Raw genomic sequence first — 46931 nt, 5'->3', positions numbered from 1 at the left:
GGGCGGTGTGTTGGTGGGTGGGTGCGGCGTCGTTGTGGTTGAGCGCGGTGGCGCTGTGCGAGTTGGCGGGGGGTGCCTATTCGCCGTGGGGCGGTGTGTTGGTGGGTGGGTGCGGCGTCGTTGTGGTTGAGCGCGGTGGCGCTGTGCGAGTTGGCGGGGGGTGCCTATTCGCCGTGGGGCGGTGTGTTGGTGGGTGGGTGCGGCGTCATTGTGGTTGAGCGTGCAGTTCCCCGCGCCCCTTTGGGGCGTTGTCGTGGGCCTGTGTCGTTTTGTTCGGGGTGGTCACTCGCCGGTCGCGGCTCGTCGGTGGGCGGGTGGTGTTGTGGCTGGGCGCGCAGTCCCCGCGCCCCTTTGGGGCGTTAGGACTGGTCGGCTGTTGCCAGGTGGGCTGTGGCGAGGATTGTGCCGTCGGGGGTGGTCAGTCTGGCTGCTGAGAGTTTGGCGGTGTCGGCCATGGCCGGGCTGCCCCAGTACCCGGTTCCGTCGTGCCGCAGCGCGAACGTGCCCACGCGTACCGTGCTCCCGTCCTTGTGCACCAGCAGACAGGTCACCTTGCCGTCCCGCGGAGCACCCGTGCCGGCCAGGTCGACGGCCATGTAGATCCAGCCCGGCCTGCCCGGGTGGACGTAGATCTCGCCGACCGCCTTCCCGGGGCTGGTGGCCGAGGCCAGGTCTCCGGAGAGCATGCCCCCGTTGGTCCCGGCCGTGGAGGAGGGGCCGGCCACGACGTCCTCGATCGCCGTGCCGATCGCCCAGCCGCCGAATCCGACGGCCAGGACGAGGGTGGCCGCGGCCGCGGCGAGCCGCACCCGGATCCGCCTGCGGCGGCTCGGGTACGCGGCGGCGGCCCGCGTCGGCGGACGCCGTTCCCGCGCCGCCGCGGTCAGCCTGCGCGCCACCCGCTCCTCGAAGCCCACCGGCGGCTCGCTGCCCGGGAGCAGCCCGATGAGCCGGTCGCTCACCGAGGTCAGTTCCTCGATGTACTTCCGGCACTCCGCACACTGGTCCAGATGGGCGACCGCCTCCGCCCGTTCCCGGCCGGGCAGTACGCCCAGAGCCAGTTCGGCGCCGATCTCCCGCAGCGTCCGGCAGGTCACGTCACTGGCCATCGTCGCCTCGCTTCGAGGATGCGAGTGAGGTCCGCAGCTTGCCCATCGCCGTCCTGATGCGCGTCTTGGCGGTACCCAGCGGGATCCTCTCCCAGTCGGCGATCTGCTGGGCCGTCATTCCGTAGATGCCGGCCATCACGAGAGCGCGGCCCTGCTCCCGCGGTAGCTCGGCCACCGCGGCCCGCAGCCGGGTCGACGCCTCGTCGGCCAGCGCGTACTGCTCCGGAGTCTCGCTGACGGCGCCGAGGACCGTGTCCAGGTCCTCGGGCGCCACCGGCTCCGGCCGCCGGGTCCGGATGGCGTCGATGGCCAGGTTGCGGGCGATCGTGGTCAGCCAGGTCGACACGGAGCCGCGGCGCGCGTCGTAGACCTGGGCATGACGCCACGCACGCTCGAACGTCTGCTGGGCGACGTCCTCGGCGAGCTGCGGGTCCCCGGTGACGGCGACGGCGACACCGAAGACCGTGTGCTGGAACCTGCGTACGAAGGTGACGGCCAACTCCGGGTCACCCGTGGCCAGCCCGGACAGCAGAGCTTCGTCCGGGAGGCGTCCCGCAGAGAACCGGAATCTCTGCATATCCCTACATACGGTGCGCCCTCGGCGAGAGATTGTTCGGCCACCACGGAAGATCACATTCCTCGTCTCCCTCCGTGACTACGACGGACGGGTGCGGTGCAGCGCGATCATGGTCACGTCGTCGCTCAGGCCCCGGCCCACATACCGCCGCAGGTCGCTGTGGACGGCGCTGAGCAACGCCGCGGGCCCCAGCCCGGCCCAGCCGGGAAGCCGGTCCGCGAGCGGGTAGAAGTCACCGGCCCGGTTGCGGGCCTCGACGACGCCGTCCGTGTACAGCAGCAGGGTGGCGCCGGGCGGGAAGTCCACGGTCTCCACGGGCGGATGCGCGCGGTCGAGATCGCCCAGTCCGAGCGGCGGCGCGCAGGACGCGGGCTCCAGCACGGTGACCCGTCCGCGGTCGATGAGCAGGGGCGGCGGATGCCCGAAGTTGATCACGAATGTGGGTCCTTCGCCCTTCTCCGGCACCTCCAGCACCATGGCGGTGACGAACTCCTCCAGGGCGAGGGACGTGCTCGTGGTGTCCTGCTGTGCCGCCGTGGCATCGCGCAGGTCCTCCCTGAAGTCCTCTTCGAGGTCGGTGACCATGGCGTGCAGCGGTCCGCGCTGGCGTACGGAGCGGCGGAACGCGCTCAGCACGTAGCTTGCGGTCTCCACCGCCGCGAGGCCCTTGCCGTGCGCGTCGCCGATCAGGATCCGCACCCTGCCGCCGACGTCGGCGACCGCGTACAGGTCCCCGCCGACGGCGGCGTCCTCGTTGGCCGCCAGATAGACCGAGGCGAGGGTCAGGTCGCCGATGCTGGGCGGCAGGGGCTTGAGCAGGACCCGCTGGGTCACCTCGGCGACCGCGCGGGTGCGAGCCAGCTCGTCCTCGCGGCGCTCGCGGATCCAGCTGGCGCCCACGGCGCCCATGCAGATGACCATCAGCGCGGTGAGCTGCACCCAGAAGTTCGCCGTGCCGAGCGCCAGGTTCCCGGCCGCCGCCAGCACCACGCAGGGCAGGGTGATCGCGATGACGGCGACCACGCCGAGCGGTGTGCAGAACACCGCGGCCAGCGCGGGCGCCCCCACCATCAGGGAACCCAGCCTGATGGACCGGCTCAGCGCCTGGTCCACCACCAGGAGTGCGACGGGCATGGACATCAGCCCCGCGGTGATGAGCCGCGGGTGCTCCCACATCGAGGCCACCGGCCCCGGCCCACGCCTGCGACCGTCCAACACCATCACCTCCCGGCCGTCACCCCCGGCCGCTCCCATACTGACCCCCCACCCCACCTCAAGCACGCCGACGGCATGGCATGGTTGCTTGTGGCAGCGCCGTGAAGGGGCGCGGGGACCGGCGCGCCCAGCTACAAACCACCCGCACCCGGCCCCCGATATGCCACCCCACACCGAGCAGCCGCCCCCGGCTGGATGGCATGGTTGCTGATGGCAGCGCCCTGAAGGGGCGCGGGGAACGGCGCGCCCAGCCACAGACAACCCGCACCCGGCCACTGGCGTGTCATCCCACACCGGGCAGCCGCCCCCGGCTGGGTGGCATGGTTGCTGATGCAGCGCCCCATAGGGGCGCGGGGAACTGCGCGCCCAGCCACAAACCACCCGCACAAGGCAGACGGCGTGAAGCCCCACGGCGGAACACCCCGCCCAAGCAGCGCAGCTCCCAGCTAGGAGTCGAAATGACCACACCGCGAGACCTCTTGATCGTCGCGCTGGCCCCCGCCGCCGACCGCTCCGTAGGACAGGGCGACCTCTCGCTGGCCCTCGCGGGGGCCGAACTGATCGACCTCCTGCGGGCCGAGGCCATCGGCCTGGACGGCGACCGCATCGTGCCGGGCCTGCCGCTGGGCATGGGCGACCCGCTGCTGGACGAGGCGGTGTCGGCGCTCGTCCGTGAGCGGCCGTACGAGTCCGTCGAGGACTGGCTGTGGCGGCGGGGCCGTGACCTGGCCGCGGCCTATCTGGACGCCCTGGAGGCGGCGGGCGAGGGCGGCGGCCGGGGACGCGGCCGTCGCCTCTCCCTGCGCACGGACCGGACCCGGCTCGGCGATACGGCCGAACGCGGACGCGCCGCCGAACGCTGGACCGCGGCCGAACCCGTGCTGGCCGCGCTGGGCGCCGCCGTGGGGCTGCGGGAGGAGCCGGCCGGCGGCCCCGCGGGGCTCCCCGACACGGTCGTGTCCGTCCTGGCCGCCGTGAACGACGCGGTGGTGGAGCTGGAGGCGGTGCGGCAGCGACGCAGCATCGAGACGGCGGCCTTCGACAACATCTGGCGCGCTCCCTGACCTGGGACGAGGGCGTTCGTACGAGCATTCGAACAAGAGAACGGGCCGGGGATGTCACCGTCAACGGCGGCCGACTGCTCGCCCTCGCCCGCCAGACCCGCGTCATCCTGTCCGAGGACCGGCCGGCCTGAGCCACCCGGGCCCGGGCCGCCACCGCCGCGGCGCCCGCAGGGCGATCCGGCGCTCGCCTGCACAGGGCACGTTGATGTCGGATTCTCGCCAGCCCCGCCGCGGCCGGTGGCCGATGCTGGAGCCATGCAGAAAGGGATGCACCTCGACCGGGAGCGCTGTGTGCGGGCCGTGCGGTCCAAGGACGCGCGGTTCGACGGCTGGTTCTTCACGGCCGTCCTGACCACCCGCATCTACTGTCGGCCCAGCTGCCCGGTCGTCCCGCCCAAGGCGGAGAACATGACGTTCCACCCGAGCGCCGCCGCCTGCCAGCAGGCCGGATTCCGGGCCTGCAAGCGCTGCCGGCCCGACACCAGCCCCGGCTCACCGGAGTGGAACCAGCGCGCCGACCTGGTGGCCCGCGCCATGCGGCTGATCGCCGACGGCGTCGTGGACCGCGAGGGCGTGCCCGGACTCGCCGCCCGCCTCGGCTACAGCACCCGGCAGGTCGAACGCCAGCTCTTCGCCGAACTCGGCGCGGGCCCCCTCGCGCTCGCCCGGGCCCAGCGCGCCCAGACCGCCCGGCTCCTCATCGAGACGACCCCGCTGCCCATGGCGGAGATCGCCTTCGCGGCCGGCTTCTCCTCGATCCGCGCCTTCAACGACACCGTCCGCGAGGTGTTCGCCCTCTCCCCGAGCGGGCTGCGGGCCCGCGCCCCGCGCAAGCAGACCCCGGGCACCCCGGGAGTCCTGTCCCTGCGCCTGCCGTTCCGCGCCCCGCTCAACCCCGACAACCTCTTCGGCCACCTCGCGGCGACCGCGGTACCTGGCGTGGAGGAGTGGCGGGACGGCGCCTACCGCAGGACGCTCCGGCTGCCCTACGGACACGGCATCGTGGCGCTCACCCCGAAACCCGACCACATCGCCTGCCGGCTCACCCTCAGCGACCTGCGCGACCTGACCGTCGCCTGCAGCCGCTGCCGCCGGCTGCTCGACCTGGACGCCGACCCGGTCGCGGTCGACGGCCAACTGCGCACCGACCCGCTCCTCGCGCCGCTGATCGACAAGGCGCCGGGGCGCCGTGTGCCGCGCACCGTGGACGCGGCCGAGTTCGCCATCCGCGCGGTCCTCGGCCAGCAGGTCTCCACGGCCGCCGCCCGCACCCACGCCGCCCGTCTGGTCACCGCGTACGGCGAGCCCGTCGACGATCCCGAGGGCGGCCTCACCCATCTGTTCCCCGCGCCCGAGGCACTGGCCGTGCTCGACCCGGAGTCGCTGGCGATGCCCCGCACCCGGCGCACCACCTTCACCACCCTTGTGCGTCAACTCGCCGACGGCACACTCCACCTGGGCGTGGAGAGCGACTGGTCAGAGGCCCGGACCCGGCTGCTCGCCCTGCCCGGCTTCGGCCCCTGGACGGTCGACGTCATCGCCATGCGGGCCCTCGGCGACCCCGACGCCTTCCTCGCCACCGACCTCGGAATCCGGCGCGCCGCCCAGGAGTTGGGCCTGCCCGCCACCCCGGCCGCGCTCACCGCGCGGGCCGCGGCCTGGCGGCCCTGGCGGGCGTACGCGGTCCAGTACCTGTGGGCGACGGACAGCCACCCCATCAACTTCCTGCCGGTGTAAGGACATCCCGTGAAACAGCACACCGTGATCGACAGCCCGTACGGCCCTCTCACCCTCGTCGCCGACGACGGCACCCTGTGCGGGCTCTACATGAGCGAACAGCGCCACCGCCCGCCCGAGGAGACCTTCGGCGCCCGCGACGACACATCCTTCGGCGCGGCCGAGGAACAGCTGGCGGCCTATTTCGCGGGTGAGTTGACGGAGTTCACCCTGCAACTGCGGCTGCACGGAACCCCGTTCCAGCGCAGCGTCTGGGAACAGCTGACGAAGATCCCGTACGGCGAGACCCGCACCTACGGCGACCTCGCCGACGCCCTGGGAAACCCCAACGCCTCCCGCGCGGTCGGCCTCGCCAACGGCCGCAATCCCGTGGGCATCATCGTCCCCTGCCACCGTGTCGTCGGCTCCGACGGCAGCCTCACCGGATACGGCGGCGGCCTGGAACGCAAGCAGCGCCTCCTCGATTTCGAACGCGGAACGGCGCTGTTCTGACCGCGCCGCCGACCCGGCCCGCTCGGGCCCGGCACCCCGCCTCGCACCTTGTAGGGTCACGCGCAGAACAAACGCGGCCACGACGCTAGGGGTGGTATGTCGGCCAGTGACGTGCAGGTCTGGACCGGAATCCTCGGCACGTTCGTCACGGTGGGCGTCAGCGTCCTCGGGGTGCTGAACTTCCAGCGCAAGCGGGACAGATCGGCCGCGGTCGGCGCGGCGTTCAAGGACGTGGTGGAGTCCCTGGCGTCGGACAACACGACGCAGCAGATGGCCGCGGCGATCCTGATGCGCCGGTTCTTCGACAACAACTCCGAGCAGGGCGCGGGCCGCACCCCCTACGCCAACGAGGCGGTCGCCGTGATCGCCGGACTGCTGCGCAAGTCCGAGACGGGCCAGATCCAGAAGGTCCTCGCCGACGGACTGCGCTACGCACCGTCCCTGTCCGGCGCCGACCTGCAGGGCTGCAACCTGGCCCGCTCCTATCTCGGCAGCCGGGAAGGCGACAAGAAGGTCGTCGACCTCAGCGACGCCGACCTGTTCGAGGCCGATCTGACCGGCGCCTCCCTGCGCGGCGTCACCGCGGCGCGGGCGGTCTTCTACCGCGCCACACTCGTCGACGCCGTACTCGTCGACGCCGTCCTGGTCGGCGCGGACTTCCGCGAAACCCGGCTGGCCGGCGCCAACTTCACCGGGGCCCGGCTCGACGGCGCGCAGTTCTCCGAGGCCGTGGACGTGCCCGCGGACATAGCGAGCCGACTGGACGCCCAGGGAAGAGTGACGAGCGAAGACACCGCATGACGCACCGCGATCTGAGACCCGCCCGCGTCTTCCTCGGGGCGCCGTCCATCCTCACCCCGGCCCAGCAATCCACACTGGACCGCTGGGCCGGCTGGCTCGGACAGCAGCCGTTCGAGGTGATCCGTCTGGGCCGGGACGGCCACGGCGACGACCCCTGGCACACCCTGCCCCGACTGCTCGCGCAGGTCGACGGCGTGGTGCTGCTCGGCTTCCGGCAGTTGCACGCACCCGACGCGGTGTGGCGCCCGGACACCGAGGAGGAGAACCGGTCCGCGCGCTGCTGGACCTCGCCGTGGCTGCAACTGGAGGCCGGGATGGCGGTGGCCCGGTCCCTGCCGGTCCTCGTCGCCCCCGAGGACGATGTGGCCGAAGGGGTCTTCCAGCCGCAGACATGGAACGCGCGGGTACGCGGAACGCGGCTGACCCCGCCGGGCACCGGCACCGGCGACTGGCTGGACGCCGTCCGCGCGCACCGGGAACACCGCCGGTGACGGCGCCGGGCGACCGCGGCCGGGTCAGCCGGCGCCGCCCTCCCGCACCCGGGCCAGCAGCGCCGGCAGGGCCGTGCCGATCGGCTCGCGGACGACCTCCTGAGCGCGGTCGTCGTACGGCGTCGGCTCGGCGTTGACGATGATCAGCCGGGCCCCGCCGTCGGCGGCCACACCGGCCAGGCTCGCGGCCGGCTGGACCCGCAGACTGCTGCCCACCGCGACGAACAGGGTGCACGCCCTGGCGATCGCCAGGGCCTCGCCGAGCACCACCGGATCCAGCCGCTCACCGAACATCACGGTCGCCGACTTCAGGATCCCGCCGCACTCCAGGCACGGCGGATCCTCCTCACCGGCCTCGATGCGGGCGAGGGCGTCCGCCATCGGCCCGCGCGCATGGCACGACGTACACACCACACTGCGCGCCGTGCCGTGCAGTTCGAGCACCTTGCGGGCGGACAGGCCGGCGAGCTGGTGCAGACCGTCCACGTTCTGGGTGATCACCCGCACCGGAATCCCGGAGCGCTCCAACTCGGCCACGGCACGGTGCGCGGCGTTCGGCTCCGCGTGCAGCGCGCGGTTCTGGCGCCGCATCTGCCAGGACCGCCGCCGGATCTCCGGATCGCGCATGTAGAAGTCGTACGTCACGAGCTTCTCGGCCTCGGGATCGCGCCGCCACAGGCCGTTCGGCCCGCGGTAGTCGGGGATACCGGAATCCGTGGAGACACCCGCGCCGCTGAGGATGGCCACGAGGGGCTTGGTCATGGGGCGAGCGTAGGACGCGCATCCCCGCGGAGCGAACCGATTTGGGGGCAGCGGCCGTTCCGCCGCACCGGCGTGACGGGCCCGCCCGCCCGGCCGGCTCCCGTCCCGGCGAGCGCTCGGTGCCCGCCGGGACTACAAAGGAATGAGGGGCCGGCCTGCCGGAGGGAGCGACCAGCGATGCAGATCGTGGTGGACCTCACCCGTTGCCAGGGCTATGCGCAGTGCGTCTTCCTCGCCCCGGAGGTGTTCACGCTGCACGACGAGGAGGCGCTGCTGTACCACCCGGCCGTTCCCGAAGGGCAACGCGAACGCGCCCGTCAGGCAGCGGCGGCCTGTCCCGTGCAGGCCATCCTGCTGGGCGAGGAGGTGAACCCCGGTGCCCGCTGACCTCCTGCGGAGCAGGATCGTCGTCGTCGGCGCGTCGCTGGCCGGGCTGAGGGCCGCGGAGACGCTGCGCGAGGAGGGCTTCACCGGCCCGCTGACCATCGTCGGGGACGAGCCCCATCCGCCCTACGACCGGCCCCCGCTGTCCAAACAGGTCCTGTTCGGCAAGGTCCCGGCCCACTCCACCGGGCTGCCCGTGCGCCGCGATCCCCAGGCCGAGTGGCGGCTCGGTGTGCGTGCCACCGGACTGGACACGGTCCGCAAACGGGTGCTGCTGGCCGACGGTGAGTCACTGCCGTACGACAGGGTGCTGATCGCCACCGGAACGCGGGCCCGGCCGTGGCCCCATCCGCAGGAGGCGGCCCTGGACGGCGTGTTCACCCTGCGTACCAGCGACGACGCGGAACAACTGGCGGAGCGGCTGAACGCGGGACCGCGCCGGGTCCTGGTGATCGGCGGGGGCTTCACCGGCTCCGAGATCGCCTCGGCCTGCCGGGAACGGGGCATCGCGGTCACCGTCACCGAACGCGGACCGGCACCGCTGGTGGGCGCGCTCGGCGGGACGCTGGCCAAGCTCGCCGCCGCCATGCAGCGCAACCACGGCGTGGACCTGCGCTGCGGGGTCACCGTCACCGCGCTGCGCGGCGAGCGCCACTTCACCGGCGCCGACCTCTCCGACGGCAGCCACGTCGACGCGGACGTGTGCGTCGTCGCCATGGGGGCGGTCCGCAACGTCGAATGGCTCGCGGACTCCGGGCTGGCCGCCGGGCCGCGCGGCATCGCCTGCGACGCCGGGTGCCGCGCCTTCACCATGTACGGGCTCGTCACCGACGACGTGTTCGTGGCCGGCGACGTCTCCCGCTTCCCGCACCCTCTCTTCGACTACCAGTTGCTCTCGCTCGAGCACTGGCGCAACGCGGTGGACCAGGCGGAGGTCGCCGCCCACAACATGGTCAGTCCGGAACCCGAGCGGCGCCCGCATCTGACGGTTCCCACCTTCTGGTCGAGCCAGTTCGGGCTCAACATCAAGTCCGTGGGCGTGCCCACCTTCTCCGACGAAGTCGTCATCGCCCAGGGCTCGTTGCAGGCACGCCGGCTCGCGATGGTGTACGGCTTCCGAGGCCGGGTGACCGCCGCGGTCACCGTCGACATGGCCAAGTCGCTGGAGTACTACCGGAACCTGATCGAGACCGCCGCGCCGTTCCCGCCCCCGCCCGGCGCCTCCGACCGCGGGCCGGCGGCCGAGGTACCGGTGCCCTCCGACGTGCCGGATCCGAGCGGCCTCTCCCACGGACCCACCGTCGCCCTCACCGGTCATCTGCCGGACCGCCGACTGGTCATGATGCGGCCCACCCGGTGACCCGTCGCCCCGCCCGTCCACGAGGAGCCCCCATGACCGCCGAGACCCTGCTGGAGCGGATCACCGACTACGCCAACCGCCCCGACCCGTGGCCGCTGTACGCGGAACTGCGGGAGGCCGGCCCCGTGGTGCGGCAGGCGGACGGCAGTCACCTGGTCGGCACCTACCACGAGATCCTGGCCCTGCTGCACGACCCGCGGATCAGCGCGGACCGGCGCAGCCGCACCACCGGGGCGCCCGAGCCGGCCGGTGAGCAGCCGAAGCCGCCGTTCCTGCGGCTCGACGACCCCGAGCACCACCGGCTGCGCACCCTCGCCATGCGGCCGTTCGGCCCGCCGCACAGCCCGGCCCGCATCGACGCCCTGCGCGGCGAGATCACCCGGATCACCGAGGAACTCACCGAGTCGCTTCGGGGCCGCGAACGGGTCGACATCGTCGACGACTTCGCCTACCCGCTGCCCGTCACCGTCATCTGCCGGCTGCTGGGCGTCCCGCGCAAGGACGAGCCGAGGTTCCGCGAATGGACCGACGTGCTCGTCGCCTCCGCCGACATCGGACCCGAGGAGGACACCCACCAGCCGGACAAGGCGGCCATGCAGGCCCGCCAGGAGATGGGCCACTATCTGCTCGACCTCGCCGACCAGCGCCGCGGCCGGCCGACCGGCGACCTGCTGTCCGCCTTCGTCAACGAACCCGACCCCGTGCAGCGGTTGACCCCCGACGAACTGGCGTCGACCGCCGTGCTGCTGCTCATCGCCGGACACGAGACCACCGTCAACCTGATCACCAACGGCGTCCTCACCCTGCTGCGCCGGCCCGGCCAACTCGACGTGCTGCGCCGCGATCCGGGCCTGCTGCCGCGCACGGTGGAGGAACTGCTGCGCTACGAGCCCCCGGTCCACATGCGCGAGCGCATCCCGCTCGCCGACGTGGACATCGCGGGCACCACCCTGCCCAAGGGCACCCCGGTGGTGCTCGCGATGGCATCGGGCAACCGCGACCCGCTGCGCTTCCCCGACCCCGACCGGTTCGACCCCACCCGCCGCGACAACGAACACCTCGGCTTCGGCAGCGGCGTCCACCTCTGCTACGGCGCCCCGCTCGCCCGCATCGAGGCCCAGACCGCGCTGGCCGCGCTGCTGCCCTTGCTCGGCAGCGCGACCCTGGTGCAGGACCCGCCGCCCTACCGGACCAACGCCATGCTCCGCGGTCCCCGCCATCTCCCTCTGGGGTTCGGCCGGGGCTGATGACACGGCTCCTTCATATGTGCGGTGTGCCGGGTCCGGCGGTTCGTCGTGGGGTGTCGTAGATCGCGCGGTTCCCCGCGGTGGCGCTGTGCGACTTGGCGGGGCGGCTGATCGCCGTGGGGCGGTGCGTCGGTGGGCGGGTGCGGCGTCGTTGTGGCTGGTCGCGCAGTTCCCCGCGCCCCTCTGCGGTGCCGCCCCTTCATGGGTGCCGCATGCCTGCCGAACCCGGTGGCCGTCTGCCGGTGTGTTGTGGCTGGTCGCGCAGTTCCCCGCGCCCCTCTGAGGTTCCGCTCCTTCACTCGTGCCGCGGCCGTTTGCCGAGCGGGGTCAGCCCCACCCGGTGGCCGTTCTCCAACTCGGCCGCGCCCGTGTCGTCGGCTAGTACGTCCAGGGCGACCTGGACGCGGCGGCCCAGGGCGCCGTCGAGATGGTCGGCCAGTTCCGCGCGGGGGACCAGCCGCCACGACAGCAACTCCTCCTCCTGGAGCCGGATCGAGCCGAGGTCGTCCGCGGTCAGGACACCGCCGTCGTACAGGTAGGCGACCAGCGGCGGACGTCCCGTGCCGTGCACCCAGTCCACGGCGAGCAGTCGGCCCGGCGTGACGTCGAGACCGATCTCCTCGGCCGTCTCCCGGCGCGCACCCTGGCGTGGCGTCTCGCCGTCGTCGGACTCGACCGTGCCGCCCGGAAGCGCCCAGCCCGGACGGTAGTTGGGCTCGACGAGCAGCACACGCCCCTCGGTGTCGCGGAACAGGACGGCGGCCCCGGCGAGCACCCGGGGCAGGCCCGCGATGTATGTGGCGAAGTCTTGTGTGATGGCCATCTGCGAAGCGTAACCAGCCCGCCCGGCCGCTCGTCGGCCGCGACAGCGCCCCGAAGGGGCGCGGGGCTGTATCGATATGCGGCTCCGCCGCGATGGGGGTCCCTCCTGTTCGAGCGAAGCCGAGAACTTGGGGGAGCGACCAGCCACAACGGTGCCGCAGACGACCGACGGCATATCGCGGCATCTCCAGCGGAGCGCTCAGGTCGCCGAAGCGGCCAGCCGGAGGGTGCGTTCGGCGAGGTCGGTGATGCTCGCCCCGTCGAAGCCGAACACGGCGCTGCGGACCGTGTCCTCCAGCGGGTCCTTCCAGTGGTTCGGGATGGCCGCCGCACCGGTCAGGACGCCCGCCACCGAACCGGCGGTCGCGCCGTTGGAGTCGGTGTCCAGTCCGCCGCGTACCGTGAGCGCGATGGTGCGGGTGAAGTCGCCCTCGCCGTACAGGAGTCCGGCGGTGAGCACGGCCACGTTCGGGACCGTGTGGATCCAGCCGAGCCCCGCGGTCTCCCGCGCCACCGTGGACAGGGTGTCCTCCCAGGACATGCGGGTCTCGTGGAGCGAGACGACCCGGCGCACGGTGCGGGCCAGTCTGCTGCTCGCCGGGATCACGGCGAGCGCGTCCTCGACCGCGTGCCGCACGGTCGGCGCCGTGAACGCCGCGGAGATCAGCGCCGCCGCCCACATCGCGCCGTACACCCCGTTGCCGGTGTGCGACAGCACGGCGTCGCGGCGGGCCAGCGCGGCGGCCCGGCGCGGGGCGCCCGGATGGGTCCAGCCGTGGATGTCGGCGCGGATCAGCGCGCCGATCCACTCCTGGTAGGGGTTGTCGTACGTCGCCGTCAGCGGCGGCTTCAGCCCGTCCGTGAGATTGCGGTAGGCCGCCCGTTCCGCGGTGAACGTCTGCAGATACGGCAGCCTGAGCAGCCACACCTCGCCGACCTGCTCGGTGCTGAAGCCGAAGCCGTGGGTCTCCAGCAGATGCAGGCCGAGGATCGCGTAGTCGACGTCGTCGTCGCGGCAGCTGCCGTGGACCCGGCCGCGCACACAGCTCGGCCACTCCGGGCGCAGCGCGGCGCGGTCGCGCTCGTCCGCGGGCTCGGGGAGGTAGTCGGTGAGCGGCAGGGCGTCCGCCCGCCGCAGATAGCGGTCGATGCGGTCGCGCGTCCACAGATCGCCGCGCTCGACCGGCTTGCCGAGCATGTTGCCCGCGATCCGGCCCAGCCAGCCGCCGAGGACACGGTCGGCGAGTCGGGGTTCGCTGCGCACAGGGGTCATGGCATCGGTCTACCCGATTCCGGCGCGCCGCCACGCGGCGTTCGGGGGCACGCCCGGGGCATGACGGCCCGGCCGTCCGCCCGTTAAGGTCGCAGCGGCGCGACTGGCCCCGACGTGCGGGCCCGGAGAGCAAGGGGTGGAAAGTGGCGGACGCTGCAGTGCAGGGGACCCGGCGGGTGCTCGTCGCCGCGGACAAGTTCAAGGGCTCGCTGACGGCCGCACAGGTCGCCGAGCGGGTGACGGCCGGGCTGCGCCGGGTCGTGCCGGAGCTTGAGGTGGAGGCGCTGCCCGTGGCCGACGGCGGCGACGGGACGGTGGCCGCGGCGGTCGCGGCCGGTTTCGAGCGGCGGCCGGCGCTGGTCGCCGGGCCGCTCGGTGAGCGGGTGACGGCGGCGTTCGCGCTGCGCGGCGACACCGCGGTCGTGGAGATGGCGGAGGCCAGCGGCCTGCAACGGCTGCCGGCCGGAGTGTTCGCGCCGCTCACGGCATCCACGTACGGCTCCGGTGAGTTGCTGCGGGCCGCGCTGGACGCGGGCGCCCGGACGATCGTGTTCGGCGTGGGCGGCAGCGCGACGACCGACGGCGGGGCCGGGATGCTGTCCGCGCTCGGCGCGCGGTTCCTGGACGGGGACGGCGAACCGGTGGCGCCGGGCGGCGGCGGGCTGGCCGAGCTGGCGCGGGCCGATCTGTCCGGTCTCGACCCGCGGCTCGCCGAGGTCGAGCTGGTGCTCGCCAGTGACGTGGACAATCCGCTGACCGGCCCGAAGGGCGCGCCCGCCGTGTACGGGCCGCAGAAAGGGGCGTCGCCGGACGACGTGGTCGCGCTGGACGCCGCGCTCGCGCACTACGCGAAGGTGCTGGAGGCCGCGGTCGGGCCGCGGGCGGCCGGGTGCGCGGCGGCACCCGGGGCGGGCGCCGCGGGCGGCATCGGGTACGGGGCGCTGCTCCTGGGGGCGCGGTTCCGTCCCGGTATCGAGGTCATGCTGGACGTGCTGGGTTTCGCGCCCGCGCTGGACCGGGCCACGCTGGTGATCACCGGCGAGGGTTCCCTGGACGAGCAGACCCTGCACGGCAAGGCCCCGGCCGGGGTCGCCGCGGCGGCCCACGCGGCGGGCAAGGAGGTGGTCGCGGTGTGCGGCCGGCTGGCTTTGTCGCCGCGGGCGCTGGGCCTGGCAGGGATCCGGCGGGCGTACGCGCTGACGGAGGTCGAGCCGGACGTGTCCCGGTCCATGGCGGACGCGGGCCCGCTCCTGGAACAGCTCGCCACCCGCATCGCGCACGACTTCCTGCTCTGAGACACCGGCACCTCGAAACATTGCGGCATCACGACGTCACGACACCGCGGCATCAATGGCAAAGGGGCCCCGAACCGGTCGGTTCGGGGACCCTCCTCGTCCGCTACGGCTACGGCAGCTGGGCCGCGCGTGCCTCGCGTCGGTTGTCCCGGAAGTTGTTCACCCGGCGGGCCGTGGCGAACAGCGGGATCACCGCGCCCATGACGAGCTGGAGCGCGCAGCCGGTCTGGAGCAGCAGCTGGCCGCTGGGGGCGTCGAACGCCCAGGCGGCCAGCAGGCCCATCGACAGCACGATCCAGGACAGCATCGCCACCGCGAGACGGCCCCGCGGCTTCGGGTACTCGACCCGGCTCACCATCAGCCAGGCCGTGCCCAGGATGGCGAGGAGCGTCGCCACGAAGGGCAGCTCGAGCAGCACGATGGACACGACCGTCAGCGCGCCGAACGGGCTCGGCATGCCCTGGAACAGTCCGTTCGGCGGCGTCACACAGGAGAACCGGGCCAGCCGCAGCACCACGGCGAGCAGCACGACGATCGCGCCGAGCGCCGCCATCCGCTGGTGCGCGTCGTCCGCGACCATGCCGTACACGAGGACGAAGTAGGCGGGTGCCAGGCCGAAGCTGATCAGGTCGGAGAGGTTGTCCAGCTCCGCTCCCATCGGGGAGCTGCGGAGCTTGCGCGCCACCAGGCCGTCGAACAGGTCGAAGACGGCGGCGCACAGCATCAGGATGACCGCCGTGGCCGCGCTGTGGCGGGCCATGCCGGTCTCCTGGCTGCCGGTGAGGTGCGGGATCAGGATGCCGGTGGTGGTGAAGTACACCGCCATGAAGCCGCACGTGGCGTTGCCGAGGGTGAGGGTGTCCGCTATCGAGAGGCGCAGCGAGAGGGGCATCTCCTCCTCTTCGTCGGCCTCGTCGGCCTCGGGCACCCAGCCCGTCTGTGTCTCTGGATCAATCACGGTCAATGCGAGTCACCCCAGCCACGGTCTTCTGGCCGACCTCGACCGCGACCTCCACGCCCTCGGGCAGATAGAGGTCGACACGCGACCCGAAGCGGATCAGACCGATCCGGTCGCCCTGCTCCAGCTTCGTACCCTGCGGGACGTAGGGCACGATGCGGCGGGCCACCGCGCCGGCGATCTGGATCATTTCGATGTCGCCGAGTTCGGTGTCGAAATGCCAGACTACGCGCTCGTTGTTCTCGCTCTCCTTGTTGAACGCGGGAACGAAGCCTCCGGGGACGTGCTCGACCGAGGTGACCGTGCCGGAGAGCGGCGCGCGGTTCACATGGACGTTGAGCGGGCTCATGAAGATCGCGACGCGGGTGCGTCCGTCCTTCCACGGCATGATGCTCTGCACCACACCGTCGGCGGGCGAGATGACCCGGCCCGTGGCGATCTCACGTTCGGGGTCGCGGAAGAACCACAGCATGCCCGCCGCGAGCGCGGTGGCGGGCACGGCCACGGCCCTGGCGGCGCCGGAGCGGCGGGCGCGGGCCAGGCTGAGGGCTGCGGTGGCGACGGTCGGGAGAAGCCACGGCGATGCTCCGCGCGCGAGGCGTACGCCGACCAGGCTGTCTCGTGGTGCAGAGGTTTGGCTGTGGGGCATGGATGACCTTCGTAGCGGTGATGCCGCGCTTCGATCGGGGGACGGCGGCTTTCCGGGATCGTACCGGTCGCGGGCCACAACTGGGCAAGCCAGGAAGCCGAGTCGGCGGCCGAAGACCGTTGACGGGGTGTGACCTTCTTCTCGAAGAAAACACCCCGTACTCGGACAATCAACCCTGGAATCGATACGCTTCGAGCAGCCTGCGCCCGATGATCATTTTCTGGATTTCGGCGGTGCCCTCACCGATCAGCAGCATCGGCGCCTCCCGGTAGAGCCGTTCGATCTCGTACTCCTTGGAGAAGCCGTAACCGCCGTGGATGCGGAAGGCGTCCTCCACGACCTCCTTGCAGTACTCGGACGCGAGGTACTTCGCCATACCCGCCTCCAGGTCGTTTCGTTCGCCCGAATCCTTTTTGCGGGCCGCGTTGACCATCATGGCATGCGCGGCCTCGACCTTCGTGGCCATCTCCGCCAGCTTGAACTGGATGGCCTGGTGCTGCGCGATCGGCTTGCCGAAGGTGTGCCGCTGCTGGGCGTAGGCGATGGCGAGTTCGAAGGCGCGCAGGGCGACGCCGCAGCCCCGCGCGGCCACGTTGACGCGGCCCACCTCCACCCCGTCCATCATTTGGTAAAAACCTCGGCCGGTGACACCGCCGAGCACCCGATTGGCCGGAAGCCGCAGCCCGTCCATGATCATTTCGGTGGTGTCGACACCCTTGTACCCCATCTTGTCGATCTTGCCGGGGATCGTCAGGCCGGGGCGGACCTCGCCGAAGCCGGGCTCCTTCTCCACGAGGAACGTCGTCATCGACTTGTGCGGTGCGGCGGCCGTCCGCGAAGCGGCGTCCTGCGCCGGGGAGTGTCCTTCGCCACTGCCGTCACCGCGCACCAGGACGGCCACCAGGGACGATGTGCCGCCGTTGGTCAGCCACATCTTCTGGCCGGTCAGTACGTACTCGTCGCCGTCCCTGACCGCCTTGGACGTGATCGCCGACACGTCGGAGCCGAGGCCCGGCTCCGACATCGAGAAGGCGCCCCGGACGTCGCCGGCCGCCATCCTCGGCAGGAAGTGGTCCCGCTGTTCCTGTGTGCCGTGCTGCTTGAGCAGGTACGCCACGATGAAGTGCGTGTTGATGATGCCGGACACCGACATCCAGCCGCGGGCGATCTCCTCCACACACAGGGCGTACGTCAGCAGCGACTCGCCGAGGCCCCCGTACTCCTCGGGGATCATCAGACCGAACAGGCCCAGCTCCTTGAGGCCGTCCACGATCTGCTGCGGGTACTCGTCGCGGTGCTCCAGCTCCGTGGCGACCGGAAGGATCTCCTTGTCCACGAAGTCGCGGACCGTGGAGACGATCTCCTGCTGGACGTCCGTCAGACCGGCGGTCTGCGCGAGGCGCGTCATCACTTCTCCGTCTTCTGCGCAGCAGCGTCCGGCTCGGGGCGGCCCGGCTGCTCTCCGCCACGCTCCTTGAGGTACGTCCCGGTGGGCACCATCACCTTGCGCCGGAAGACGCACACGAGGGTGCCGTCCTGCTTGTAGCCCCTGGTCTCGACGTGCACGATGCCCCGGTCGTCCCTCGACCTGGACGGCCGCTTGTCGAGCACGGTCGTCTCGCCGTAGACCGTGTCGCCGTGGAAGGTCGGCGCCACGTGCCGCAGCGACTCGATCTCCAGGTTGGCGATCGCCTTGCCCGACACGTCCGGCACGGACATGCCGAGCAGCAGGGAGTAGATGTAGTTGCCGACGACGACGTTCTTGCCGAAGTCCGTCGTCTTCTCCGCATAGTTGGCGTCCATGTGGAGCGGGTGGTGGTTCATCGTGAGCAGACAGAAGAGGTGGTCGTCGTACTCGGTGACCGTCTTGCCCGGCCAGTGCTTGTAGACCGCGCCGACCTCGAACTCCTCGTAGGTGCGTCCGAACTGCATCGTCGTCAGGCCTCCGGGATCTCGAAGGTGCTGGTGCGCCGCAGCCCCGCGGCCCGGCCCTTGCCGGCGACGACCAGCGCCATCTTGCGGCTGGCCTCGTCGATCATCTCGTCGCCGAGCATCGCGGAGCCCTTCTTGCCGCCCGCCTCGGACGTGTAGTAGTCGTACGCGTCCAGGATCAGCTCGGCGTGGTCGTAGTCCTCCTGGGAGGGCGAGAAGACCTCGTTGGCGGCGTCGACCTGGCCGGGGTGCAGCACCCACTTGCCGTCGAAGCCGAGGGCGGCGGCACGGCCGGCCACCTCCCGGAAGCCGTCCACGTTGCGGATCTGCAGATAGGGGCCGTCGATCGCCTGGAGGTCGTGGGCCCGGGCCGCCATCAGGATCCGCATCAGGATGTAGTGGTAGGCGTCCGCCGGATAGCCGGGCGGCTGCTCGCCGACGACCAGGGACTTCATGTTGATCGACGCCATGAAGTCGGCGGGGCCGAAGATGATCGTCTCGGTGCGCGGACTGGCCGCGGCGATCTCGTTGACGTTGTTGAGTCCCTGCGCGTTCTCGATCTGCGCCTCGATGCCGATCCGGCCCACCTCGAAGCCCATCGTCTTCTCGATCTGGGTGAGCAGCAGGTCCAGCGCCACCACCTGCTCGGCGTTCTGCACCTTGGGCAGCATGATGCAGTCCAGGTTCGGTCCCGCGCCCTCGACCACCGTGACGACGTCCCGGTACGTCCACTCGGTCGTCCAGTCGTTGACCCGCACCACCCGCGTCTTGCCCGTCCAGTCGCCCTCGTTGAGGTACTTGACGATGGTGTGCCGCGCCTCGGGCTTGGCCAGCGGCGCGCACGCGTCCTCCAGGTCCAGGAAGACCTGGTCGGCCGGGAGGCCCTGCGCCTTCTCCAGGAAGCGTGGGTTGCTTCCCGGCACGGCCAGGCAGGAGCGCCGCGGACGAAGACGGTTGACTGTCATGCGGGGACCTCCAGGGGTTCGAGCTTGTTCGCTTTGCGGATCTCGTCGACGATACGGCCGATGATCCCGGTGATGTCGAAGTCCTTCGGGGTGAAGACCGCGGCCACTCCAGCGGCCCTGAGCCGTTCGGCGTCACCGTTCGGGATGATCCCGCCGGCGATCACCGGGATGTCGGCGGCGCCGGCCTCGCGCAGCCGCTCCAGCACGTCCGGCACCAGCCGGGCGTGCGAGCCGGACAGGACGGACAGGCCGACCGCGTGCACGTCCTCGGCGAGGGCCGCGTCCACGATCTGCCCGGGGGTGAGCCGGATGCCCTGGTAGACCACCTCGAACCCGGCGTCCCTGGCACGCACGGCGATCTGCTCGGCGCCGTTGGAGTGCCCGTCCAGGCCGGGCTTGCCGACGAGGAAGCGCAGCTTGCCGGTGCCCAGGTCGCGGGCCGTGGCGGCCACCCTGGCGCGGACGCAGGCCAGCGCCGAGCCCTCCTCGGCGGCCACCGCCACCGGTGCCGCCGCGACCCCGGTGGGTGCCCGGTACTCGCCGAACACCTCGCGCAGGGCCCCGGCCCACTCGCCGGTCGTCACGCCCGCGCGGGCGCACTCCAAGGTGGCCTCCATCAGGTTCTCGGTGCCCTTGGCCGCCTCCTTCAGCCGCTCCAGCGCCTTGCACGGGCGCGGGTGGTTGAACGGCGGCTGGTATCGGGTGTCGCGCCAGTGCCGCAGGGCGTCGACCACCCGGGCCTCGATCGCCGGGTCGACCGTCTGGACCGCGGTGTCCAGGTCGGCCGTGAGCGGGCTCGGCTCGGTGGTCTCGAAGACGTTGACGCCGACGATCTTCTCCTCGCCGGACTCGATGCGGGCCCGGCGCTCGGCGTGGGACGCCACGAGCCGCGACTTGAGATAGCCGGACTCGACGGCGGCCAGCGCGCCGCCCATCTCCTGGATGTGCTCGATCTCCCCAAGGGACTCCTCGACGAGCCAGGCGACCTCGGCCTCGACGACGTGGGAACCCTCGAAGATGTCGTCGTACTCCAGCAGGTCGCTCTCGTGCGCGAGGACCTGCTGGATGCGCAGCGACCACTGCTGGTCCCAGGGCCGGGGCAGGCCCAGCGCCTCGTTCCAGGCCGGCAGCTGCACGGCACGCGCGCGTGCGTCCTTGGACAGGGTCACCGCCAGCATTTCGAGCACGATCCGCTGGACGTTGTTCTCGGGCTGCGCCTCGGTCAGGCCCAGGGAGTTGACCTGGACGCCGTAGCGGAAGCGCCGCTGCTTCGGGTCCTCGATGCCGTACCGCTCACGGGTGATGCGGTCCCAGATCCGACCGAAGGCCCGCATCTTGCACATCTCCTCGATGAAGCGGACACCCGCGTTCACGAAGAAGGAGATACGGGCCACCACGTCGCCCATGCGCTCCTCGGGCACCTGCCCACGGGCGCGCACGGCGTCGAGGACGGCGATCGCGGTGGACATGGCGTACGCGATCTCCTGCACCGGCGTGGCCCCGGCCTCTTGCAGGTGGTAGCTGCAGATGTTGATCGGGTTCCACTTCGGGATGTGCCTGACCGTGTACGCGATCATGTCCGTCGTCAGCCGGAGCGAGGGCCCCGGCGGGAAGACATGCGTCCCGCGGGACAGGTACTCCTTGACGATGTCGTTCTGGGTCGTGCCCTGGAGCCTGCTGATGTCCGCGCCCTGCTCCTCGGCGACGACCTGGTAGAGCGCCAGCAGCCACATGGCGGTGGCGTTGATCGTCATCGAGGTGTTCATCCGCTCCAGGGGGATGTCCTCAAAGAGGCGGCGCATGTCGCCGAGGTGCGCCACCGGCACGCCGACCCGGCCGACCTCACCGCGGGCGAGGACGTGGTCGGGGTCGTAGCCGGTCTGCGTCGGCAGGTCGAACGCCACGGACAGACCGGTCTGCCCCTTGGCGAGGTTGCGCCGGTACAGCTCGTTGGACGCCTCGGCCGTGGAGTGACCGGCGTAGGTCCGCATGAGCCACGGCCGGTCCCGTTCCTTCGGTGTCTGCGACTGACGCTCGCTCATGTGCGCCCCTCACACGTTCCGGAAGCGGTTGATGGCGTGGATGTGTTTGGCGCGTAGTTCTTCGTCGCGTACGCCGAGGCCTTCTTCGGGGGCGAGGCAGAGGACGCCGACCTTGCCCTGGTGGGTGTTGCGGTGGACGTCGTGGGCGGCCTGTCCGGTGTCGTGGAGGGGGTAGACGCGGGAGAGGGTGGGGTGGATCTTTGCCTTGGCGACGAGCCGGTTGGCTTCCCATGCTTCGCGGTAGTTGGCGAAGTGTGAGCCGATGATGCGTTTCAGGGACATCCACAGGTAGCGGTTGTCGTATTCGTGGGTGTAGCCGGAGGTGGAGGCGCAGGTGACGACGGTGCCGCCTTTGCGGGTGACGTAGACGGAGGCGCCGAAGGTCTCGCGTCCTGGGTGTTCGAAGACGATGTCGACGTCTTCGCCGTCGGTGAGTTCGCGGATGCGGGTGCCGAAGCGTTTCCATTCGCGGGGGTTCTGGGTGTGTTCGTCTTTCCAGAAGCGGTAGTTCTCGGCGCTGCGGTCGATGATGGCTTCGGCGCCCATGGCGCGGCAGATGGCGGCTTTGGCGGGGGAGGAGACGACGCAGACGGGGGTGGCGCCGCCGGCGAGGGCGAACTGGGTGGCGTAGGAGCCGAGTCCGCCGCTGGCGCCCCAGATCAGGACGTTGTCGCCTTGTTTCATGGCGGCGCCGTTGCGGGAGACGAGTTGTCGGTAGGCGGTGGAGTTGACGAGGCCGGGGGCTGCTGCTTCTTCCCAGGTGAGGTGGCGTGGTTTGGGCATGAGCTGGTTGGATTTGACGAGGGCGATCTCGGCGAGGCCGCCGAAGTTGGTTTCGAAGCCCCAGATGCGTTGTTCGGGGTCGAGCATGGTGTCGTTGTGGCCGTCGGAGGATTCGAGTTCGACGGAGAGGCAGTGGGCGACGACTTCGGCGCCGGGTTTCCAGGCGTTGACGCCGGGGCCGGTGCGCAGGACGACGCCGGCGAGGTCGGAGCCGATGATGTGGTAGGGGAGGTCGTGGCGGGCGCTGAGGGGGGAGAGGCGTGCGTAGCGTTCGAGGAAGGCGAAGGTGGGCAGGGGTTCGAAGATCGAGGTCCATACGGAGTTGTAGTTGACGGAGGAGGCCATGACGGCCACCAGGGCTTCGCCGGGTCCCAGTTCGGGGGTGGGGACCTCGTCCAGGTGGAGGGACTTGCGTGGGTCCTTGTCGGGGGTGGCGAGCCCGTCGAACATGTCCGTCTCGTCCTTGTGCACGGTGATCGCGCGGTACGACTCGGGCAGCGGCAGGGCGGCGAAGTCGGCGGGCTTGGCGTCCGACGACTGGATCGCGGCCAGGATGTCCTTCACGGTCACGGTGTTGCCTCCTGCGGTGAACGCCCTGAGGGCGGGGCGCTGAGGGGTGCGTCGGTGCTGCTGCGGATGGGGTGGAGAGGTGCCGTCGGTCCGGCGGGATGGTGCTTCGGCAGCGCTTTGTGGCGCGGGAGGTTGCCTGTGACGCAGGCGTCCGGGCGCGCGAGCCAGGGGCTCTGCGGGGACAGCCGGCGTGCGTACGGTCGTCGCACTCCGGCCGCCCGGACATCTTCACCGTATGACACCGTGTGTCAGACGACAAGGCACTGAGTGCCAGAAGATGCTCTCAAATGAAATCTTTACCTAACAGATGAGCGATGATCGATCGAACCGGCCGTGAAAATCTGCTGGAAATGGGCCCACACATGGCAGAACGGCCACCTTGCGGGTGGCCGTTCTGCTGGGGGACGCCGTGGGTCAGCGGTCCTTGAGCGCCTGCTCGATGGTGCGCATGACCTCGTCCAGCGGGGCATCGGTGCGGGCCACGGTCACCAGGACCTCCCCCTGCGTGGACAGGGCCGCGGGAGCGGCGGCGGAGGCGGGCCGGGACGCGGTGCCGCGGCCGGCCCCGATCCCGGTGCCGAACGTCTTCCGGACGATCGCGAAGGCGTGGTCCAGCTGGGCCTCGACATCGCCCTGGCCCTCGGCCCGCAGCCAGCGCCTGAGCACATGGTTGTGGGCGGTGACCACGGCGGACGCGGCGACCTCCGCCAGCAGCGGGTCGTCGTTGGCGTCGTCGTCGTGCGCGTGCTCGTCGAAGTGGCCGAGGAGATAGCGGGTGAACAGGCGCTCGTAGCGGGCCACCGACGCGATCTCCGCCTCGCGCAGCGTGGGCACCTCGCGGGTGAGCCGGTAGCGGGCGACCGAGATCTCCGGCTGCGCCGCGTACATCCGCATGACCTCCTTGATGCCGCGGCACACGGTGTCGAGCGGATGCTCGTGCGCGGGGGCCGCGTTGAGCACGGCCTCCGCCCGGACCAGCGTGTCGTCGTGATCGGGGAAGATCGCCTCTTCCTTGGAGCGGAAGTGCCGGAAGAAGGTGCGGCGGGCGACCCCGGCCGCGGCCGCGATCTCGTCGACGGTGGTCGCCTCGTACCCCTTGGTCGCGAACAACTCCATCGCTGCGGCCGCCAGTTCCCGGCGCATCTTGAGCCGCTGGGCGGCGGCACGGGAGCCGGCGGCACGCTCCGGAGCGTCGGGCGTGGCTGGTGTACGTGCGGACTTGGCGGGCTGGGACATGCCCCGAACGTACTGCATGTGCGCAGCTTGGCGCGCATGACCGGGTTTTCCCCGGCCCCCGGCGGGCGGGGGTGGTACGGCGGGGCCGAGCAGCCCGCCCCAGGCGCCGGCCCCGGCGGTGCCGCCGCGCCCGGTGAACCCGTCGCCGGGATGCTCAGCGGCGGGCATACTCGCGGAAGCCGCGGCCGGTCTTGCGGCCGAGGCAGCCCGCGGCCACCAGATGCTCCAGCAGCGGGGCCGGGGCCAGCCCAGGGTCGCGGAACTCGCGGTGCAGCACCTTCTCGATCGCCAGGGAGACATCGAGCCCGACCACGTCCAGCAGCTCGAAGGGCCCCATCGGATAGCCGCCGCCCAGCCTCATCGCCGCGTCGATGTCGTCCAGGGACGCATAGTGCTCCTGCACCATCTTGATCGCGTTGTTGAGGTACGGGAACAGCAGGGCGTTGACGATGAAGCCGGCCCGGTCGCCGCAGTCCACCGGGTGCTTCCTGACGGTGGCGCAGACCTCCCGGGCCGTGGCGTGGACGTCGTCCGCCGTGAGCACGGTGCGCACCACCTCGACCAGCTTCATGGCCGGCGCCGGGTTGAAGAAGTGCATCCCGATCACGTCCTGCGGGCGCGAGGTGGCGCGGGCGCAGGCGATCACGGGCAGTGACGAGGTCGTGGTGGCGAGGACCGCGCCCGGCCTGCAGACCTTGTCCAGCGTCGCGAACAGCTGCCGCTTGACCTCCAGGTCCTCGGCGACCGCCTCGATCGCCAGGTCGACGTCGGCGAAGGCGTCGCAGGAGCCGGCCGGGGTGATCCGGTCCAGGGTCCGGGCCGCGGCCTCGGCCGTCAGCCGCCCCTTGTCGACGGAACGGGAGAGCGAGGCGCCGATCCGGGCTCTGGCGGCCTGCGCCTTCTCCTCGCCGCGGGCGGCGAGGACCACGTCGTACCCGGCCTTGGCGAACACCTCGGCGATGCCCGAGGCCATGGTCCCCGAACCGGCGACACCGACCGAGCGGACCGGGCGGCCCGGGGTGAGGAAGGCGCCCTCCAGCGGGGTCAGCGCGTCCCGCACCACCGAGGCACTGCCCGGGGCCTCGTACGTGTAGAAGCCGCGGCCCGACTTGCGGCCGGTCAGGCCCGCCTCACTGAGCTGCTTCAGGATCGGCGCGGGGGCGTGCAGCCGGTCACGGGAGGCGGCGTACATGGCCTCCAGGACGGTGCGGGCGGTGTCGATGCCGATGAGGTCGAGCAGGGCGAGCGGACCCATCGGCAGGCCGCAGCCGAGCCGCATCGCGGCGTCGATGTCCTCGCGCAGGGCGTACTTCGCCTCGTACATCGCGGCCGCCTGGTTGAGGTAGCCGAACAGCAGGCCGTCCGCGACGAACCCCGGACGGTCGCCGACCGCGACCGGCTCCTTGCCCAGTTCGACCGCGAGGTCCGTGACCGCGGCGACGGCCTGCGGCGCCGTCAGCACGGACGAGACGACCTCGACGAGCCGCATCGCGGGCGCCGGGTTGAAGAAGTGCAGGCCGAGCACGCGCTCCGGGCGGGCCGAGTCGGCGGCCAGCCGGGTCACCGACAGCGCGTTGGTGCCCGTCGCCAGGATCGTCTGCGGCCGCACGATGCCGTCCAGTTCGCGCAGGACCTGCTGCTTGATCTCGTACGACTCCGGGACCACCTCGATGACGAGGTCCGCGTCGGCCGCGGCCCGCAGGTCGGTGAAGGTGCGGACCCGGGCGAGGGCGTCGGCCCGCTCCGGCTCGGTCAGCCGCCCGCGCAGCACGGCGCGCGCGGTGGCGGCCTCCAGGGCGGCGCGGGCGCCGGCGGTGGCGGCCTCGCTGACGTCGATGCCGATGACGTGGCGGCCGGCCTTCGCAAGGACCTCGGCGATGCCGGTGCCCATGGTGCCCAGGCCGACGACGGCGATGGTGCCGAGCGGGGACAGAGAGGGGTCGGACAGGGGAGTGGCCATCGCGGGACTCCAGAGAGGAAAGGTGACGACGGGGGACGCGCCCCGGCGCCCCGGAGGGCGCACCGGGTGCGGAAGGGAGGGCGGGTGATGCCGGGCTGCGGGCGTACTCGCCCGGTGCCGTCGCCGCGGGCACACACACCCGGGGGAGCGGCTGAGACCGACCGGCTCTGTCCCGAAGCCGGGTCGTACTGCGGTACACGGGGTACCGGACCGACCGACGCCCACGACGGCTGCGTCACCAAACCGTCGCGAGCGGGCGCGAGTGGGTCACTCGCTCGTCTGAGCTTAACCGGTGAGTAACGAGCGCGCCAGCCCCCGGTCGGGACGGGTCCGCCGAGTCGCACCGCAAGGGGCCGCTCGCCGTGGGACGGCACGTCGGTGGGCGGGCGCGGGTGGTGTCGTGGCCGGGCGCGCAGTTCCCCGCGCCCCTTCGGGGCGCTGCGTGCCCGCTCGCTGCGGAACGCCCGGTTCGCCATGTGGGCCACCCGCGCCGCACGACGCCCCTAGTCTGGGACGCGTGGACGAAGAGTTGCGATCACTCACCGAGCGCTTACGGCAGGAGTCACACGGAGCGGCCGGGTACCAGCGGCTGGTCGCGACGGACGACCCCGACGAACTGGCGGAGGTGCTGGTCGCGGCCGGACAGCCGCTGTGGGCCAGGGAACTGGCCGCGTTCCGGCTGGGCGTGGCGGGCGACCGGCGGGCATTCGAAGCCCTCGTGCTGCTGCTCAACCACCGCGACCCGCCGCGCTGTGCCTCCGCCGCCCACGCCCTCGCCCGGCTCGGCGACCCGCGCACGGCCCGCGCCGCCGCCGCCCTCGCCACCAACGAACTCCGGGTCGCCTACGCCCTGCACCCGGTCCGGCTCCTGGTCGAGCTGCGCGCCCCCGAGTCCGTGCCCGCGCTGATCACCACTCTGCAGCGGCGGCTGCGCCCGCACGACCCCTATCGCCGGGTGGCCCTCGCCTGTGTGGAGGGCCTGGGCGAGCTGGGCGATGCGCGGGCCAGGACCGTCCTGACCGAGGCCCTGGCCCACCCGGCGCTCGCCGAGTCCGCGGCACACGCCCTGACCCGGCTCCCCCCGGGCCGATGACGCCCGGTCAGCCGGCCAGTGCCGGCTTCGCTCGAACAGGGGGAGCCCCACCGCGGGGGCTGGCGCGATCGGTCGACTGCGGCGCCGTCGTGGCTGGGCGCGCAGTTCCCCGCGCCCCTTTGGAGCGCGCTGCCGTGCTCGGTGTCGGCTTGCGGGCGGGAAGCGTGTACCGCACCTCGGGCACCGGCACGCCGTCCACGTCGAAGGGCTCCTCGGCGCCGTCGGCCCGGAACCCGGCCCGCTCGTAGAAGCGCCGGGCGCGCACGTTCTCCTTCAGCACCCACAGCAGCATCCGCGGGTGACCCGCGACCGCCCACCGCCGCACCGACTCCGGGCCCGTCCCGTCACCGAAGCGCGCGCGCCGCCGCTCGGCGTCCGCCCTCACACTGAGCGCGTCGAGGTATGTCTGCGGCACGAGGCCGCGGTAGGCGCTCTGCCAGCCGCGGACGCGGATCTCTGAGACGCGCTCGCAGTCGGCCGGTGTCATGGGGCGGAGCAGTGGTGCGGTCACTCGGGCACCACCGCGAACGCCTCTATCTCCATCAGGAACTCCGGGCGCGCCAGCGCGGACACCTGCACGGCGGAGGCCGCGGGCAGGCGGTCGTCGGGTATGTGGGCCGCGCGGGCCGTGCGGATCGCGGGCATGTGGGCCATGTCCGTGACGAAGTAGGTGAGTTTGACGACGTCGCTGAAGTCCGCCCCGGCGGCGGCCAGGCAGCGCCCCAGGTTCTCGAAGACCTGGCGGGCCTGGGCCACCGGGTCGCCCGCGCCGACGAGTTCGCCGTCCCCGTCCAGCGGGAGCTGGCCGGAGACGGCGACGAAGCGGCCGGTGGCGGCCACGACATGGGTGTACTGGGCGGCGGGCGCGACCCCGTCGGGGGCGGCAATCCTGATCGGCTCACTCATGCGTCCATGGTGGACCACGGGTGTGACAACGCCCCCGCGGGCAGCGGGAATCGCGCGCCGCTCAGCGGCGGAAGCCGAGCAGACCGTGCAGGGTCGAGCCGCGGGACGCGGTGGACGCCTCCCTGGTGCGCAGCGGCTTGGGGTCGGGCGTCCGCTCGCACACCGCGTCGGCGGCGCCGTCGCCGCGCGGGACCGTGCCGTCGGTCAGATAGCGGGCCAGGTGCTTGTCCAGGCAGGCGTTCCCGCTCAGCGTGATGCCGTGGTTCCCGCCGCCCTGCTCGACCACCAGGCTGGAGCCGGCCAGCAGACGGTGGACCGTGACACCGCCCGCGTAGGGGGTGGCCGCGTCGTCGGTCGCCTGGAACAGCAGCGCCGGCGGCAGCTCGCCGTTGGCGATGTCCACCGGCCGCCGGGTGCCGGTGGGCCAGAAGGCGCACGACGCGTTGTACCAGGTGTTGTTCCAGGCCATGAACGGGGACTTCTCGTAGACCGCCCAGGTGTCACGGTGCCAGCGGTTCCAGTCGCGCGGCCAGGAGGCGTCACGGCACTGCACCGCCGAGTAGACGCTGAAGCCGTTGTCGCCGGACGCGTCGACGGCACCGAAGTCGTCGTACGCCTCGATCAGCGGGCCGGTCTTCTTGTCGTTCACGTACGCCGCGAACGCCTCGGCGAGATGGGGCCAGTAGCCGTTGAAGTAGCCGCCCGGCATGAAGGTGTCCTCCAGCTCGGCGGCGCCGACCCGGCCGCCCGCCGGCCGCGCGGCCAGCGCCGTCCGCATCGCGTACCACTTGGCCGCGACCGCCTCCGGGTCCGTGCCGAGCCGGTAGGCGGAGTCGTGCCGGGCGATCCAGGCCATCAGGGCGCGGTGGCGGTCGTCGAAGGCGTGGTCCTGGCGGAGGTTGTCCTCGTACCAGACGCCGGTCGGGTCGACGATCGAGTCCAGCACCAGACGGCGCACCCGCTGCGGATACAGCTTCGCGTAGACCGCGCCCAGGTAGGTGCCGTACGAGTAGCCGAGGTAGCTGATCCGCCGCGCGCCGAGGGCCTGCCGGATCACGTCCAGGTCCCGCGCGGCGCTCACGGTGTCCATGTGCGGCAGCACGTCGGCGTACTTCCTGCCGCAGTCCGCGGCGAAGGTCCGCGCGCGGGCCAGGTTGGCCTGCTCGATCGCGGGCGTGCTCGGCACCGAGTCGGGCCGCACCGCGTCGAAGTGGCCGGGCCGGCAGTCGAGGGCGGGGCTGCTCCTGCCGACGCCGCGCGGGTCGAACCCGATGACGTCGTACTGGGCCGCCACCTTCCCGGGCAGCGCGGAGGCGATGTAACCGGCGAGCGTCAGACCGCTGCCGCCGGGGCCGCCCGGGTTGACCAGCAGCGGGCCCTGGGAGGTCTTCGCGGTGTGCGGGATCCGGGAGAGCGCGAGCGTGATCTGCTTGCCCCGCGGGTGCGCGTGGTCGAGCGGCACCTTGAGGGACGCGCACTGGAGCGCCGGGTAGTCGGTGGTGCCGCACTTCTTCCAGGTGGGCTTCCCGACCGGAGCGGCGGCAGCGGCGGAGCCGGCGGGGAGGGCCAGGTCGCCCGTGGCGGTGTGCCGCGGGCTCGCGCCGGCGGGGACGGCCGTGAGCGAACCGGCCACGACGGCGGCGGCAGCGCACAGCACGGCAGCGCGTGTTCTCATTGCGTCCTTCCGGGACGAGGAGGTCGGATCCGCGAGGGTCGCGGTCCTCGCCGCATCGTCCCGGAGGGGGCACCCGGAAGAACCTGCTTTGGCGATAATTGACCCGATTGGGCCCGCGGGATGCGCTCGAACGCTCTCAGATCAGCGTGAGTTGCACCGGCTCGGCCGGCTCCGCACCGTGGGCCGGCGCGGGCTCGGGCTCCGGCGGCCGGATGCGGCGCGGCATCCCCGCGCGCGTGGGGCCGATGCCGTACTCCCGGGCCAGCTCGTGCACCTGACGGGTGATCCGGCGCTGGTACCACTTCGGTGCGTAGGCGCCCTCCGCGTACAGCCGCTCGTAGCGGCGCACCAGGTGCGGGTGGTGCCGGCCGAGCCAGGCCATGAACCACTCGCGGGCCCCGGGCCGCAGGTGCAGCACCAGCGGGGTGACGGAGGTCGCACCGGCCGCCGCGATCGCCTGCACGGTGTCCCGCAGTTGGGCCGGGTGGTCGCTCAGGAACGGGATCACCGGGGCCATCAGCACACCGCAGCCGATGCCGTGCTCGCCGAGGGTCCGCACCACGTCCAGGCGGCGTTCGGGCGCGGGCGTGCCCGGCTCCACGGTGCGCCACAGGCCGGGGTCGGTGAAGCCGACGGAGACGGAGATGCCGACGTCCGTCACCTCCGACGCCTGCTTGAGCAGATCCAGGTCGCGCAGGATCAGCGTGCCCTTGGTGAGGATCGAGAAGGGGTTCGCGTGGTCGCGCAGCGCGGCGATGACGCCCGGCATCAGGCGGTAGCGGCCCTCGGCGCGCTGATAGCAGTCGACGTTCGTGCCCATCGCGATGTGCTCGCCCCGCCAGCGCGCGGAGCCGAGCTGGCGGCGCAGCAGATCGGGCGCGTTCACCTTGACCACGATCTGGGTGTCGAAGCCGATCCCCGTGTCGAGGTCCAGATAGCTGTGGGTCTTGCGGGCGAAGCAGTACACACACGCGTGCGAGCAGCCGCGGTAGGGGTTCACCGTCCACTCGAAGGGCATGCGCGAGGCGCCGGGCACCCGGTTGATGATCGAGCGGGCCCGGATCTCGTGGAAGGTGATCCCGTGGAACTCGGGCGTGTCGAAGGTACGGGTGGTGACCGCGTCCGCGCCGAACAGGGCCGCGTCGGCCCGGCCGTGCGTCGGCCGGTCCGGCTCCACTGTGAGGTTCTCCCAGCGCATCACGCCTCCTCGGTAGCGCTCACCCAAGAATAGAACACTCGTTCGCATGATCGTGCAAGGGCGGTTTCCGATCGCTTCCCGCATCCCGATTTGGCGGCCGGCAACCGGGGTGGTTGGCTTGCCCCAACCCCGAGTACAGAGGTCCTGGAGGAAGTCGATGGCGCAGGTCGAGGCCACTACGGAGCGGGTCGTCGCGGCGGACGCGGAGAAGGTGTTCGACGCCCTCGCCGACTACACCGGCACGCGCGCGAGGGTGCTGCCCGAGCAGTTCAGCGAGTACGAGGTGCGTGAGGGCGGCGACGGACAGGGCACCGTCGTCCACTGGAAGCTCCAGGCCACCAGCAAGCGCGTCCGCGACTGCCTCCTGGAGGTCACCGAGCCCACCGACGGCGAGTTGGTCGAGAAGGACCGCAACTCCTCCATGGTCACCGTCTGGCGGGTCACCCCTGCGGGCGAGGGCCGCTCCCGTGTCGTCGTCACCAGCACCTGGACCGGGGCCGGCGGCATCGGCGGCTTCTTCGAGAGGACCTTCGCGCCCAAGGGGCTCGGCCGGATCTACGACGCCCTGCTCGCCAAGTTCGCCGCCGAAGTCGAGGAGTAGCCCAAGACGCCGGTGACGAAGGGGCGTTGGCCCCCTCACCGGTTCGAGTGGATCTCCGGGGCGCCCGGCATGAATCCGTAACTCGTCGCGCTTGCTCGTAGTTGTCGCCTTGCGCGGTAAATGTGCGGCAGCGCGACGAGGGGAGCGATACGTGGGCGGGACGACTCTGGTGGAGCACGAGCCGGTGGTGGCACCTGTCGAGGTGCCGCTGCCGCCGCCCGCCCCCGCCCCCGAACTGAGCCGGAGGGGCGTCCGGCTGGTCTTCCTGGGGCTGATGCTCGCCCTGCTGCTCGCCGCGCTGGAGCAGATGATCGTCGCCACCGCGCTGCCCAAGATCGTCGGCGAGCTGCACGGCCTGGACAAGATGTCCTGGGCGATCACCGCGTATCTGCTCACGTCCACCGTGGGACTGCCGATCTACGGCAAGCTCGGCGACCTCTTCGGCCGCAAGACCGTCTTCCAGTTCGCCATCCTCGTCTTCGTCATCGGCTCCGCGCTGGCCGGACGGGCGCAGAGCATGGACCAGCTGATCGCCTTCCGGGCCGTCCAGGGCATCGGCGCCGGCGGGCTGATGATCGGCGTGCAGGCGATCATCGCGGACATCGTGCCGCCCCGGGAGCGCGGCCGGTTCATGGGCCTGATCGGCGCCGCCTTCGGCCTCGCCTCCGTCGCAGGACCGCTGCTCGGCGGCTACTTCACCGACCATCTGTCCTGGCGCTGGTGCTTCTACATCAACGTGCCCTTCGGCCTGGTCACCCTGGCCGTCATCAGCGTCGTGCTGAAACTCCCCAAGCAGCGCGTGCGCGCCCGGCTCGACGTGCTCGGCGCGCTGCTGCTGGCCCTCGCCTCCACCTGCCTGGTGCTGCTGACCAGTTGGGGCGGCACCGAGTACGACTGGGGCTCGCGCCAGATCCTCGGCCTCGGCGCGGGCGCCGCGGTGGCCACCGCCCTGTTCCTGGTCGCCGAGCACTACGCCGCCGAACCCCTCATCCCGCTCAGGCTGTTCCGCGACTCGGTGTTCAACATCACCGGGCTCGTCGGCCTCGTCATCGGCATCGCCCTGTTCGGCGCCGCCAGCTATCTGCCGACCTTCCTGCAGATGGTCGACGGGGCCACCGCGACCGAGTCGGGCCTTTTGATGCTGCCCATGATGGGCGGCATCGTCGGCGCCTCCATCGTCTCCGGACAGCTCATCAGCCACACCGGCCGCTACAAGGTCTACCCCGTCCTCGGCGGCGCCCTCTCGGTGGCCGGGATGTGGCTGCTGTCCCGGCTGGAGATCGACACGCCCCGGCTGCACTACAGCATCTGGATGGCCGTCCTCGGCGCCGGCATCGGCTTGGTGATGCCCGTCCTCATCCTGGCCGTGCAGAACTCGGTGCGCCCCGCCGACCTCGGCACCGCGACCAGCGCCAACAACTACTTCCGGCAGATCGGCGGCAGCGTCGGCGCCGCCGTCTTCGGCACCCTCTTCGCCGGCCGGCTCACCGACGCCCTGAGCGAACGCCTTCCCGCGCAGGCCGGCACCCGGCTGCCGGACGCCGAGTCGATCACCCCGCAGGTGGTCCACGCCCTGCCCCCGGCGCTGCGCGACGCCTACATCCGCGCCTATGCCGACGCGATGCCCCGGATCTTCCTCTATCTCGTCCCGGTGCTCGTGCTCGGCCTGCTCATCGCCTTCTTCCTCAAGGAGAAACCGCTGGTGTCCCACAACGCCCCCGCCACCGACCAGGAGACCGCACAGGTGCACGCCGCCATTCCGCAGGCCCGTTCCTCCCACGCCGCGGGCATCCCCGTGTGCGGCACGGTGCAGCACCCCGACGGCACCGTGGTGCCCCGCGCGGCCCTCACCCTCATCGACGTGGCCGGCCAGCAGATCGGGCGGGGCGCGAGCGGCAACGACGGTCGGTACGCGCTGTCCACGCCGGGCTCCGGCGCATACGTCCTGATCGCCGCCGCGGGCGGCCACCAGCCGCAGGCCGTCTCCGTGACCGTCGGCGAGCGGCCGGTCGAACTGGACGTCGTCCTCGGCGGCGCGGGCCGCCTGGCCGGCTCCGTGCTCACCGCGGACGGCGCCCCGGTGCGGGACGCCACGGTCACGCTGACCAACGCGCACGGCGAGGTCGTCGCCACCACCCGCAGCGGGCGCGAGGGCGGCTACGTCATCACCGAACTGGTCGCCGGCGAGTACACCCTCGCCGCCAGCGCGCCCGCCTTCCGGCCCGCCGCGCTCCCGGTCAGCGTGCAGGCGGCCCGGGAGACCCGGCAGGACGTCGAACTGGCGGGCGGCGCCGTGCTGCGCGGCACCGTGCGGGCCGGCGGCGGACGGCCCGTCGAGGACGCCCGGGTGACCCTCCTGGATGCGGCCGGCAACGTGGTGGACACGCTCACCACAGGCCCCGACGGAACGTTCCGGTTCGTCGACCTCTCCTCCGGCGAGTACACCGTCATCGCGGCCGGCTACCCGCCGGTGGCCACCGTCCTCCAGGTCGCCGGCGGCGGACGCACCGAGCGCGACCTCCAGCTCGGCCACGAGGACTGACCCGGCGCCCAGGGGGCGCGAACCCACTCGTGCGCCCCCGGGGCGCGCGTCCCGTGCGCCGGAGCGATCAAGCGGCGCCAATTCCGGCGTTGGCACACATCGCGACGGGGCGGCGCCGTACGGTGGGGACGGGCGGCACAGATCTTTGCGGAGCCGTGGGGAGAGGGGGCCTGGGCCATGGACCGTGGCACCGAGCGGGACGCACCTCCCAGCCGCGGGGCTGGTGACGGCGCGGCGGGCCGTATCCCGCTGGCCGTGGTCGCCGTCGACCGCGACGGCCTCGTGTCCCACTGGAGCACGGGCGCGCGGCGGCTGTTCGGTGCCGCCAAGGAGGAGGCCATCGGCCGCTCCGTGCTCGACCTGCTGCCCGTCATGGGAGCGCTCCCCGACGACGACGAGATCACCCCGTACGGCGCGTACGCCGGCTACGACGACGTCGGCCCCGGCCTGGAGTCCTCGCTCGACGGGCGGCTCACCTACCCCGCCGCGGGCCGCGCGCGCCTCAGTGCGCCGGAGCGCGACCGCGACCGCGTCGACGTGCTGTGGTGGGCGTACCCACTGGTCGGTCCGGGCAGCGAGCGGCTGCTGGTGCTGGCCGCCGACGCGGACCGGCTGGGCCCGGACGGCGGGGCCGGGGCGGCGGCGTTCGAGCGGATAGCCCCCGGCTTCGCCCTGCACACCGACTTCCCCGGCGCCGACGAACTGGCCCGCCGGCTGCCCGAGATCCTGCCCAGCATGAGCGTCCAGGAGAGCGCCCGCATCGTCGCGCAGGTCCTCGAACTGGGCTACCCCGTCCTGGAGTTCAGCCAGAACAACCGGGTTCCGGTGACCCCCGACTGGGGCGTGGCCCGGCGCACCGAGCGCCTGGCACGGCGGGCCCGGGCAGACCGGGCCGCCGCGCAGGGCCTGCCCGTACCGGCGGAACTCGCCGACGAGGACGGCGAGGACGGCGAGGACCTGGAGTACGCCGCGGTCCGTGAACGCCTCGAATTCCTCAACGAGGTCAGCGGGCGCATCGGCACCTCCCTCGACCTGTCCCGGACCGTCCTGGAGGTCAGCAGGGCCGTCGTGCCCCGCTTCACCGATGTCGCCGGCACCTATCTGCGCGAACAGGTCGTCGCCGGCGAGGGCTTCCCCGAGGGCGTGCCCGACACCACCACCATGTGGCACCGGGTGGCGGTCGAGCACACCGACGAACCCGGCCGCTGGGACGATGTCGTACCGGTCGGCGAGGCCATGCCGTTTCCGGCGCACACCCCGTTCTTCCAGTGCATGACCACCGGCGAACCCGTCCTCGTGCCGCGCATCAGCGAGGAGTTGGGGCACGCCATCGCCTCGCAGTTCGAGAAGCGCGACATCCGGCCCCTCATCAACAACCGCTCCATGCTGGTGGTGCCGCTGAAGGCACGCAACGTCGTCCTCGGCTTCATGGTCCTGCTGCGCCACCCCGAGCGCGCCGAGTTCAACGACATGGACCGGGTCACCGGAGCCGAACTCGCCGCCCGCGCGGGCCTCGTGCTGGACAACGCGCGCATGTACACCTACCAGGAGAGCGTCGCCGAGACCCTCCAGGACAGCATGCTGCCGCACATACCGCCGCGCATGGCGGGCTGCGACATCGCCACCCGGTATCTGCCCGGCACCCTGCTGGGCCGGGTCGGCGGCGACTGGTTCGACTGCGTCAAGCTGCCCGGTGCCCGCACCGCGCTCGTCGTCGGCGACGTCATGGGTCACGGCCTCAACTCGGCCGCGATGATGGGTCAGTTACGCACCGCCGTGCAGACCATGGCCGCCCTCGACCTGCCGCCCGCCCAGCTGCTGCGCAACCTCGACGATCTCGCCCAACGGCTCGGTGACAGCTACCTCGCCACCTGTCTGTACGCCGTCTACGACCCGATCGAGGGCGAACTGCTGATCGCCAACGCGGGCCACATCCCGCCGGTCCTGGTGCGCGCGGACGGCCGCAGCGAACTGCTCGACCTGCCGACCGGCGCCCCCATCGGCGTCGGCGGTGTGCCCTTCGAAGCGGTGCGGGTCCGGGTGGCATCGGGGGACCGGCTGGTGATGTGCACCGACGGCCTCGTGGAGGTGCGCGGCGAGGACATCGGCGTGGGCCTCGCGACGCTCTGCGAGTCCGCGGCCCATCCGGCGGCGTCCATGGACGACGCCTGCGACACGATCATCCGCGCCCTGAACACGCGCGGCGGGCGCAAGGACGACGTGGCCCTGCTGATGGCACGGCTGAGCGGCATCGCGCCCGAGGACGTCGCCGAGTGGCGGCTCGGCCTGGCGCCCGCCGAGGTCGGCCGGGCCCGCGCCGCGGTCCGCGAGCAACTGCACGCATGGGGCCTCGCCCGGCTCGCCGACAGCGCGGAGCTGATGGTCGGCGAGCTGGTCACCAACGCCGTACGGCACTCGCACGGCCGCCCGGTCCAGCTGCGGCTGGTGCGCGGCGCCACGCTGCTGTGCGAGGTGGACGACGACGATCACACCCTGCCGACCCTGCTGAACGCCGGACCCGACGACGAGGCGGGGCGCGGGCTGCGCGTGGTGAGCACGCTGGCCCGGGAGTGGGGCACGAGCCGTACGACCGCCGGGAAGACGGTCTGGTTCGAACTGACCTCACGGCGCGGCTGACCGCCGCTTGCGGGGGCGCGCGACGGCGTACGGGAACGGTGGGCGTGGTGAAGGCGCGCGCCGGGCGCTTGTCGCCGCGACCCGCACGCGATAGACCGTACGGGCCCGTCACAGATGGCGGACGAGCGTCGCATCCTGGGGAGTTGGGCATGAGCGTGACGAGTCGGTACCGGGCGGCCTGGGAGGGTTTCTGGCGCGAGGCGTCCGACGAGCCGGGCGCGGTGTTCTGGGACGCCGACGCCGAGCTGACGGCCAAGGTCCACCTGGCCCTGTGGAAACCGCATCTGACGAACCCCGCCCTGCCGCTGATAGACCTGGGCTGCGGCAACGGCACCCAGTCCCGGTTCCTCGCCGACCGCTTCCCGCGGGTGCTGGGCGTGGACGTCGCCGAGGCGGCCCTGGAGCACGCCCGGCACGCCGACCCCGCGGGCCGGGCGGAGTACCGGCTGCTGGACGCCGTCGACAAGGGCGACGCCGAGGCGCTGCACGCGGAACTCGGCGACGCGAACGTCTATATGCGGGGCGTGCTGCACCAGGTCGAACCGGACGACCGCCGGCCGCTGGCGGACGGGCTCGCGACCCTCGTGGGGGAGCGCGGCCGGGTCTTCCTGGTCGAGCCGTCCGAGGCCGCCGGCGCGGTCCTGCGGGGCCTGGCCCAGGGGCCGGCGGGGCCGCCATCCAAGCTCGCCCCCGTCTTCCGTCACGGCATAGTGCCCGGCGCGGTGGCCGACGACGCGGTGTCCGAGTATCTGCGCACGGCCGGGCTCACCGTTCTGGCGAGCGGCGGACTGCCGCTCGTGACGACCGAGTCCGCTCCGGACGGCAGCCGCATCGAGCTGCCGTCCCAGTGGCTGGTGGCCGGGGCGCCCGCATGACGCCGTCCGAGCCCCGGCCGGCTCTGTCTACGGGCGCGTCGTGGCTGGTCGCGCAGTTCGCCCCTTGGGGGCGCTACAGCAAAGGATCATCTGTCATGCGGCCGGGGTGCTCCGCCAGGGACGCCTGGGCGAGCAGGACGCGTGCCAGGTCGCGGGCCTCGTCCGCGGTCAGCGCCGCCCAGGTGCCCGGCCCGCCGTCCCGGTCCTGCCCCACGTCCAGCGTGACCCGGCTGATCGGCTTCTCCGGTGAGGCCAGCCGCAGGCACTTCACCGCGATCCGCCGGCCGCAGGACGTCACGAAGGACGCGCCTTCGGCCGTGCCCGGCCGCTCCTGACCTGTCATCACTCCCACACCCTTCCCGGCCCGTCGTCGTTGTCCGAAGATCCCCGCCGTTACCCGACGGGGTATGCATGACAGCGCCGGCCGGGGCCGGAATGTTCCCGAGCGCGCGGAGCAGTCCGGCTCGATCGTGGCCGGTCGGCCCGGCAGCGCGTAACGTGGCGCGGCATGAAGATCCTCATCAGTGCGGACATGGAGGGCGCGACCGGCGTCACCTGGCCGGCCGACGTGCTGCCGGGGACGCCGCAGTGGGAGCGGTGCCGGTCGATGTTCACCTCCGACGTCGACGCCGCGGTCCGCGGCTTCCTGGACGGCGGAGCCGACGAGGTCCTCGTCAACGAGGCCCACTGGACCATGCGCAACCTGCTCCTGGAGCGGCTCGACGAGCGGGCGCAGATGCTCACCGGGCGGCACAAGTCCCTGTCCATGGTGGAGGGCGTGCAGCACGGGGACGTCGACGGCGTCGCCTTCGTCGGCTACCACGCGGGCGCCGGCATGGAGGGGGTCCTCGCCCACACCTATCTCGCCAACTCCATCACCGGGGTGTGGCTGAACGGCGTACGGGCCAGCGAAGGACTGCTCAACGCCCATGTCGTCGCCGAGTACGGGGTGCCCGTGGTCCTCGTCACCGGGGACGACGTGGCCTGCGAGGACGCGCTCGGCTACGCGCCGCAGGCGCTCAAGGTCGCGGTGAAGGACCATGTGTCGCGCTACGCGGCCGTGTGCCGCACGCCGGCCAGGACCGCCGCCGACATCCACACCGCCGCCAAGGAGGCCGCCGCGCTGGCGGTGCGCCACGAACCGGTCCATGCGGGCCCGTTCACCATCGCCCTGGAGTTCGACGCCGAGCACCTGGCGCAGGCCGCCACCGTCGTGCCGGGCGTCGAGCGGACCGGCGAGCGCAAGGTCGCGTACACCAGCGGCACCATGTACGAGGGGATCCGCAGCTTCAAGGCGGTCACCACGATCGCCTCGGCCGCGGTGGAGGAGCAGTATGGCTGACGAGCGCGCGCTGGACGAGGTCGTCCGGTTCACCTCCGAGCTGATCCGGATCGACACCACCAACCGCGGCGACGGCGACTGCCGGGAGCGGCCCGCCGCCGAGTACGCGGCCGAACGACTGGCGGGCGCGGGCCTCGAACCCACCCTGGTCGAACGCACCCCGGGCCGTACGAACGTCGTCGCCCGAGTCGAGGGCACCGACCCGTCGGTGCCGGCCCTGCTGCTCCACGGTCATCTGGACGTCGTCCCGGCACAGGCCGACGAGTGGAGCGTGCACCCCTTCTCCGGCGAGATCCGCGACGGGGTCGTCTGGGGCCGGGGCGCTGTCGACATGAAGAACATGGACGCGATGATCCTCGCCGTGGTGCGGGCCTGGGCGCGCGAGGGCGTGCGCCCCCGGCGCGATGTCGTCGTCGCCTTCACCGCCGACGAGGAGGCCAGCGCCGAGGACGGCTCCGGGTTCCTCGCCGACCGGCACGCCCACCTCTTCGAGGGGTGTACCGAGGGCGTCAGCGAGTCGGGCGCGTACACCTTCCACGACGGCGCCGGACGCCAGATCTACCCGATCGCCGCCGGTGAACGCGGCACGGGCTGGCTGCGGCTCACCGCGCGCGGCCGGGCGGGGCACGGCTCCAAGGTCAACCGGGAGAACGCGGTGACCCGGCTGGCCGCCGCCGTCACCAGGATCGGCGGGCACGAGTGGCCGCTGCGGCTCACCCCGACCGTGCGGGCCGCCCTGACCGAACTCGCCGCCCTGTACGGCGTCGAGGCGGACCTGGACGACGTGGACGGGCTGCTGCTGAAGCTCGGCCCGGCCGCCAAGCTGGTCGAGGCGACCGTCCGCAACAGCGCCAACCCGACCATGCTGGAGGCCGGTTACAAGGTCAATGTGATCCCGGGCGAGGCCGTCGCCTTCGTCGACGGGCGGTATCTGCCGGACGGCGAGGACGAGTTCCGCGCCACCCTCGACCGGCTGACCGGACCCGACGTCGACTGGGAGTACCACCACCGGGAGGTCGCCCTGCAGGCGCCGGTTGACTCGCCGACGTTCGCCCTGATGCGGGCCGCCGTCCAGGAGTTCGCGCCCGAGGGGCACGTCGTGCCGTTCTGCATGTCCGGCGGCACGGACGCCAAGCAGTTCTCCCGGCTCGGCATCACCGGCTACGGCTTCACACCGCTCAGGCTCCCCGAGGGCTACGACTACCAGGCCATGTTCCACGGGGTCGACGAGCGGGTGCCGGTCGAGGCGCTGCACTTCGGCGTCCGCGTCCTCGACCGCTTCCTGCGGACGGCCTAGACGATGGGGGATCGCATGCGGACCATGGCGTACGGCTCCTGGCCCTCGCCCATCGACGCGGCCCTGGCCGCCGCGCACGACGGCCACCCCGAGTGGCTGGGCCTCGTCGGCGACGAGATCTGGTGGACCGAACCACGACCGGCCGAGGGCGGACGCCGGACACTGGTGCGGCGCGGTGCCGAAGCTACGGAGGAGTCGCTGCTGCCCGCGCCGTGGAACGTGCGCAGCCGCGTCATCGAGTACGGCGGTCACCCCTGGGCCGGTGCGGTGCACGAGGGCCGGCCGCTCGTCGTGTTCGTGCACTTCGCCGACCAGCGGCTGTACCGCTACGAGCCGGGCGGCGAACCCTGCCCGCTCACACCCCTCTCGCCGGTCGGCGGCGGACTGCGCTGGGCCGAGCCGCGGCTCGACCTGGAACGCGGCGAAGTGTGGTGCGTGCTGGAGGAGTTCACCGGCGAAGGACCCGGCGACCTGCGGCGCGTCGCGGCGGCCGTGCCGCTGGACGGCTCCGCCGCCGAGGACCGCGGCGCCGTGCGCGAACTCACCGCCGAACGGCACCGGTTCGTCACCGGGCCCCGGCTCTCGCCGGACGGCCGGCGCGCCGCCTGGCTCGCCTGGGACCATCCGCGCATGCCCTGGGACGGGACGGAGCTGATCGTCGCCGACGTCACGGCCGACGGCACCCTGCGCGGGGCGCGTACGGTCGCCGGGGGACCGGCGGAGTCCGTCGCCCAGGCCGACTGGGCGGCCGACGGAAGCCTGCTGTACGCGAGCGACCGCAGCGGCTGGTGGAACCTGTACCGCGACGGCACCCCGCTGTGCCCGCGCGAGGAGGAGTTCGGCGGGCCGCTGTGGAAGCTCGGGCACCGCTGGTTCGCCCCGCTGGACAGCGGACTGATCGCGGTCGTGCACGGCCGCGGCGCCAAGGCCCTCGGCACCCTCGACCCGGAGACCGGCGAGCTGGCCGACGCGGCAGGACCCTGGTCCGAGTTCGAGCCGACGCTCGCGGCGCACGGCGACCGGGTCGTCGCCGTCGGCGCCGGCCCGCACCGCGGGTACGAGGTCGTCGAACTGGACACCGGCACCGGCCGGGCCCGGGTGATCGGCGCCCGGCACACCGACCCGGTCGATGCGGCCCTGTACCCCGAGCCACGGGTGCGCACCTTCACCGGCCCCGGCGGACGCGAGGTGCACGCCCACGTCTATCCGCCCCACCACCCCGGCGTCAGGGCACCGGACGGCGAGCCGGCGCCCTATGTGGTCTGGGCGCACGGCGGGCCCACCGGGCGCGCCCCGCTGGTGCTGGACCTGGAGATCGCCTACTTCACCTCCCGGGGCATCGGGGTCGTCGAGGTCAACTACGGCGGTTCCACCGGGTACGGCCGCGAGTACCGGGACCGGCTGCGCGAGCAGTGGGGCGTCGTCGACGTCGAGGACTGCGCCGCCGTCGCCCTGGCCCTCGCCGAGGAGGGCACCGCCGACCGGGGCCGGCTCGCGATCCGCGGCGGCAGCGCCGGCGGCTGGACCAGCGCCGCCTCCCTGACCAGCACGGACATCTACGCCTGCGGCACCATCGTCTACCCGATCCTCGACCTGACCGGCTGGGGCACGGGAGAGACCCACGACTTCGAGTCGCGGTACCTGGAGGGTCTGGTCGGGCCGCTCGCCGAGGTTCCCGAACGGTACGCGGAGCGGTCGCCGGCCGAGCACGCCGACCGGATCACCGCGCCGTTCCTGCTGCTGCAGGGCCTGGACGACGTGATCTGCCCGCCCGTGCAGTGCGAACGCTTCCTCGCCCGGATCGCCGGGCGCGGGGTACCGCACGCCTACATCGCCTTCGAGGGGGAGGGGCACGGCTTCCGCAGGTCCGAGACGCTGGTGCGCGCCCTGGAGGCCGAACTCTCCCTGTACGCCCAGGTGTTCGGGCTGGACGTGGCCGGGATCGAGAAACTGGAGCTGGTGACGTGAGAGCACTCGTACGGCCGCCGCGGCTCGTGCCCGGGGCGCGGGTCGCGGTGGTCGCGCCGAGCGGCCCGGTGGCCGAGGACCGCCTGGCGGCGGGCCTCGACATCCTGCGCGGCTGGGACCTCGACCCGGTCGTGCAGCCCCATGCGCTGGACCGGCACGGCCGGCTGGGCTATCTGGCGGGCACGGACGCCGACCGGGCCGCCGACCTCCAGCGGGCCTGGTGCGATCCGGACGTGGCCGCCGTGCTGTGCGCCCGCGGTGGCTACGGCGCACAGCGCATGGTCGACCTGCTGGACTGGGAGGCGCTGCGGGCGGCAGGACCCAAGGTGCTCGTCGGCTTCAGCGACGTCACCGCGCTGCACCGGGCCTTCGCCGCCCGGCTCGGCCTGGTCACGCTGTACGGGCCCGCGGCGGCGGGCGTCGACTTCGTCAAGAACACCCGGACCCAGGAGCATCTGCGGGCCACTCTGTTCGCCCCGGAGACCGTCCGCACGATCGCCTCGGGCAGACCCGCGCTGGTGCCGGGCAGGGCCCGCGGGGTCACCCTCGGCGGATGCCTGAGCCTGCTCGCCGCCGACGTCGGCACGCCCCTGGCCCCGGTCGCCCGGGGCGGTCTGCTGCTCCTGGAGGACGTCGGCGAGGCGCCGTACCGCGTCGACCGGCTGCTGACCCAGCTGGTGCGCGCCGGACGGCTGGACGGCGTGGCCGGGATCGGCCTCGGGTCATGGGCCGACTGCGGCCCGTACGAGGAACTGCGGGCGGTCTTCGCCGACCGCCTCGGCCCGCTCGGCGTACCCGTCCTCGAAGAGATCGGGTTCGGCCACTGCGACGCGGCGCTGACGGTCCCGTTCGGTGTGCCGGCCGAGTTGGACGCGACCGCGGGCACCCTGACCCTCGACGAGCCGGCCCTGCGCTGACCGCCGCGGCCGGGCCACCGCGGGGGCGTAGGGTGGCGGAATGCCGCACAGCCAGTCGCGCCATCTCGCCGAGGGCCCCCGGGTGGGCATACGGCACTTCACCTACGGGGACGGCCCGGAGTTCACCGCCCGGGCCCGGCAGAGCAAGGACCTGCACCACCCGTGGCTGTTCCCGCCGCTCACCGACGCCGCCTACGCCGGGTACGCGGGCCGGCTGATCGAGGACCCGACGAAGGCCGGCTTCCTGGTCTGCGAGAAGGACGGCGGGGGCATCGCCGGGTTCATCAACATCAACAACATCGTCGGGGGCGGCTTCCAGTGCGGCGCCCTCGGCTACGGCGCCTTCGCGCACGCGGCCGGGCGCGGACTGATGAGCGAGGGTCTTGACCTCGTGATCGGGTACGCGTTCGGGCCGCTGCGGCTGCACCGGCTGGAGATCAACGTCCAGCCGGGCAATGCCCCCTCCATAGCCCTCGCCCGTCGCGCCGGGTTCCGCCTGGAGGGCTTCTCCCCGGACATGATCTTCATCGACGGGGCCTGGCGGGACCACGAACGCTGGGCGATCACCGCCGAAACACGGGCCGCCGACTGATCCTCCCGGTGTCCTGCGAGCCCTCCCCGGTGCACCGCGCGCCCGTCCCCTCACCCAAACCGATGGACGCTCGGCACCCCGTCGGCGAGGATCGACCGCATGCGGAATCTCGTGGTGCTCGACGCCCCCTCCAACCTGGGCCTGCGCCCACCGGCCCCCGGTACCGTGCCCGGCTGCTACAAGCTCGCCGGTGCCCTGCGCGAACAGGGCATCGTGCACCGGCTCGGCGCCCTTGAGGGCGGCGTCGTGGTCCCGCCGCGCTACGACCGCGGCGACTGGCGGGAGGGCGACGGCGTCTTCAACGCGGCGGCCCTCGCCGGGTACACCGTCAAGCTCGCCGACCGCATCGAACGGCACGTCCGCGCCGGTGACTTCCCCGTCGTCCTCGGCGGTGACTGCTCCATCCAGCTCGGCGCCTCCCTCGCGCTGCGCCGCCTCGGCCGGTACGGGCTGGTGGCTGTTGGGGGTACCACCCACGCCCTTCAGGCAGTGGGGGAGCCTCCTTGGACTTCCGGCACCCCGGCAACTCCGACCGGATCGGCGCGGCCGGCGGCGAGGAGGTGGCCCTGGCCACCGGTCGCGGCCAGCGGGACCTCACGGACCTGGAGGGCCTGCGGCCCTACCTGCGCGACGAGGACGTACGGTTCTTCGGCATCCGCGACGCCTTCACCGAGGACCGTGCCGAGCTGACCGCCCTGAAGATCCCCGTGACCACCGTGGGCCACCTGCGCGAGCAGGGCGCCGACACGCTCGCCCGGGCCGCCGCGCAGAGCTTCGGGACCCCCGGACTCGACGGGTTCTGGGTGCACTTGGACGCCGACGTCCTCGATCCCTCGGTGATGCCCGCCGTCGACAGCCCCGACCCCGACGGACTGCTGCCCGGGGAACTCGTCGCACTGCTGGGCCCGTTGCTCGCCTCCCCGCGGTGCGTCGGCTTCAACGTCACCATCTACGACCCCGACCTGGATGCGGACGGCACGGCCGGCGCACTGCTCGCCGACGCCGTGGTCGCCGCCTTTGCGCAATCCTGACCGGCAGTGCCCCTGGTCGGCTCGCCCCGCGCCGGGTTCCATGGTGATCGTGACGACGATCCGACGTGAGGTACTGACGCTGCCCGCCGCGGAGTTGGGGCCGGACAACCCGCTGCCCCCACTGCGCCCGCTCGACGAGATGCACCGCATCGAGGACCGGGACCGCGACGACATGCCCCGCGACATGGCCCGGCAGATCGGCTACGAACCGCTGCGCAGCCTGCTGCCCGTCCGGGTACGGGACGGCTACGACCGGGCGCGCGCCCCGCGCGCCCTCGACGCGCTCGTGATCGAGAACGACCGGCTGCGCGCCACCGTCCTGCCCGGCCTCGGCGGAAGAGTCGTCTCCCTGGTCCAGCTGCCCACCGGCCGCGAACTCCTCTACCGCAACCCGGTGTTCCAGCCCGCCAACTTCGCCCTGAACGACGCCTGGTACTCCGGCGGCATCGAATGGAACATCGGCGCGACCGGCCACACGGCCCTGTCCTGCGCGCCCCTGCACGCCGCCCGGGTCGCCGCCCCCGACGGCGGGCAGATGCTGCGGCTGTGGGAGTGGGAGCGGCTGCGCGACGTGCCCTTCCAGGTCGACCTGTGGCTGCCGGACGGCTCCGACTTCCTGTACGTCGGCGTGCGCATCCGCAACCCGCACGAGCGGCCCGTGCCCGTGTACTGGTGGTCCAACACCGCCGTGCCCGAGGAGTGCCGGGTCCTCGCCCCCGCCGAGGAGGCCTGGCACTTCGGCTACGAGCGCCGCCTGAGCCGGGTGCCCGTCCCGTCGCACGCGGGCATCGACCGGTCCTACCCGCCGGCCGAGTCGCACGCCGCCGACTACTTCTACGAGGTCCCGGACGGCCGCCGCCGCTGGATCGCCGCCCTCGACGCCGACGGGCACGGGCTGGTGCAGACGTCGACCGACGTACTGCGCGGACGCAAGCTGTTCGTGTGGGGCGGCGGACCGGGCGGGCGCCGCTGGCAGGAGTGGCTGACCGAGCCCGGCACCGGTGGCTACTGCGAGATCCAGGCCGGGCTCGCCCGCACCCAGCTGGAACACGTCCGGCTCGAGGCGGCAGGCGAGGTGTCCTGGCTTGAGGCGTACGGGCCGCTCGACGCGCCGCCGCACGGCGAGTGGGCCGCCGTGACGGACGGCGCCGCGCGACGCCTGGAGGCGGTGCTGCCGCGGGCGGACGTGGACGCCGCGTACGCCGCCTGGAAGCCGTACGCCGACACCGAACCCGGCGAGCCGCTGGCCACCGGCTCCGGCTGGGGCGCGCTCGAAGCGCTGCGCGGCGGGTGGAAGCTGCCCGGCACACCCCTCGCCGAGTCCACCCTCGGCGAGGCCCAGACACCCTGGCTCGAGCTGCTGCGCACCGGCTCGTTGCCCGAGCCGCGCCGGGCACGGCCGCCGCACGAGACCCTGGTGGCCGCGCACTGGCGGGACATGCTGGAGAACGCGCCCGCCACCCCGCACACCGAGTACCACCTCGGCGTCGCCCAGTGGCACGCCGGCGACCGGGCGCAGGCGGTGCGCAGCTGGGAGCGGGCCCTGCCGCAGGCACCCTCCGGGTGGCCGCTGCTGCGCTGTCTCGCCGTCGCCGACCAGGAGGGGGGCCACCACGAGCGGGCCGCCGATCGGTACGCCGGTGCCTTCGACGACCTGTGCCGCGAGCGGCGCGACGACGGCCCGTCGTGGACCGCGGCCACCGCCGCGCTCGGCCGCGAGGCACTGGAGGCGCTGCTGGCGGTGCGGCGCGCCGGCCAGGCACGGGCGGTGTGGGAGCGGCTGCCTGCGGCGACCCGGCGGCGCGGCCGGTTCCGGCTCCTGGAGGCCGAGTTGCTGCTCGCCGAGGGGCGGCCCGCGCAGGCACGCGCCGTCTTCGACGAGGGCTTCGAGGTGGCCGACCTGAGGGAGGGCGCGCAGACCATCGGCCGGCTGTGGGCCCGCCTCACCGACGAGCCGCTGCCCGCCCCCTACGACTTCCGCATGCACCCCACCACCCCCTGACGGCGGCCCCCGGGGCCCAGGATCATGCCCGCCCGACCGCACGGAGCCGCTTCGGGTGCTGCCGGCGAGGCGGGTGCGGTCAGGCCCGGTGGTCCACGTACTCGAACAGGGAGCCGTCCGGGTGCATCGCGAGCAGATTGCGGCCCGCCGGGGTGGCCACCGGCCCCGCCAGGACCTGCGCGCCGAGGTCCGTCAGCAGCCGGTGGGCCTCGTCCACGTCCTTGACCGCGACCGTCGCGGCCACCTTGCGCAGCAGCTCCAGCTCGGCCTCGGGGCCGCTCATCAGCAGGAAGGAGCCGACCGCGGCGACCCGTACGCCACCGCGTTCGGAGCGCACCGCCCGGCCGCCCGTCAGACGTTCGTAGAAGGGGACCGCGGTATCGAGGTCGTCGACGCAGATGCGCAGCGAGGCGCCCAGAATCTCCATACCCAGAAGCCTAGTGTCTCGTGACCCTGATTGAGTTACTTCGAGTTGTTATTGACGAGTTTCTTCACGCTGGTCTGGACGAGTCGGACCTTGGCGAGGATCTC

At 72.5% G+C, this 46931-nt stretch carries 40 protein-coding genes and 2 pseudogenes; 21 read left to right on the top strand and 21 right to left on the bottom strand.

Annotated features, from left to right (window positions below):
• Nucleotides 1–359: 359 nt before the first annotated feature.
• The 3 genes from ACIRFL_RS30390 to ACIRFL_RS30380 all read right to left on the bottom strand — a co-directional run bounded on the left by ACIRFL_RS30390 (nt 360) and on the right by ACIRFL_RS30380 (nt 2862).
• Entirely contained in the window at nt 360–1109 is a 750-nt protein-coding gene (locus ACIRFL_RS30390; RefSeq protein ID WP_404034606.1) for an anti-sigma factor family protein, read from the bottom strand.
• Nucleotides 1099–1686 (bottom strand): RNA polymerase sigma factor, encoded by a 588-nt coding sequence (locus ACIRFL_RS30385; RefSeq protein WP_404034604.1) that lies wholly within the window; start codon nt 1684–1686, stop codon nt 1099–1101. The genes ACIRFL_RS30390 and ACIRFL_RS30385 overlap by 11 nt, the downstream gene beginning before the upstream one ends.
• Before the next feature lie 78 nt (nt 1687–1764).
• The gene (locus ACIRFL_RS30380; RefSeq protein WP_404034602.1) at nt 1765–2862 is read right to left on the bottom strand and encodes a PP2C family protein-serine/threonine phosphatase; all 1098 of its coding nucleotides are present in this window, start codon (nt 2860–2862) and stop codon (nt 1765–1767) included.
• Nucleotides 2863–3359: 497 nt separating this feature from the next.
• Here ACIRFL_RS30380 and ACIRFL_RS30375 point away from each other — a divergent pair, with 497 nt between their 5' ends.
• From ACIRFL_RS30375 to ACIRFL_RS30355, 5 genes are all read left to right on the top strand, one after another.
• The gene (locus ACIRFL_RS30375; RefSeq protein ID WP_404034600.1) at nt 3360–3965 is read left to right on the top strand and encodes a GPP34 family phosphoprotein; all 606 of its coding nucleotides are present in this window, start codon (nt 3360–3362) and stop codon (nt 3963–3965) included.
• A gap of 255 nt (nt 3966–4220) precedes the next feature.
• Nucleotides 4221–5702 (top strand): AlkA N-terminal domain-containing protein, encoded by a 1482-nt coding sequence (locus ACIRFL_RS30370; protein ID WP_404034598.1) that lies wholly within the window; start codon nt 4221–4223, stop codon nt 5700–5702.
• A 9-nt stretch (nt 5703–5711) separates the two neighbouring features.
• Nucleotides 5712–6194: a methylated-DNA--[protein]-cysteine S-methyltransferase gene (locus tag ACIRFL_RS30365; protein WP_404034596.1), complete on the top strand. Its 483-nt coding sequence runs from the start codon at nt 5712–5714 to the stop codon at nt 6192–6194.
• Between the two features lie 96 nt (nt 6195–6290).
• Nucleotides 6291–6995, top strand: coding sequence for a pentapeptide repeat-containing protein (locus ACIRFL_RS30360; protein ID WP_404034594.1), 705 nt, complete (start codon nt 6291–6293; stop codon nt 6993–6995).
• Nucleotides 6992–7486 (top strand): hypothetical protein, encoded by a 495-nt coding sequence (locus ACIRFL_RS30355; protein ID WP_404034592.1) that lies wholly within the window; start codon nt 6992–6994, stop codon nt 7484–7486. Before ACIRFL_RS30360 ends, ACIRFL_RS30355 begins: the two co-directional genes overlap by 4 nt.
• 24 nt (nt 7487–7510) lie before the next feature.
• Here the strand turns inward: ACIRFL_RS30355 and ACIRFL_RS30350 are convergent, their stop codons facing one another.
• Nucleotides 7511–8248 (bottom strand): SIR2 family NAD-dependent protein deacylase, encoded by a 738-nt coding sequence (locus ACIRFL_RS30350; RefSeq protein WP_404034590.1) that lies wholly within the window; start codon nt 8246–8248, stop codon nt 7511–7513.
• Nucleotides 8249–8425: 177 nt separating this feature from the next.
• Between ACIRFL_RS30350 and ACIRFL_RS30345 the strand changes: the two genes are divergently transcribed.
• Genes ACIRFL_RS30345 through ACIRFL_RS30335 form a run of 3 tightly spaced genes read left to right on the top strand, consistent with a single transcriptional unit; the run spans nt 8426 to nt 11239 of the window.
• A complete protein-coding gene (locus ACIRFL_RS30345) occupies nt 8426–8635 on the top strand; it encodes a ferredoxin (RefSeq protein WP_351733724.1) in 210 nt (69 codons plus the stop codon).
• Nucleotides 8625–9992 (top strand): NAD(P)/FAD-dependent oxidoreductase, encoded by a 1368-nt coding sequence (locus ACIRFL_RS30340; RefSeq protein WP_404034588.1) that lies wholly within the window; start codon nt 8625–8627, stop codon nt 9990–9992. The genes ACIRFL_RS30345 and ACIRFL_RS30340 overlap by 11 nt, the downstream gene beginning before the upstream one ends.
• A 32-nt stretch (nt 9993–10024) precedes the next feature.
• A complete protein-coding gene (locus ACIRFL_RS30335) occupies nt 10025–11239 on the top strand; it encodes a cytochrome P450 (protein WP_404034586.1) in 1215 nt (404 codons plus the stop codon).
• A gap of 295 nt (nt 11240–11534) precedes the next feature.
• On the opposite strand, the gene ACIRFL_RS30330 is transcribed toward ACIRFL_RS30335, so the two are convergent.
• Complete coding sequence (locus ACIRFL_RS30330) at nt 11535–12062, bottom strand: NUDIX domain-containing protein (RefSeq protein WP_404034584.1); 528 nt, start codon at nt 12060–12062, stop codon at nt 11535–11537.
• Nucleotides 12063–12260: 198 nt separating this feature from the next.
• A complete protein-coding gene (locus tag ACIRFL_RS30325) occupies nt 12261–13334 on the bottom strand; it encodes an ADP-ribosylglycohydrolase family protein (protein ID WP_404034582.1) in 1074 nt (357 codons plus the stop codon).
• Nucleotides 13335–13510: 176 nt separating this feature from the next.
• Between ACIRFL_RS30325 and ACIRFL_RS30320 the strand changes: the two genes are divergently transcribed.
• Complete coding sequence (locus ACIRFL_RS30320; RefSeq protein WP_404034666.1) at nt 13511–14629, top strand: glycerate kinase; 1119 nt, start codon at nt 13511–13513, stop codon at nt 14627–14629.
• A 109-nt stretch (nt 14630–14738) separates the two neighbouring features.
• Here the strand turns inward: ACIRFL_RS30320 and pssA are convergent, their stop codons facing one another.
• The 9 genes from pssA to ACIRFL_RS30275 all read right to left on the bottom strand — a co-directional run bounded on the left by pssA (nt 14739) and on the right by ACIRFL_RS30275 (nt 25724).
• A complete protein-coding gene (gene pssA / locus ACIRFL_RS30315; RefSeq protein ID WP_388722556.1) occupies nt 14739–15593 on the bottom strand; it encodes a CDP-diacylglycerol--serine O-phosphatidyltransferase in 855 nt (284 codons plus the stop codon).
• Nucleotides 15580–16236: a phosphatidylserine decarboxylase gene (locus ACIRFL_RS30310; protein WP_388722554.1), complete on the bottom strand. Its 657-nt coding sequence runs from the start codon at nt 16234–16236 to the stop codon at nt 15580–15582. The genes pssA and ACIRFL_RS30310 overlap by 14 nt, the downstream gene beginning before the upstream one ends.
• A 169-nt stretch (nt 16237–16405) precedes the next feature.
• A complete protein-coding gene (locus ACIRFL_RS30305) occupies nt 16406–17644 on the bottom strand; it encodes an acyl-CoA dehydrogenase family protein (RefSeq protein WP_404034579.1) in 1239 nt (412 codons plus the stop codon).
• Nucleotides 17644–18168: a MaoC family dehydratase gene (locus ACIRFL_RS30300; protein WP_404034577.1), complete on the bottom strand. Its 525-nt coding sequence runs from the start codon at nt 18166–18168 to the stop codon at nt 17644–17646. Before ACIRFL_RS30300 ends, ACIRFL_RS30305 begins: the two co-directional genes overlap by 1 nt.
• A gap of 5 nt (nt 18169–18173) precedes the next feature.
• A complete protein-coding gene (locus tag ACIRFL_RS30295; RefSeq protein WP_404034575.1) occupies nt 18174–19133 on the bottom strand; it encodes an HpcH/HpaI aldolase/citrate lyase family protein in 960 nt (319 codons plus the stop codon).
• Nucleotides 19130–21175 carry a protein meaA gene (locus tag ACIRFL_RS30290; protein WP_404034573.1) on the bottom strand — a complete coding sequence of 682 codons (2046 nt, stop codon included), beginning with the start codon at nt 21173–21175 and terminating at the stop codon, nt 19130–19132. Before ACIRFL_RS30290 ends, ACIRFL_RS30295 begins: the two co-directional genes overlap by 4 nt.
• A 9-nt stretch (nt 21176–21184) precedes the next feature.
• Nucleotides 21185–22522: a crotonyl-CoA carboxylase/reductase gene (gene ccrA, locus ACIRFL_RS30285; RefSeq protein ID WP_404034664.1), complete on the bottom strand. Its 1338-nt coding sequence runs from the start codon at nt 22520–22522 to the stop codon at nt 21185–21187.
• Between the two features lie 420 nt (nt 22523–22942).
• Nucleotides 22943–23764: a TetR family transcriptional regulator gene (locus ACIRFL_RS30280; RefSeq protein ID WP_404034571.1), complete on the bottom strand. Its 822-nt coding sequence runs from the start codon at nt 23762–23764 to the stop codon at nt 22943–22945.
• A 154-nt stretch (nt 23765–23918) separates the two neighbouring features.
• Nucleotides 23919–25724, bottom strand: a complete 1806-nt coding sequence (locus tag ACIRFL_RS30275; RefSeq protein WP_404034569.1) for a 3-hydroxyacyl-CoA dehydrogenase family protein — start codon at nt 25722–25724, stop codon at nt 23919–23921.
• Between the two features lie 517 nt (nt 25725–26241).
• Between ACIRFL_RS30275 and ACIRFL_RS30270 the strand changes: the two genes are divergently transcribed.
• A complete protein-coding gene (locus ACIRFL_RS30270; RefSeq protein WP_404034567.1) occupies nt 26242–26817 on the top strand; it encodes an adenylosuccinate lyase in 576 nt (191 codons plus the stop codon).
• A gap of 163 nt (nt 26818–26980) precedes the next feature.
• Here ACIRFL_RS30270 and ACIRFL_RS30265 read toward each other — a convergent pair.
• From ACIRFL_RS30265 to ACIRFL_RS30250, 4 genes and pseudogenes are all read right to left on the bottom strand, one after another.
• Nucleotides 26981–27304: pseudogene (locus ACIRFL_RS30265) on the bottom strand (GNAT family N-acetyltransferase); the annotation flags it as partial.
• Between the two features lie 20 nt (nt 27305–27324).
• The gene (locus tag ACIRFL_RS30260) at nt 27325–27723 is read right to left on the bottom strand and encodes a RidA family protein (RefSeq protein WP_404034565.1); all 399 of its coding nucleotides are present in this window, start codon (nt 27721–27723) and stop codon (nt 27325–27327) included.
• A 61-nt stretch (nt 27724–27784) separates the two neighbouring features.
• Entirely contained in the window at nt 27785–29398 is a 1614-nt protein-coding gene (locus tag ACIRFL_RS30255) for an alpha/beta hydrolase (protein WP_404034563.1), read from the bottom strand.
• 136 nt (nt 29399–29534) lie between these two features.
• Nucleotides 29535–30596, bottom strand: a complete 1062-nt coding sequence (locus ACIRFL_RS30250; protein WP_404034561.1) for an Rv2578c family radical SAM protein — start codon at nt 30594–30596, stop codon at nt 29535–29537.
• A gap of 157 nt (nt 30597–30753) precedes the next feature.
• On the opposite strand from ACIRFL_RS30250, the gene ACIRFL_RS30245 reads away from it, so the two are divergent.
• The 4 genes from ACIRFL_RS30245 (at nt 30754) to ACIRFL_RS30230 (ending at nt 37251) form a co-directional block, all read left to right on the top strand.
• On the top strand, nt 30754–31197 hold the full coding sequence (locus ACIRFL_RS30245) for an SRPBCC family protein (protein WP_404034559.1): 444 nt from the start codon (nt 30754–30756) through the stop codon (nt 31195–31197).
• A gap of 151 nt (nt 31198–31348) precedes the next feature.
• Nucleotides 31349–33739 carry an MFS transporter gene (locus ACIRFL_RS30240; RefSeq protein WP_404034557.1) on the top strand — a complete coding sequence of 797 codons (2391 nt, stop codon included), beginning with the start codon at nt 31349–31351 and terminating at the stop codon, nt 33737–33739.
• A 177-nt stretch (nt 33740–33916) separates the two neighbouring features.
• Nucleotides 33917–36376 (top strand): SpoIIE family protein phosphatase, encoded by a 2460-nt coding sequence (locus ACIRFL_RS30235; protein WP_404034555.1) that lies wholly within the window; start codon nt 33917–33919, stop codon nt 36374–36376.
• 149 nt (nt 36377–36525) lie between these two features.
• Nucleotides 36526–37251 (top strand): class I SAM-dependent methyltransferase, encoded by a 726-nt coding sequence (locus tag ACIRFL_RS30230; RefSeq protein ID WP_404034553.1) that lies wholly within the window; start codon nt 36526–36528, stop codon nt 37249–37251.
• A 73-nt stretch (nt 37252–37324) separates the two neighbouring features.
• Here the strand turns inward: ACIRFL_RS30230 and ACIRFL_RS30225 are convergent, their stop codons facing one another.
• Complete coding sequence (locus ACIRFL_RS30225) at nt 37325–37594, bottom strand: hypothetical protein (protein WP_404034551.1); 270 nt, start codon at nt 37592–37594, stop codon at nt 37325–37327.
• Between the two features lie 165 nt (nt 37595–37759).
• Between ACIRFL_RS30225 and ACIRFL_RS30220 the strand changes: the two genes are divergently transcribed.
• The 7 genes and pseudogenes from ACIRFL_RS30220 to ACIRFL_RS30190 all read left to right on the top strand — a co-directional run bounded on the left by ACIRFL_RS30220 (nt 37760) and on the right by ACIRFL_RS30190 (nt 46400).
• Entirely contained in the window at nt 37760–38593 is an 834-nt protein-coding gene (locus tag ACIRFL_RS30220; RefSeq protein ID WP_404034549.1) for a M55 family metallopeptidase, read from the top strand.
• Nucleotides 38586–39890, top strand: coding sequence for a M20/M25/M40 family metallo-hydrolase (locus tag ACIRFL_RS30215; RefSeq protein ID WP_404034547.1), 1305 nt, complete (start codon nt 38586–38588; stop codon nt 39888–39890). The genes ACIRFL_RS30220 and ACIRFL_RS30215 overlap by 8 nt, the downstream gene beginning before the upstream one ends.
• Before the next feature lie 15 nt (nt 39891–39905).
• Nucleotides 39906–41858, top strand: a complete 1953-nt coding sequence (locus ACIRFL_RS30210) for an LpqB family beta-propeller domain-containing protein (RefSeq protein WP_404034545.1) — start codon at nt 39906–39908, stop codon at nt 41856–41858.
• A complete protein-coding gene (locus ACIRFL_RS30205; RefSeq protein ID WP_404034543.1) occupies nt 41855–42775 on the top strand; it encodes an LD-carboxypeptidase in 921 nt (306 codons plus the stop codon). The genes ACIRFL_RS30210 and ACIRFL_RS30205 overlap by 4 nt, the downstream gene beginning before the upstream one ends.
• Nucleotides 42776–42815: 40 nt before the next feature.
• A complete protein-coding gene (locus tag ACIRFL_RS30200; protein WP_404034541.1) occupies nt 42816–43367 on the top strand; it encodes a GNAT family N-acetyltransferase in 552 nt (183 codons plus the stop codon).
• A 99-nt stretch (nt 43368–43466) separates the two neighbouring features.
• Nucleotides 43467–44398 (top strand): annotated as a pseudogene (locus ACIRFL_RS30195) (arginase family protein).
• A 40-nt stretch (nt 44399–44438) separates the two neighbouring features.
• The gene (locus ACIRFL_RS30190; RefSeq protein WP_404034539.1) at nt 44439–46400 is read left to right on the top strand and encodes a DUF5107 domain-containing protein; all 1962 of its coding nucleotides are present in this window, start codon (nt 44439–44441) and stop codon (nt 46398–46400) included.
• 79 nt (nt 46401–46479) lie between these two features.
• Here the strand turns inward: ACIRFL_RS30190 and ACIRFL_RS30185 are convergent, their stop codons facing one another.
• On the bottom strand, nt 46480–46827 hold the full coding sequence (locus ACIRFL_RS30185) for a VOC family protein (protein ID WP_404034537.1): 348 nt from the start codon (nt 46825–46827) through the stop codon (nt 46480–46482).
• Nucleotides 46828–46931 lie beyond the last annotated feature (104 nt).

Origin of the sequence: Streptomyces sp. NPDC102462 (assembly GCF_044765425.1) — a bacterium.
In the GTDB taxonomy this organism is placed as follows: Bacteria; Actinomycetota; Actinomycetes; order Streptomycetales; family Streptomycetaceae; genus Streptomyces.
Note: the sequence above shows the minus strand (reverse complement) of the source record. Positions and strands in the feature narration are given on the sequence as shown.

What these genes read in the sequence shown, in the direction of transcription:
- ACIRFL_RS30330 (WP_404034584.1), bottom strand. Translation starts at nt 12,062, where the DNA reads ATGGCCATCACACAAGACTTCGCCACATACATCGCGGGCCTGCCCCGG.
- ACIRFL_RS30300 (WP_404034577.1), bottom strand. Translation starts at nt 18,168, where the DNA reads ATGCAGTTCGGACGCACCTACGAGGAGTTCGAGGTCGGCGCGGTCTAC.
- ACIRFL_RS30295 (WP_404034575.1), bottom strand. Translation starts at nt 19,133, where the DNA reads ATGACAGTCAACCGTCTTCGTCCGCGGCGCTCCTGCCTGGCCGTGCCG.
- ACIRFL_RS30225 (WP_404034551.1), bottom strand. Translation starts at nt 37,594, where the DNA reads ATGACAGGTCAGGAGCGGCCGGGCACGGCCGAAGGCGCGTCCTTCGTG.
- ACIRFL_RS30355 (WP_404034592.1), top strand. Translation starts at nt 6,992, where the DNA reads ATGACGCACCGCGATCTGAGACCCGCCCGCGTCTTCCTCGGGGCGCCG.
- ACIRFL_RS30210 (WP_404034545.1), top strand. Translation starts at nt 39,906, where the DNA reads ATGCGGACCATGGCGTACGGCTCCTGGCCCTCGCCCATCGACGCGGCC.
- ACIRFL_RS30325 (WP_404034582.1), bottom strand. Translation starts at nt 13,334, where the DNA reads ATGACCCCTGTGCGCAGCGAACCCCGACTCGCCGACCGTGTCCTCGGC.
- ACIRFL_RS30390 (WP_404034606.1), bottom strand. Translation starts at nt 1,109, where the DNA reads ATGGCCAGTGACGTGACCTGCCGGACGCTGCGGGAGATCGGCGCCGAA.
- ACIRFL_RS30305 (WP_404034579.1), bottom strand. Translation starts at nt 17,644, where the DNA reads ATGACGCGCCTCGCGCAGACCGCCGGTCTGACGGACGTCCAGCAGGAG.
- ACIRFL_RS30235 (WP_404034555.1), top strand. Translation starts at nt 33,917, where the DNA reads ATGGACCGTGGCACCGAGCGGGACGCACCTCCCAGCCGCGGGGCTGGT.
- ACIRFL_RS30350 (WP_404034590.1), bottom strand. Translation starts at nt 8,248, where the DNA reads ATGACCAAGCCCCTCGTGGCCATCCTCAGCGGCGCGGGTGTCTCCACG.
- ACIRFL_RS30360 (WP_404034594.1), top strand. Translation starts at nt 6,291, where the DNA reads ATGTCGGCCAGTGACGTGCAGGTCTGGACCGGAATCCTCGGCACGTTC.
- ACIRFL_RS30260 (WP_404034565.1), bottom strand. Translation starts at nt 27,723, where the DNA reads ATGAGTGAGCCGATCAGGATTGCCGCCCCCGACGGGGTCGCGCCCGCC.
- ACIRFL_RS30385 (WP_404034604.1), bottom strand. Translation starts at nt 1,686, where the DNA reads ATGCAGAGATTCCGGTTCTCTGCGGGACGCCTCCCGGACGAAGCTCTG.
- ACIRFL_RS30310 (WP_388722554.1), bottom strand. Translation starts at nt 16,236, where the DNA reads ATGCCCCACAGCCAAACCTCTGCACCACGAGACAGCCTGGTCGGCGTA.
- ACIRFL_RS30375 (WP_404034600.1), top strand. Translation starts at nt 3,360, where the DNA reads ATGACCACACCGCGAGACCTCTTGATCGTCGCGCTGGCCCCCGCCGCC.
- ACIRFL_RS30200 (WP_404034541.1), top strand. Translation starts at nt 42,816, where the DNA reads ATGCCGCACAGCCAGTCGCGCCATCTCGCCGAGGGCCCCCGGGTGGGC.
- ACIRFL_RS30215 (WP_404034547.1), top strand. Translation starts at nt 38,586, where the DNA reads ATGGCTGACGAGCGCGCGCTGGACGAGGTCGTCCGGTTCACCTCCGAG.
- ACIRFL_RS30250 (WP_404034561.1), bottom strand. Translation starts at nt 30,596, where the DNA reads ATGCGCTGGGAGAACCTCACAGTGGAGCCGGACCGGCCGACGCACGGC.
- ACIRFL_RS30280 (WP_404034571.1), bottom strand. Translation starts at nt 23,764, where the DNA reads ATGTCCCAGCCCGCCAAGTCCGCACGTACACCAGCCACGCCCGACGCT.
- ACIRFL_RS30275 (WP_404034569.1), bottom strand. Translation starts at nt 25,724, where the DNA reads ATGGCCACTCCCCTGTCCGACCCCTCTCTGTCCCCGCTCGGCACCATC.
- ACIRFL_RS30230 (WP_404034553.1), top strand. Translation starts at nt 36,526, where the DNA reads ATGAGCGTGACGAGTCGGTACCGGGCGGCCTGGGAGGGTTTCTGGCGC.
- ACIRFL_RS30345 (WP_351733724.1), top strand. Translation starts at nt 8,426, where the DNA reads ATGCAGATCGTGGTGGACCTCACCCGTTGCCAGGGCTATGCGCAGTGC.
- ACIRFL_RS30190 (WP_404034539.1), top strand. Translation starts at nt 44,439, where the DNA reads ATGGTGATCGTGACGACGATCCGACGTGAGGTACTGACGCTGCCCGCC.
- ACIRFL_RS30220 (WP_404034549.1), top strand. Translation starts at nt 37,760, where the DNA reads ATGAAGATCCTCATCAGTGCGGACATGGAGGGCGCGACCGGCGTCACC.
- ACIRFL_RS30380 (WP_404034602.1), bottom strand. Translation starts at nt 2,862, where the DNA reads ATGTGGGAGCACCCGCGGCTCATCACCGCGGGGCTGATGTCCATGCCC.
- ACIRFL_RS30255 (WP_404034563.1), bottom strand. Translation starts at nt 29,398, where the DNA reads ATGAGAACACGCGCTGCCGTGCTGTGCGCTGCCGCCGCCGTCGTGGCC.
- ACIRFL_RS30185 (WP_404034537.1), bottom strand. Translation starts at nt 46,827, where the DNA reads ATGGAGATTCTGGGCGCCTCGCTGCGCATCTGCGTCGACGACCTCGAT.
- ACIRFL_RS30370 (WP_404034598.1), top strand. Translation starts at nt 4,221, where the DNA reads ATGCAGAAAGGGATGCACCTCGACCGGGAGCGCTGTGTGCGGGCCGTG.
- ACIRFL_RS30290 (WP_404034573.1), bottom strand. Translation starts at nt 21,175, where the DNA reads ATGAGCGAGCGTCAGTCGCAGACACCGAAGGAACGGGACCGGCCGTGG.
- ACIRFL_RS30245 (WP_404034559.1), top strand. Translation starts at nt 30,754, where the DNA reads ATGGCGCAGGTCGAGGCCACTACGGAGCGGGTCGTCGCGGCGGACGCG.
- ACIRFL_RS30335 (WP_404034586.1), top strand. Translation starts at nt 10,025, where the DNA reads ATGACCGCCGAGACCCTGCTGGAGCGGATCACCGACTACGCCAACCGC.